This window comes from Aureimonas mangrovi (genome assembly GCF_014058705.1).
GTDB lineage: Bacteria > Pseudomonadota > Alphaproteobacteria > Rhizobiales > Rhizobiaceae > Aureimonas > Aureimonas mangrovi.
In genome coordinates, this window is the sequence record NZ_CP059692.1 from 3010173 (window position 1) to 3063843 (window position 53671).

Below are 53671 nucleotides of genomic sequence, written 5' to 3' on the forward strand. Positions count from 1 at the left end.
GCCTGACGACGGTTGAACTGTCCGACCGCGTGCACCTCTCGCCCACAGCGACGGCAGCACGAGTGAAACGGCTGACCGAAGCGGGTTTCATCCGCGGCTATGTCGCGCAACTCGACGCCGCGCGCCTCGGCCGGGGGATGATTGTGTTCGTCGAGGTCAAGCTCGACCGCACGACGGAGGACGTCTTCGCCGAGTTCGCGCAGGCGGCCAAGGCCAACATCGATATCCTCGAATGCCATATGGTGGCAGGCGGCTTCGACTATCTCCTGAAGGCGCGCGTGCGGGACATGGAGGCCTATCGCGCCTTCCTGGCGAAGGCTCTGGCCGAGCTTCCGGGCATCCGCGAAACCCACACCTACGCGGTGATGGAAGAGATCAAAAGCACCACCGCGATCCCGCTCTGACCGCGCCCCGTCTGCCCAATTTCGGCCCGAGTTTGGCATTCGGGGCTCTTGCCGTTACGTTCTAGCGACCTTTCTAAACGTTCAGAGCCCGCCCCCGACGGCGGGCTTCTACGTTTTTACGATGGAACCGAAACGACAGGGCGACGCGCACAAGTGGACTGGCTACGAGCAAACAAGATCCCGATCGGCTCCTACGGAGAGGCCGCGATCGACTGGTTGATCGACAACTTTCTTTGGCTGTTCGACACGATCAGCAACATCCTTTCCACCATCATCGCAGGGCTGCTCTATGTCCTCGCGACACCCAGCCCCCTCATCGTCATCGCCGCCTTCGCGCTCGTCGCCTTCGCCCTACGCCGCTCGATCCTCGCCGCTCTGACGACGGCGGCCGGACTTCTTCTGATCGTCAATCTCGGTTACTGGACGGAGACGACCCAGACGCTCTCGCTCGTCCTCGCCGCCACCTTCGTGTGCATGGTGATCGGCATTCCGCTCGGCATCCTCGCGGCCCGGCGCGAGTGGATCTACAACATTATGCGTCCGGTTCTCGACCTGATGCAGACGATCCCGACGTTCGTCTACCTGATCCCCGCACTGATCCTCTTCGGCCTCGGCACGGTGCCAGGCCTCGTCGCGACGGTGATCTTTGCCCTGCCCTCGTCGATCCGCCTGACGCGGCTCGGCATCGTTTCGACGCCTCGCCAACTGGTCGAAGCCGGCGACGCATTTGGCGCAACGCCCGTCCAGCGGCTCTTCGCGGTCGAAATCCCTTATGCGCTGCCGCAGATCATGGCTGGGCTCACACAGACCATCATGCTGTCACTCTCGATGGTGGTGATCGCCGCGCTTGTCGGCGCCCCAGGCCTTGGCGTGCCCGTTCTTCGCGCGCTGAACACCGTGGACATCTCGCGCGGCCTCGAAGCCGGGCTCGCCATCGTGATCCTCGCCATCATCCTCGACCGCTTCTTCCGTATCGACGAGGAGGGCCGCAAATGACCCGCGCACCGATCGTTTCCTTCGAGAACGTCTCCATCGTCTTCGGACGCGGTGGCGAACGCGCCCTGCCACTGATCGATCGCGGCGCGAGCCGCGAGGAGATCCGCGAGGAAACCGACACGACACTCGGCGTCGCGGACGCCACGCTCGACATCCACGAGGGCGAGATCTTCGTCCTGATGGGCCTTTCGGGTTCGGGCAAGTCGACGCTGATCCGCGCCGTCAACGGCCTTGCGCCCGTCACGCGCGGACGCGTCCTCATCGACACCGGGCATGGCGCAACCGACCCGCGCGCCTGCGGCAGCGGTGAATTGCGGCGCCTTCGCCGGCGCGACGTCGCCATGGTGTTCCAGCAGTTCGCACTCCTGCCCTGGCGCTCGGTGGCGGAGAACGTCGCGCTGGGGCTCCAGTTCGCCGGTGTCTCCAAGCGCGAAAGGCGCGAGCGGGCGCTGGCCCAGCTCGAGCTCGTCGGCCTTGAGGATTGGGCGGATGCGCGCGTCGGCCAGCTTTCGGGCGGCATGCAGCAGCGCGTCGGCTTGGCCCGCGCCTTCGCCACGGACGCGCCGGTCCTCCTCATGGACGAGCCCTTCTCCGCACTCGATCCGCTGATCCGCAACAAGCTGCAGGACGAGCTACTTGACATCCAGCAGAAGGCGAAGAAGACGATCCTCTTCGTCAGCCACGATCTTGACGAGGCCTTCAAGCTCGGCAACCGCATCGCCATCATGGAGGGCGGGCGTATCGTGCAGGTGGGCGAGGCGCGCGACATCGTGCGCGAGCCGGCCAGCCCCTATGTTGCGGACTTCGTGGCGCACATGAATCCGCTGAGCGTCCTCACCGCACAGGATGTGATGGTACCTCTGCTGGATACTGCGCAGGACGCGCGGTTCGCCGGCATGTCGCAGCCGACAACGCCGCTGCGCAAGGTGATGGAGACGCTCGGCGAGACCGGCGGGGAGGTCGCGGTTTCCGATAAAGGCCGCATCCTCGGCCGGATTGGCGACCGTCAGATCGTGGCGGCGCTCAATCGCGGCGGGCCGACGGCCGCCTGAGTCGGGCTATTCGAAGACGATGGCTGGCGCCCTCGGGGCAGCCGCGCCATCGAGACCCGCGACCACCTTCGCCGCAACGTTCGCGTAGGCAATCGAGTGCGCGCCGCCCGGATCAGCCGCAACCACCGGGCGCCCCGCATCCGAGCCCTCGCGGATCGCCATCTCCAACGGGATCTCACCCAGGAACGGCACGCCCAGCCGCTCGGCCTCCGCCTTGGCGCCGCCATGTCCGAAAATGTCGTAGCGTTTGCCGGTGTCGGGGGCGACGAAGTAGCTCATGTTCTCGACGATGCCGAGGACCGGCACCTCGACCTTGCGGAACATGGCAAGACCGCGCCGCGCGTCGATGAGGGCGAGATCCTGGGGCGTAGAGACGATGACGGCTCCGGCGAGTGGCACCTGCTGGGCCATCGTCAGCTGCGCATCGCCCGTGCCGGGCGGCATGTCGACGACGAGGACGTCGAGAGGCGCCCAGTCCACCTCCCTCATCATCTGCGTCAGCGCCGACATCACCATCGGCCCGCGCCAGATCATCGGTGTTTCCTCCTCGACGAGGAAGCCGATTGACATAGCCTTCAGGCCGTAAGCGCTCATTGGGCGCAGCGTGCGCCCGTCCACCGTCTCGGGCCGGCCGGACAGGGCCAGGAGCCTCGGCACGGACGGACCATAGACGTCGGCATCCAGAAGACCGACCTTGAGGCCGGTGGCCGCGAGCGAGAGCGCGAGATTGACGGCTGTGGTGGATTTGCCGACGCCGCCCTTGCCCGAGGCGACGGCGACGATGTGCTTCACGCCGGAAATCCCCGCCGGTCCCGACGCCCGGCGAGGAGCCGGCGCAGCGGGCGGCGCATTGCGCGGGGCGGGCGCGCGACGCGCAGGCATCGAGCCCTGGGGGGCGGGGCGACGCTCGGCCGTCAGCGCAACCATTGCACCGGTGACCCCCTCGACGGAAGCGGCAGCGGACTCCGCCGCGCGGCGCAGGGGCTCCAGAGCCTCGGCACGCTCGGCAGGCACCGTGAGCGAGAAGAACGCCTTGCCGTCCGCCAGGAAGATATCGGACACGAGCCCCTGCGCGACCACGTCGCTTCCGCCCAGCGGAGATGGAACGCCCCGCAGGGCTTCGAGGATTCTCGCCTTCAGATCGTCGCTCATCGCCATCCCGTTCGCTCTGGCACCGACATGGGGGATGACGGCGCCGCCGCCAAGCTTCTCAAGCCGAAAATCGGAGCTCTTCCAAATGAAAAGAGCGCACCCGGCCGAACCGGGAGCGCTCTCTCAAGGCCTTGATGGGCGAATGGCTCAGTAGCCGGCAGGGCAGGCCGCCACGTACCGCTGACCGCGGCCATCACGGTAGACGCACTCGCCCGGACGGTTCGTCGCGGCACCAACCAGCGCACCAGCAGCGGCGCCGACACCGGCGCCAATCAGAGCGCCTTCGACATCACCGCCAATCGCGCCGCCAATGGCAGCGCCACCAAGGCCACCGATCGCGGCCGGTGCCGCGATGTTGCGGTCGACGCCCTGGCAACCCGCCAGACCCAGAGTGACGATCGACACCGCCGCGATCACGATTTTTCTCATTTCGGTAGCCTTTCCAGCCTTTGTGTCCCCGTTCGTAGCAAGGGCGCAGCACTATGGTTTCAAGATGACGTGAGGAAAATAATCTGGCTCACCTTACAGCCGAGGTCGCGGTCGCCGACTGCCCAGCGCTCCGCGCCTGACTGACGACAATCGTGTCTTCTACCTCCGGCATGATTTCGACGCGCAGTTCACCGCCGCGGCTCACTCCCCACTCGATCGTTGCCGACTGGTCGAGAAGTTCTTCGGACACCGCGGTACATTTACCGAGGATACGATCGTCGTAGGTAGAGGAGAAGCGCATCTGGATGGCCATTTCCCGCTCACAATCCGCGACGCTGTCGTAGGCGGGCGCGGGCACGGGAATTTCAGAGCACTGCGAACCGTCGGCGTTGCATCCGACGAGCAGCATGATGGCGACGAGATGTTCCATGGCGTTCGAGCTCCAGTTGCCGCTACAACTGCGAACGACTTGTCAAGTTCCAATTTCGCTGAAAATTCGCCGAGGCATCGATGCGAACCGGGCCGCTATTCGATGATCTCGAACTGGGTCTGCGGGATGCTCAGGGAGTAGCTGACGCCCTCCGGCGAATAACGAAGAATGGCCTCGCCGCCGACGGAATTCGGCACGATCCGCTCCAAGGTGGAAGTGCCGAAGCGCGTGTCGTGGTCACCCGTCACACGGGGACCGGCGATCTCCTGCCAATCGAGAAGCAGCGTCGGTTCGCCGTTCTTCAGGACAACCTGCGAGCGGATCTCGACGCGTCCGCCGTGCATCGAAAGGGAGCCGTAGGACGCCGCGTTGACGGCGAGTTCGTGCAGCGCGAGACCGACATGCAGCGCGGCCGTCGGCGAGAGATAGACGTCGACCCCGGAGACCGAAATCTGCGCCATCCCGTCCGGCGCGTAGCGCTCGACCTGCGTGGTGACGAGGCCGAAGAGATCCGCCCCGCGCCAATCCGCATCCGTCACGATGTCCTGAGAGGAAGAGAGCGACTGGATGCGGCCGCGGAAGCGCACGAGAAACTCCGGCACCGTCACTGAATGGCGTGCAGTCTGGCTGGCGAGGCTCTGGATGATCGCCAACAGGTTCTTGGAGCGGTGCGAGAGTTCACGCAGCAGCGTCTTGAGCGTTTCCTCGCGCTTTTTCTGGCCGGTGATTTCGAGTGAGGTGCCGATAACTCCACTGACGGAACCGTCCGCGTCATGATCGACGTTCAACCGCACGTCGTACCACCGAGTGCCGTCCGCTCCCGAAACGGGCAACTCGAAGCGCGCCGGCTGACGCCCTTCGAGGACGGCAGCCTTGATCTCCCGGGCCCGCTGCGCAGCGCTTGATTCGAGGAGGTCGTCGTCACAACAGCCTGGCGTCACGCCCGAAAGCCAAGAACGCTCCGTGTTGTACGCCCAGAGATATCGAAGATCGAGATCCTGAGCGAAGACGCTCATTTCGGTTCCCGAGAGGGCCTTGAGCGCCTTCTCCGGGCTCATCCGCTCCACCCCCTACCGACCTGGACACGCTGCCTTGACCGCGCATGACGGCGCTGCAGCGGTCGCAACGCTGACCCGTTCTCGAGGACGGCGCGGCGGCCAGCACCGCGCTCGCTCGTGATGGTCGGGTCATGCTGCAGCATCGTTCACCAAGTCTGGTCGAGGTCAGGAAAACGGCCGTCAGGCCGGCCGCTTCTCCCACTTGAAAGCCATCGTCAACGGCGCTTGTCGGGGGAAGTTCCAGCGCACGAAGATCGGGAATGGAACCTGCGCCGCCCGCCTCAGGCGGCCGCGCGCTTTTCGCTTTCGAAGAACAGTGCCTGGCTGATAAGTGCCTTGACCATGTCCGGGTTGAACGGCTTGGTGACGAGGAAGGTCGGCTCCGGGCGCTCACCGGTGAGCAGGCGTTCGGGAAAGGCGGTGATGAAGATCACCGGCACCGCGACCTTGGCGAGGATGTCGTTGACGGCATCAATGCCGGACGAGCCGTCGGCGAGCTGGATATCGGCCAGGACCATGCCCGGCTTCTGCTCCTCGAAAAGCGCAAGCGCCTCCTTGTGCGTGCGCGCGATGCCCGTGACGCCGTGGCCGAGGCTCTCGACCATCTGCTCGATATCCATCGCGATCAGAGGTTCGTCCTCGATGATCATGATGTTGGTCGAAACCTGGCGACCGATGTCCGAGCTCGCCTGATCGATCAGGCGGGAGAACTCCTCGCCATCGACGCGCAGGATCGAGGCGGCCTCGTCTGTCGTGAAGCCTTCCACCGCTACGAGAAGGAAGGCCTGGCGCGGGAGCGGCGAGATGGCGCGCAGATTGCGCGACGCCGTCTCCTCCCAAGCCGACACGGGCGCGTCTTCACGGATGTTCACGTCCAGCGACTGCCAGAGCGAGGAAAACAGCTTGTAGAGCGAGATGCGCGGGCTTTCCTGCGTGTCGAAAAGGCTCGGCTCAGCGATCAACGCTTCGAGCACGGCTGCCACATAGGCGTCGCCGCTGGCCTGCGAACCACTGAGCGCGCGCGCGTATCTGCGAAGATAGGGTATATGCGGCGCAATGCGCGACGACATCGACATGAACTCTCCCCACGGATCGACCTGACCGGAAGACCTGAAGCTGCGACGATCGCCGGATGGACCCCCTGGCGCCGTCATTCGGAAATGATTCCCACCTTGCGGGGAACCGGACGACCGCCAACATAAGGCGGAGACCCTCGCGTTGGTAGAGGGCAACCACTTTCAAACGAATCTCGCTCTATATGTCTTGCGAAGCGTGAACACTGGTACACTTAGCGTTCTCAGGATGATGCACCGGTCGCTCCCATGTCGGAGCCCGGGACGCCCGTCGGGCGATGGCTGCGAGGCAGAATGGACGATCGTGAAAATCAGGGCGACGAGCTTGTGAGCGAACACAGCGACGAAGGGCGGCAGAACGATCTCGGCCCCACAACCGCCATCGGCCGCAGGCTCAAGGCGTACTACGACGACGTGGCGGGAGAGCCGGTTCCCGACCGCTTCCTATCTCTTCTCGACGCGCTGGATGCGGCCGCTTCCAAGGAGAGGCCTCGGGACTGAACCATGAGCAAAGAGCCGGATTTCAGACGCGAACTGATCGCCATCATCCCGAACCTGCGCGCCTTCGCGGCTTCGCTCTCGGGCTCCTTCGATCGCGCCGACGATCTCGTCCAGGAGACGCTCGTCAAGGCGTGGGACAAGCAACACACCTTCCAGCCCGGCACCAACCTGAAGGCCTGGCTCTTCACCATCCTGCGCAACGAGTTCTACACGCAGATGCGCAAGAAGGGCCGCGAGGTTCAGGACGTCGACGGCATCCACGCCATGCAACTCGCCGGGCATCCGGAGCAGCAGGGCCATCTCGATTTGCAGGATTTCCGCAAAGCGCTCGATTCCCTGCCAGACGACCAGCGCGAGGCGCTGATCCTGATCGGCGCCTCCGGATTCTCCTACGAGGAGGCTGCGGAAATCTGCAAATGCGCCGTCGGCACCATCAAGAGCCGTGTCTCGCGCGCTCGCACTCGCATGACCACAGTGCTCGGCATCGAGGGTGATGGCGAGTTCGGGCCGGACTCCATCTCCTCGCAGATCATCGGCGTCGCACCCGCCGCCTGAGCCAGCGAGGCCAGGTGGCAACGGGCTGCCGCCGGAACCGAAACGAACCCGAAGCGTTGGTCACGCGGGCGCAACTCGTGCTCATCGCAACGAATTCCAGGCCGAAAGGATCAGCCATGTCCAACCTCTCCTCCAACGAGCCAAAGCCGGGCGGCAAGCACGAGGACGCCGATCTGGAGGCTCAGGTCGCAAGGCTTCGCGAGGATGTTGCCGGGGTCGCTGAATCCCTGAAGGCACTGGCGGGTTCCCGCGCCTCGAATGCCCGCGACCAGGCCTTCGCCCTGCGTGACGACGTCCGCGAGACCGGCGAGCGCTACTTCCGCCAGGCCCAGGAGGCGGCGAGCGAGTTCGAGGACCAGATCAGCGAGCGCGTCCGGGCTGAGCCGATCAAGAGCGTCCTGATCGCTGCCGCGGTCGGATATTTCTACGCACGCATTTTCAAAAACTGATCGATGCTCGGGCAGCTGATCACGAAGGTCTTCACGGGCGAGGCAGGCGTCTTCTTCGCTCGAATGAGGACCGTGGCCATCATCTACGCCGCGATGGGTCTCGTCGCGCTCGTCATGCTGATCTTCTTGGTGACAGCGGCGTTCGTCTGGTTCGCGGCGATCTATGGCGCGCTCTACACCGCGCTCGGCTTTGCCGCCGCGTGTCTGTTTGCGATCGCCGTCCTCTACGTCCTCCTGATCATCGCGCGCCGTCCGCCCAAGCAGCGGGCGAGCGACCGGCTCCAGCGGGACATCGCTTCGATCGCGAGCGTCGCTGCGGTCTCCAACCTGCCGCTGATGGTGCGGTCGGTACGCCGGCGCAAATCACTGCTGCTCCTGCCGGTCGCCGGCGTCGGCGTCTGGGCGGTGACGCGGCTCGTACTCTCCATGCGCGATCGTTGACGGCTTTACCTCCGGCCGGGGCGCAGGCTCCGGCCCAATCAAGACAACGGCGAGACGCCGAGATCCGGTAGGAGACGATCCATGTCAGACATCGACCCCTCGAAAGCACGCCAGGGCCGCGGCGGCTCACGCGTGCTGACCATCCTGATCGCGGCTCTGGTGTTGGCGCTGATCGTCTTCGTCGGCCTCGGCTTCTACGGGGGCTCGCAGCCCGACGAGAATATCGGCGGTGTCGAGGAGAGCGGCGTGAGCACCGAGGGGGCGGACCCTGCGGGTTCGGCACCATCCGAGGGCGGGGTCGTCGAACCGCAGGAGACGCCGGCCGCGCAGTGAGCCGGATCGGCCGAAAGCGCTGCGGTTGAGGCGGGAGAGACGAGCATGAGCGACACAGGCTTGCCGCGGAACGACGCGCGGTATTCCGAAGATCGAGTTCGCGCCGAGATTGAGGAGATCCTCGCGGACCCGGCCGTGCCTTTCAATGAAAAGGAAGGGCGGCTCGAGGACTTGGCGCACCGCCTCGGCATCTCGATCGACGAGGCACCGGGCGACGACCCGAACTCGATCGATCCATTCCGCATGCAGATCTTCAACGCGCTCGGTCTTCTGGCCGACGGAGGTCACTCCTACGTCGAGCAGGAAGACGACGAAAAGCAGGACGACCCCTCCGCCCCTCGCTAGTCCGGGTGATCAGACGTCGCGCAAGGTCGCCTCCCTCGGGACGAGCACCTTGAGCGCGCATGGGCGGATTTCGAGTTCAGATATTGCTGCGAGGTCCGTCAGTTCCCCGTCCAGAACGGCTCGGTCATGCGATTTTCTGTGCCGATGCTCGATCCGCACGCTGCGCGCGTGCAGAACGGTCAGTGAAGGATTGTTGCGCCAGGCACCGCGCAGGACATCGAGCGCCAGCTTGCCGACCTCCCAGCCCTTGGTCGCGCGACAGATATAGACGCCGAGCTCACCAGCCTGCGGATCGTCCGCGTAAGGCAGATGCCATTCGCCGTAGAGATTGTTCGAAATGGCCACGGCCGGGCTCTCGATGGTTTCTGTCCTGCCATCGACCTCCATGCGCAGGCTGACGAGCGGCAACCGGTTGACTGTCGCCGCGACCGCGCGCGTCGTCGCCCACATCTTGCCGACCCGGGAGCCATAGTCCAGCGATTCACGCGCGCGGACCATGCGCGCATGCAGCCCGACCGCGAACTGGTGGACGAAAGGAGTGCCGTTCACCGCTGCGATGTCCACGGCCGTGATGCGGCCGTCCGCCAGCGCGGGGATCGCCTGGTTGAGATCCGGGGGGATCTGCAAGCTGCGAGCAAAAAGGTTCATCGTCCCAGCCGGCAGGATCGCGAGCGCCGTGGGGCGTCCCGTCAGGGCGGCTGCCGCGCCCGAAACAGTGCCGTCGCCGCCGCCCACCAGCAGCACGTCGAGATCATCGCGCTTCGCTGCACGCCCGATCGCGTCGCCCACCCCCGAACCGTCGACGACCTCCACCTCGATCGTGTGGCCGTGCAGGGCGAACTCGTCCCGGATGAGCCGTTCGAGCATATCGAGATCGGTGGTCTTCAGCGTGCCGCCGGACCTGTTGAGGATGGCATGGATTTTCATCGTGTTCCCCGGCGCGGCCGCGCATGACGTCGCCCGCGCAATGAAGATATGGCGCGTCGGCCCATTGGTGAGGGCTCGAACGGCAAAAGCATCGGCGAATATGTCGGCCGCGAGTGCGAGTGCGGGAACCGTGCGTGCCGAGCGCCTGTTCCGAGATCGGGACGAAGCACCGAAAGACCGCCGCAATGATCCGTACGCTCCTGATCACCTCCGCTACCGCCGTCGCCCTTCTCGGGCCGGCCGCGGCGCAAACGGGCACGCGGACGAGCGGCCCGACCGGAGATCGCGTGGCGCCCTCCCCCGCCGCGCCGGCTGCGGAAACACCTGCGCCGGCAGCACGCCCCGGCTTCACCTTCCTGACCGTGATGAACGCCGAGCAACACCTGTTCACCAATCTCGTCGGGGCACCTCTCTTCCTGGCGGCGACGCCGGACGAGGTCGCCGCCGACATCCAGGACGTCATCGTCGGTGCCGACGGCACGGCGCTGGCGCTCGTCGTGCGCACGCAGGGCGCTATCGAGGGTAAAAGCCGCCTTCTCGCCATCCCCTTTGACCGCCTGTCCATCGCACCAGGCGACACCGCTGCAATGGCCATCACGATCACGGCGTCGGCTGATGAGCTGGCCGCGGCTCCCCTCTTCGACGCCTCCGCCCAGGCGCCCGACCCGGCGCCGGCCGATACGCTCGAGGCGCCTGACTATCCGTCCACCCTCGGCCCGGACCGCTACCTTGCGAGCACGCTCGTCGGCGACGCGGTCTACGACGGGCCGGCGGGCAATGCGGCCACGATCGGTAACGTCGCCGATCTCGTGATCGGCGCCAGTGGAACGGTAGACGCCTTCACGGTGGGTGTCGGCGGCTTTCTGGGCATCGGCGAAAAGACGGTCGGCGTGCCGTTCGACGCGATCGCCCTGGGCAACGACGCGGACGGCGAGACACATCCGGCGCTGGCAGTCTCGCGCACGCAGCTCGAAGAGGCACCCACCTTCGTGGAACGTCCCTTGAGCACGCTCGCGCCTGCCGGAAGCGCCGCTTCGGACCTCGCAGGCACGGGCGCGCAGCCGGCGCAGGACGCCCCGGTCACCGCCTCGTCCCTCGCCCCCGGTCCGGAACTCACCGCCGACGCGCTGATCGGCACACAGGTCTTCGGACCGGATCGTGAGCCCATCGGCACGATCTCCGACATCGCGCTCGGCACCAGTGGGCTCGTGGATGCGATCGTCATCGATGTCGGGGGCTTCCTCGGGATTGGCTCGAAGCCGGTCGCCATGTCGATGGACAATCTGAGTTTTACAGCGGAGCCATCCGGTGCCGTGATCGTCACCACGCGGTTCACCAAGGCGCAGCTCGAAGAGGCGCCAGCCTTCGACAGCGCTCCGGGCGCCCGGAGCCCTGGCGCGGATCGGAGCGCACCGCTAGCCGAGTGAGATACAGTCGGCTGGGTAAGTTGCCTTGCCAAGCAGGGTGGCGCTGCGCAGCAACCACCTTACGAAAAATTATGAGGCGCCAGAGGCCGCTATCGGGTATTTTGCAAGGGTATCGGCGCCTCAGTCGTCCCTTTTCGAACGATCCTGCAGCGGAAGGCGCCCATGGCCCTCGTCAAGCAATTCGCAGTCGCGGTTCTCGTTCTACTCGTCGCCGGCGCCGCTTGGCTGCGGCTCGACCCCGCGCCAGGCCAGTATCTCCTCTCAGATGACAGCCCCCTGCCGGGTTTCCTGCGCCCGGTCGTCGCAGCCGTCGCAACCTCGGAGACGGCGCGCATCGGCGCGACGCCGCGCCGCGATCAGTCACAGGCCGCACAGCTTGTGACGGTGGACCCGGCGCGCGCGGACGTCACGCGCGATCGGCTGCAGGCCATCGGTACGGGTGAAGCGCGGCGGACCGTGGCGATCTATCCGGACGCGACGGGCATCATCACCAGCGTGGCCTTCCGGCCAGGCGAAGAGGTCGAGGAAGGCGAGATCCTCGCCACGCTCGAGAACGATGCACAGATTCTGGCGGTGGACCGCGCCCGGATCGCCCTCCAGGCGGCTCGCGACCAGGCCCAGCGTTTCGAAGCGCTCGCTTCGTCCGTCACGGCCGTGCAGGTGGCCGATGCACGCCGCGCGGTGGACACCGCCAATCTCGACCTGCGCGCCGCCGAAATCGAACTCGGCAAGCGCACCATCACGGCACCGATCGCCGGGCGCGTCGGCCTCTCCCCTCTGGAGGTTGGCGCCCTCGTCGGCAGCCAGACGCTGATCGCCACGATCGACGACCGCGAGCAGCTCAAGGTGGTCTTTAACGCGCCTGAGGCCTTCGTATCCGAGATCGCCGTGGGCGACTCGCTCTCGGCGACGCCAACGGCACGCACCGGCCGGGTCTATGACGGGCAGATCTCGGCGCTGGACAGCCGCATCGACGAGGCGAGCCGGACGTTGCGCACCGAGGCCCTGATCGACAATTCCGCCGACGATCTTCGCCCCGGCATGTCCTTCACCGTCGACATCGGGTTCGCCGGCAACGCCTACGTCTCGGTCCTGCCGCTCGCGATCCAGTGGGAGCGGTCCGGCTCATTCGTCTGGGTGGTGACGGACGGCACGGTTTCGAAGGCGCCGGTGCAGATCATCGAACGCAATGTCGAGCGGGTCCTCGTCGCCTCCGACGTCCTCGCTGCCGGCGACGCGGTCGTGGTCGAGGGCACGCAACAGCTTCGCGAAGGGCAGGCCGTGCGCACACCTGAAAGCGTCGACGCTCCGCCTGAGGACGTGCCGACACTGGAAACGCCGCCCTCCGTCAACGCCTCACCCGCGAGCGGACAGACGGCACGCGAGAGCGCGCTGGGCGTCGTCGCTCCGACCCGCCTTGCACGCAATTCCGTGGCCGCCGACGGCGGGCTGCGACCGTGACGGCGGGGGGCGAGCCGACGCCGGCCGCGCAGGACGGGGTGACCAAGTTCACCTCGCTGTTCATCCGGCGTCCGGTCTTCACCATCGTCCTCAATCTCCTGATCGTGGTCGCCGGGCTTGCGGCCTTCGGTGCGGTCGAGATCCGCGAACTGCCGAACGTCGACCGGCCGGTGATCACTGTCACGACAACGTTCGAAAGCGCTTCACCCGAAGCGGTGGACCGGCAGATCACAGGCGAAATCGAGAGCGCGGTGGCGCGCGTTCCCGGCATCGTCTCGATGTCTTCCTCCTCGCGCTTCGGACAAAGCCGCGTGACGATCGAGTTCTCCGACTCGACCGACCTGAACGTCGCGGCGAGCGACGTGCAGAACGCAGTCGCCTCCATCTCGAACCGCCTGCCGGACGACGTCGACGATCCGCGGATCGTCAAGGCGGATGCAGATGCCGACGCGATCATGCGTCTCGCCGTCCTCTCGCCGACGATGAAGATCGAGGATCTGACGACGCTTGTCGATGACCGGATCGCCGATCGGCTGGCCGCCGTGGAGGGCGTTGCGGACGTTGCGATGTACGGCGAGCGCGAGCGCCAGATCTATGTCGACCTGCGGCCCGCTGAACTCGCAACGCGCGGCCTGACGCTGGCGGACGTCGCGCAGGCCCTCGGCAACGCCTCTCTCGACGCGCCCGCCGGCGCGCTGGAATCGGCGAACCAGAACCTCATCGTGCGCGCCGACGCCAATGTTTCCGATCCGGACGAATTCGGCGCCATCATCCTGAACGGCTCGACGCGGCTGCGCGACATAGCCAGCGTGCGCTTCGGCCCGGACGAGGCCGCCTCGCAGCTTCGCGTCAACGGCCAGACCGGCATCGGGCTCGGCGTTATCCGGCAGGCGGGTTCGTCCACCATCGAAATCTCGGAAGGCGTGCGCGCTGCAGCAGCAGAGCTCAACCAGTCGCTCACCGACGGCACGCGCATCATCGTGACGAGCGACGAGGCGACCTTCATCGAAGGCTCGATCCACGAGGTCGAGATCGCGCTGATTCTCGCCTTCACTGCCGTCGCGGCGGTGATCTACCTCTTCCTCCTGTCCTTCCGCGCCACGATCATCCCGACGCTGACCATGCCGATCGCGATCATCGGCGTCCTCGCGGCGATCTATCTCGCCGGCTTCTCCCTCAACATCATCACGCTTCTCGCCCTGGTTCTGGCGACGGGGCTCGTCGTCGACGACGCGATCATCGTCCTCGAGAACATCGTGCGCCGGCGGGACATGGGCATGAGCCCGCAGGCGGCAGCCGTGATCGGCACGCGCGAGGTGTTCTTCGCCGTGATCGCCACGACCGCCACGCTCGCGGCGGTCTTCGTGCCGATCTCCTTCCTGCCCGGCGTGGCCGGCGGTCTCTTCCGCGAGTTCGGCTTCGTGCTGGCCATGGCGGTGGCGATCTCGTCGATCATCGCGCTGACCCTGTGCCCGATGGTGGCCTCGCGCATGATCGGCGCGCGCAAGGAGACCGGCAACGCGAGTGCTCCCGCGCGCGCCGTCCGGCGCTTCGGCGGCTGGCTCGCCCGGCTCTATGCCCTTCTCCTGCGCCAGGCTTTGAACTTTCCGCTCGCGGTCGTCGTGGCCGCGACCATCTTCGCAGGCGCGGCCGCGGTCGTCTTCCAGACGATCCCCAACCAGCTGACGCCGCTTGAGGATCGCGGTTCGGTGCTAATGAGCATTTCCGCGCCTCAGAGCGCGAGCCTCGACTACACCGATGCCCAGATGCGCCGGATCGAGGAGATGGTCCTGCCTTATGTCGAAAGCGGCGAGGCGACGAGCATCTTCGCGCGCGTCGGCACCGGCACCGGCAACTCCGCCTTCATGGTGATGACGCTTGCCGACTGGGCGGAGCGCGAACGCTCCCAGCAGGAAATCGCGGCGGAGCTGAACGAGGCGTTCATGGACGTGCCGGGCGTGCGCGCCCGCGCGATCCAGCCGAACTCGCTCGGCATCCGCGGCGGCGGGCGCGGGCTTCAGTTCGCCGTCGTTGGCCCGAACTACCAGGTGCTGACCGACGCCGCCGAGACGCTGCGCGACGCCATGGCCGAGGATGGGCGGTGGGGCCGCGTGCAACTCAACGACGAGAGCACCCAGCCGCAGCTCTCCGTCAAGATTGACCGCACCCGCGCCTCAGATCTCGGCATCGACATTAACGGCCTTGCGGCCGCGATGCAGGCGCTGCTCGACGGCCGCGAGATCGGCAGCACCTTCGTCGATGACCGCTCCGTGCCGATCCAGCTCGTCTCAACGAGCGACCCGGTCAACGACCCCGGCGATCTTCGCAACATCTCGGTGCGTACCGAGGACGGACGCTTCGTGCCGATGTCCTCCGTCGTGACGATCGCCGAAGAGGCCATCGCGCCCTCGCTCTCGCGCGAGAACCAGACGCGCGCTGTCTCGCTATCGGCGGACCTCTCGGACGGCTACTCCATCCAGCAGGGCTGGAATGACGTGCAGGCCTTCGCACGCGAGCACCTCGATTCTTCGCTGAGGCTCGAGCCGCTGGCTGAGGCGGCTACGCTGGAGGAGACGTCGAGTGGCCTCGCCCTCGTCTTCGGCTTCGCCATCGTCATCGTCTTTCTCGTGCTGGCGGCCCAGTTCGAAAGCTTCGTCTCGGCCCTGATCATCATCGCCGTGGTGCCGTTCGGCGTCGCCTGCGCGGTCTTCGCCCTCGCCTTCTTCGGCGAGAGCATTAATCTCTACTCCCAGATCGGGCTGGTGCTGCTCGTCGGCATCATGGCCAAGAACGGCATCCTGATCGTGGAGTTCGCCAACCAGCTGCGCGACGAGGGCGCGAGCGTGCGCGAAGCCGTCGAGAAGGCCTCGCTCATCCGCCTGCGCCCAGTGATGATGACGATGATCGCTACCGTCGTCGGCGGTGTTCCGCTTATCGTCGCGACGGGAGCGGGAGCCGAGGCGCGTGTCTCGCTCGGCTACGTCATCGTGGGCGGACTCGGCCTCGCCACGCTCGCCACGCTCTTCATCACGCCGGTCGCCTATCTCCTCCTCGCCTGCTTCGCCAAGCCGAGCGCCGATAAGGCGGCGCAGCTCCAACGAGAGCTCGCCCTGGCTGAACGCCTCGGCCGCTTCGGCCAGGCGCACTGACCGGCACCACGCTAAAACGGATACCGGTTCCACGGACGATGCTGTAGAAGCGCCGCCATGGCTCCTCCCCCGCTTCTGCGCCTCGACGGCGTGCGCCTCACCTTCGGCGGCACGCCCCTTCTCTCCTCGGTCGAACTCAACGTTCTGCCCGGTGAGCGGATCGCGCTTGTCGGCCGCAACGGCTCGGGCAAGTCGACCGTCCTGAAGATTGCCGCGGGGCTCGCGGAGGCGGACGGCGGAGAGGTCTTCCGTCAACCGCAGGCGACGATCCGCTATCTCGCGCAGGAGCCGGACTTCGGCGATGCGCCGACCGTGGAGGCCTATGTCGCGAGCGGCCTTGGACCCGCCGACGACGCCTGGCGTGTTCAGCGCATGATCGACGGGCTCGGCCTTCGCGCGGATGCGCGGCCCGCAGATCTTTCCGGCGGAGAAGCCCGGCGCGCCGCGCTCGCCCGCGTGCTCGCGCCCGAGCCCGACATCGTGCTCCTCGACGAGCCCACCAACCATCTCGACCTGCCGACGATCGAATGGCTGGAGGAGGAGCTGCGCTCCTCCAAGAGCGCCTTCGTGATCATCAGCCACGATCGGCGCTTCCTGGAACGCACCACGCAGGCGACAGTCTGGCTCGACCGTGGCGCGACCAAGCGCCTGAACGAGGGCTTCGGGTCCTTCGAAGGCTGGCGCGACAAGGTGCTGGAGGAAGAGGAACGCGACCTCCAGAAGCTCGACCGCAAGATCGTGCGCGAAGAGCACTGGCTGCGCTACGGCGTCACCGCCCGGCGCACGCGCAACGAGCGGCGCCTCGCGGCCCTTCACCAGCTGCGCTCCGACCGCAAGAACGCCCGCCGCGCCGTCGGGCAGGTCGAGATGCAGGCCGGCGAGACGCGCGAGAGCGGCAAGCTCGTGGTCGAGGCGGAAGCCATCTCGAAGGCCTATGACGAGCGCGTTCTGATCCGCGACTTTTCCACCCGCATCCAGCGTGGCGACCGCGTCGGCTTCGTCGGTCCAAACGGCGCCGGCAAGACGACGCTTCTGAATATCCTCATCGGCGAGGGGCAGCCCGATTCGGGTCGTGTGCGCCTCGGCACCAATCTCGACCTCGCCTTCCTCGACCAGAAGCGCGCCGCGCTTCGCGACGACCTTTCGGTCTCGGACGCGCTGACGGACGGGCGCGGCGACCAGGTGATGGTCAACGGCGAGGCGCGCCACGTCGCGGGCTACCTGAAGGACTTCCTCTTCCAGGCCGAGCAGATCCGCACGCCCGTCGGCAATCTTTCAGGTGGCGAACGCGCGCGTCTGCTTCTCGCCAAGGTGCTGGCGACACCCGCCAATGTGCTCGTCCTCGACGAGCCGACCAACGATCTCGACATGGAGACGCTCGACCTTCTGCAGGAGCTGATCGCGGGCTATCCCGGCACCGTTCTCCTGGTCAGCCACGACCGGGACTTCCTTGATCGCACGGTGACGAGCGTCATCTCGCCGGAAGCGGACGGCATCTGGCTCGAGTATGCCGGCGGCTATTCCGACATGGCCGCGCAGAAGCGAGGGGCGGCCAGGGAAGAGCGCAAGGTGGAGAAGGAGAGGTCGAAGTCTTCCGGCAACGCCACACCGGCCGCCGAGCGCAAGGCCGCGCCGGCGACCAAGCTCTCCTTCAAGCAGAAGTTCGCGCTCGAGAACCTGCCGAAGGAAATCGCCACCCTGGAGGCAGACATCGCCAAGGCCGAAAGCGAAATGGCAGACCCGGCACTTTTCACCAAGAACCCGGATCGCTTCGCCAGGCTCGCTGCCGAGATCGAGAAGAAGCGCGAACGCCTCGCGGGTGCCGAAGACGAGTGGCTGGAACTGGAGATGCTGAAGGCCGAGATGGACGCCTGATCGCGCACCTCGACGTGTCGGGATACCTCACGATTGATTGATGCGCCCCCCGATTGTAAGGATGACGACGAAGAGTCGGCTTAGCATTCGGGGGATTGCATGCAGATCGACGCCATCGATCCGAGAGCGCAGTCCGTCCACGTCGAACGCTGGCCGAGCGAGATGCCGCTCTTCGTGACGATCTTCATCGTCTCGGTGCTGCTGTGGATCGCCGTGATCGTCGGAACGCTCGGCATCGGCCTGATCTACGTCGTGATCATCGGCTTCTTCCTGTTTCTCGCGCAGGCCTGGTTCATCGCGCATGTGCGGGGCAACGCGGTGCGGCTGGGCCCGGATCAATTTCCCGAGCTCTATTCCCGCGTCGTCGAGTTCGCCTCGCGCGCCGGCCTGAAGCGAACGCCCGACGCTTATCTCATGCAGGCGGACGGAGCCCTGAACGCCTTCGCCACCAAGTTCTTCCGGCGCCAGATGGTCGTCCTCTATGCCGATCTGATCGATGCGTGCGGTGAGGACACCAAGGCGCGCGACATGATCATCGGTCACGAGATCGGGCATCTTCGCTCGAACCATCTGGAATGGAACCTCGTCACCGCGCCGGGGCGGTTCATCCCGTTCCTCGGCTCGGCCTATTCGCGAGCTTGCGAATACACCTGCGACCGTTGGGGCACCGCGCTGTGTGGCGATCGCCAGAGCGCTCAGCGCGGCCTCATCGCCCTCGCCTCCGGCGGCAGTCATCGCGCGAAGGTCAATGTGGAGGCCTTCGTGCGCCAGCAGCAGGACCTCGACACCGGCTGGATGACGCTGGCGCGCTGGCTCGGCACCTATCCGCCGCTCGCCGCGCGGGTGGATGCGATCTCCGATGCCGACAGCACCATCTACCGGGCGCGGAAAGGCCCCTTGCGGGCCTGGGGCATCATGCTCGCCTTCGTCCTCGTTCCGATCGCGATCGTGGCCTTGATCGCCACTATCTTCGCGACCTTCGTCGGCACCAACGATTCCATGCTGCGCGAACTTGGCATCGAGCCGGGCATCGAAGGCGCAGCGCAGCTGCCGGGCTTCCCGGACGATCTTTCGTCATCCGGCGGCGGTGAAGCTTCGCGGGACGCCGTCTCGCGCGTGGACCTGCCGGCGGCGACCGCGATCCCCCAGATCGACGATCCGACGCTCGCCGGCTATGCGCAGAGCTGTTCGGAGGGCGACATGCAGGCGTGCGACGATCTCTATTCGCAGACGCCCGTAGACTCACCCGAGGAAACCTACGGCAATGATTGCGGCGGGCGCTTTCCCGGCAACACGCTGATGTGCGTGGACCGCGTCATCGACTGACACGCAACGCCGCGCCTTGACGCGGCGCACGGGAGCGGCGATATGAGGCGGGTCATGCCGTGATCGCGCGGCGCCCGTCCTCCCGCGACCTTCGCTGGAAATCTCGATGCGGCGTCATGCCCGACGAAGTCGGGCCACGGCCCGTGCCGATCCGTCGCTTTGTGAAGCGCGAAGACGATCGGCCGCCTCGCGGGGGCAAGCCCTCCGCAGAATTTCCAAAGGCATCTTTTGTCCATTTCCGATTTCAAGTCGCTCGGCCTTGCCGACGCGCTCATCTCCGCGCTCGACCGCATGGAGATCACGACGCCGACGCCGATCCAGGCGCAGGCCATTCCCGCCGTCCTGAAGGACCGTGACGTCCTCGGCATCGCCCAGACCGGCACCGGCAAGACCGCGGCCTTCTCGCTGCCGATCATCGACGCGCTCCTCAAGGCCGGCGGTCGTCCCAAGCCGGGCTCCGCCAAGGTCCTCGTCCTGGCGCCGACGCGAGAGCTCGCCGCGCAGATCGCAGAGAACGTCAAGGGCTTCACCGCCGGCACGCCGATCCGCCACATGGTGGTGTTCGGCGGCGTCTCCGTGCGCCCGCAGATCGAGACCGCCCGCAAGGGCGTCGACATCGTCATCGCAACGCCCGGCCGCCTGCTCGACCTCGTCGACCAGAAGGCTCTGACGCTTGTGGACATCCGCCATCTCGTTCTCGACGAGGCGGACCGCATGCTCGACATGGGCTTCGTGCGCGACATCATGCGCATCGTGAAGCTCCTGCCGACCAATCGCCAGTCGCTCCTGTTCTCGGCCACCATGCCGCAGAACATCGCCTCGCTCGCCGCCAAGATCCTCAAGGATCCGGTGCGCGTCGAGGTCACGCCCGAGGTCGTCACCGTCGAGAAGATCGACCAGAGCGTCTTCATGGTGCCGCAGAAGGCCAAGAAGCACTGGCTCATCAAGATGCTGCCGGGCTTTGACAAGACGGTGATCTTCACCCGTACCAAGCACGGCGCGAACCGGCTTTCCGAAGATCTCGGCAAGGCGGGCATCGAGGCGCTGGCGATCCACGGCAACAAGAGCCAGGGCGCACGCCAAAAGGCGCTCTCGCAGTTCCATGCGGGCGAGCTGCGCGTGCTGGTCGCCACGGACATTGTGGCGCGCGGCATCCATGTCGACGACATCACCCATGTGGTGAACTTCGACCTGCCCGAAGAGGCGGAGAGCTACGTCCATCGCATCGGCCGCACGGCGCGCGCCGGCAAGACGGGCGTCGCGATGACGCTGTGCGATCCGTCCGAGCGCTCCAAGCTGCGCCAGGTCGAGAAGCTGACGGGCCTCTCCTTCAAGCCGGAGGCGACCGAGTTCATGGACGCGGCGACGCTGGCGGCCCTGCCCGCCGAGTCGCGCTCCGAGCGCAGCCCGCGCGGCCGCGGCGGCCCGGCTCCCAAGCGAGGCGGCGGCGCAGCCAAGGCTCCGCGCGGCGCCAAGCCCGGCGAGCGACGCGGTCAGGCGGCCGATGGCGGCAAGCCGAAGCCCGCGAGCGGCGAACGCAACGGGCGCCCGGGCGGCGGTCGCCGCAGGCGTCGCGGTGGCGGTGGCGGCGCCGGCGGCGAGCGCGCCTACGCCTGATCCGCTTCGGCAGAGCTCGCAGCATCGAGGTTAGGAAAGGGGCGCTGCAAGCGCCCCTTTTTCATGCGCCGTTGCGCGGAGCTTCGCGCTCCTCCATATGCCGGACAGACGAGTTCAGGAGACGACGATGGCCGAGACCGTGAAGGTCGACATCCCGCACAAGCTCACCCGCGAGGAGGCGCGTGCCCGTATCGAGAAGGGGTTCGACCGTATCCGCTCGGACGCCACGGGCGGCATGGTCAAGTTCGAGGACACATGGACGGGCGACCATCTGGACTTCCGTGCCAAGGTGATGATGCAGTCTGTGACGGGCCGTCTCGACATCCTCGACGACCACGTCCATGTCGAGATCGACCTGCCGGCGTTTCTGGCCACGCTCGCCGAGAAGCTCACCGGCAAGATCCGCAAGGAAGGCCAGATTCTCCTGGAGAAGAAGTAGCCGAGTTCCGTTCGATCAGCGCGCCGTCATGCGCAGTCGCGCGGCCTCGGCACTGACGCTGCCGTCCACGCTGTCGATCGCAAGGACGCGCCCGAGACCAGGCACCACGGTGCCGACCTTTACGCGCATGAGTTCGTGCGCGGTCGCCAGCAGGGCCTCGTCGCCGAACACCATCACGATCTCGTAGTCCGCCGGCTTCGGATCGCTGCCGCGCCTGATCTGCGGTACCGGCAGCGGACAGGCGTCGGCGCAATCGGTTTCGGCGGAGGTCTCGACAGAGCCCGTCTCGATCGCGTCGAGGCGGTTTACCTGCATTCCGGCGATCAGGCGGTGCATGAAGTAGTCCGGATCTGCCGTCGATATCCGGTAGGAGGCCGTGAAGAAGCCCGTCGACGACAGCGCAAGCATTCCGACGATGACGGCGAAGGCGAAGTCCATCCAGGTCCAGCGCCGTCCGTCCGGCAGAAGGGCGAGCCGCCCCTGCACGCGACGGACGATCTCGCGCGCGAAGTCTGCGAGCGAGACGGACGCGAGGACGTTGGGGCGCGGGTCGGCACTCGCCATGATCGGGGTCGCTCCGGTTTGGACGAGCCCCAACATGGCGCGTGCCGGTTAACCGTCCTTACCGATCGCCCTGGCCGAAAGCCGCGCTTTCGCCATCGTGGTTAACGAGACGTCAACCGACGCGTTAACGCTTTCGTCATGTTTGCCGGTGGCCTGATGGGCACATGCTCTTCGCCTCTCTATCTTCTGGCCCGAAGGGGAGCGGGCATGACGAAGGTGGCAAGAGCGGAGAGACGACGTGCGGGGCGCGCCCGCACGCGACTGCGGCCGGGCAAGCTGCTCGGCCTGGACGGCGTGTTCCTCTGCGACTGCGTGGTTCTCGACCGCTCGTTCGCGGGCTCGCGGGTGCGCAGCCTCGGCGCTGTCGAACTGCCCGAACTCTTCGTCCTGTTCGACGAAGCGGAAGGTACGACACGGCGCGTCTCCGCCGCCTGGCACCGGCGCGGGCTTGTCGGTCTTCGCCACGAAGGCGCCCCGCAGCCGGTGCGGCTTGAAGACTTGCCGCTGATCGCCGGCCCTTACTATGCGATGCGCGCCTAGAACAGACCGAGAATACCGGGGGCCGCCGAACCAGCGCCGCCGCCGCCGAGCAGCGCCAGCGCCGGCGAGCTCGCCTGCATCGCCGGGTTGTTGATGTCGTAGAGCGCGGAGAAGCGCGAGATGAACCGGTCGAGACCGCGCGGGTCCTTGAGCTGGTCGAAATCCATTCGAGTCTCGAGGATTGCCGCCTGCCGGTCGATGTCGAGCTGCGACATGGATTGGGGCAGCCCGAGTGCGGTGCGCACGACTTCGAAGAGCGCCCTGTCGGAGAGGATCGAGAAGGCGCCGGTGATGTCGGGAGACTTGCGCAGGAAGTAGAGCGCGAGCCGCGCACCCTCGTTCGTTGCACCGACCTCCTGCTCCAATGTCTGCACGAGGTAGAGGTTCTGCGTCGTCAGGAAGCTGGCGCCGCTTTGCGCGCTGCCTCCCGACGCCGCGATGCGTCCGTCCGGCGTGAAGGCGAAGGCGGCCGCAAAGTCCGTGTAGCGCGTGTCGCCGAAGGATCGCGCGAAGCTGTCCTCGTCCGAAAGATCGCTCGTCAGGAGCTTGCGGATGTCGGCCGGGCGCAGCTTTTCGTCTGCGAGGCCGTAGGCGCGCAGCGCGAAGTCCAGCACCGCATCGTTCTCCAGAAGATCGTCGAGCGACTTCACCGCGCCGACGCCCTCCAGATAGGCCACTGTCTCCTCGCGCACCTTTCCGCGCGTGTACTCGCTCTGGTCTTCGCCGAACGAACGGGCGTAGAGCGAGGCTGTCTCCTGCTGAGAGCGCACCGGCTGGGCGAGGCGCTCGGCGCGCACCTTGCCCTCGGCGTCGAAATTGAAGGCGGCGGCGAGATTCTCGTAGCGCTCGTCGTTCAGGCGCCGGACGTAGGAGTTCGGATCGGACGGATCGCTCTGGAGCACGCGGCGGATCTTCGAGCTGCTCTCGGTCGCGGGGTCGAGATCGAAGGCCTTGAGGATGAAGTCGAAAGCCTGGCGGCGGTAGACCGGATCGTTGCCGAGGAGATCGTTGATGGAATCCATGCGCGTGAGCTGCACGCGGAAGGCGTTCGTGCGCAACGCGATCTCAGCATCGCCAGTGCGTGGTGTCGCCTGCTGGAACGCGTCAGCGATGCGCGCGAGCGAAGCGGCGCTCGCGGCGGCGCCCGCCGGAGCGTTGCCCTGCGTGTCGAAGGCGAAGGCCGCGTTCAAAGCGCGCAGCTTCTCCTTGCGCGCCTTCTCGGTGTCCGTTCGCTCGGGCAATGCGTCGATCGCGTGGGCACCGTCGCCCGTGTCGCGGGCGAGCACGTTTGTCAGGACCGCGGCGGTATCGCGCGAAGGATCGAGCCCGAAGGCCGTCTGCAGGACGCGCAGCACGGTGGGGTCTGCGAGAAGATCGGCTGCGCTGGTGACGGTTTTTGCCTGCGCTTCGAAGTGCCGGGCTGAAAAGGCTGTCGCCTGTGGGCTGGTGGATTGGCCGACAGCGACGAAATAGCGATTCGCAAAGGCCGCACGCTGCGCGTCAGTCTGGGCGGCGCTTCCCGGCGCCACCTTCCCGTCCGGCTGGAAGGAGAAGGCATCGCGAAGGAACGCCGCACCGCCGCTCGGCTGCGCGCCCTCCCCCGTGTTCAGGATCAGGCCGCGCAGATAATCGCGTGAGACGATGGCCGGATCGACGCCGACGATCTTGGCCGTCATCTCGAACATCACGGGGTCGCGCAGGAGCGCATCGACGTCCTTGATACCGCCGATCCGTGCCTCGAAGGTCGCGACCTTGTCGCCGGCGATCGCCCCGCCGCGCACCAGATGTTCGGAATAGGCCTCCACGAGCCGGTCGGTCTGCGCCTGGCTCTGGAGCGCCGGCTCGGACGCGGCCGCCGCGAAGTCGAAGGCGCCGGCGAGCTGGCGGTAGCGCTGGTCGGTCAGACGGTTGGCGAAGCTCGACGTGTCCGAGAGATCGCTCTCCAGCACCTGCCGGATCAGCGCGCGCGAGCCGATCTGGTCCTCCAACCCGTAGGCCTTCAGCGCGTAGGAATAGAGGCGGTAGTCGTCCATCAGGTCGTCGACCGTGCGGACCTGGCCGATATTCTCCTGATAATAGCGCGCCTCGCGCTCCACGCTCGCCTGTGCCGAGACGCGCGCTAGGCTGCGCGTCATGTCCTCGGCATAGAGGCGGTAGCTGGTCAGCGTCGAGATCATGCGGCAAGCCCCTCGGCCACCGGCGCAGCACGGCCGGCACAACATGCTTAACGTCAAGCGATTACGGGAAGCTGAATGCCAGACCGGTGCGCGGGTTCAGAGCGCGCCGGCGACCTATTCGACGAGGACGCGAAGCCCCTCGCCGCCGAGTTCGTTGCGCGGCAGGAAGTCGAACTGCTCGACCAGCACCTCGCGCACGATGTCGCGGCCGAAACGCTCGTTGACGGCGGTGCGGATGTTGGCCGTCAGCGTCGGCAGGTCGTAGCGCTCGGGTCGCTCGAAATCGAAGCCGGTGACGGAGTAGATCGTGCGGAACGCCTCGTCGACGACGAAGGGGTCCGGCGGCACCGCCATCGAGGCTACCGTGCGCCCGTCTATCGTGTAGACGAAGCGCGCGAGCACGTAGCCCTTGAGCTGCCCTTCCGCGATGATCGGCACCGAGATCCCGTCCGTGCGCCGATAGTCGAGCCCCACGAAGTAGGTCGCCTCCTCCTCCACCGCCGGCTCGGTGCTGCGCACCGATGCGACGACGTAGCTCGATCCGAGCGAGACGATCAGCACCCAGACGGCGATGGCGAGGGTCCGGATCATCCGCCGGCCGTCACGCCGCGCACGGAGGAGCCGTAGGTGCCGTCGGATTCAGCCTCGGCCATCGACCGAGAGATGAGGCCGGCGACCTCGTCTGTGGCCTCCATGTGAAGCTGCAGGAGCCGGCGGTTGTCGTCGAGGCGCTCGCGCAGGGTCGAGAGGCGCGTGCGCAGCTCGCCGCTGACGGAAGCCGTGTCGAGGCCGCGCGCAATGCGCGTCAGCTCCAGAAGGCTCTGGTTCTTGCGGTTGCTGGTCTCACCGAGATTGAAGCGGGCGCCCGAGCGAAGGGCGTTCATCTCGCCCGCGAGCACCGCCTCGAGGCGGTTGATGGCCTGTGTGAGAACCATTTCCACGTCGTTCCAACTCCCGTTACGCTGCGCGGCGATCGTTCGGCCGCGTGTTCCAACTCGTGTCCTAGATCTTGGCCGCGCCGGCCGCCTTCAGCCGGTCATCCTCGGCCGCGGCCACCTCGGCCGCGCGTCCCGCTAGGGTCGGCGATTGCGCCAGCATGTCGGCGATGCCGATGCCGCCGGCCGCCGCGATCTCCTCGCCGATCTTCTCGGCCATCATCGAGCGCCAGACGTCGCCGGCCATGCCCGCGCCGAAGAACTCGGTGTTCTCCTTCGGCAGCATCTCTTCCACGAAGGAGCGAAGCACGAAGCCCTCGAACTCCTGCAAGGGATCCTTCGCGCGGGTGTGGAGCGGCGCCGAAGAGACCGGAAGCGTGGCCGCCGCCTTGTCGAGCGCTGCGGAGAACATCGCTCCATCGCCTGACGAGACCTTGGCCGCCGGCTCGGACAGCACGGTGGCGGAAGCAGTTCCGGCGACGGCGAGAGGCTGGATGATCGTCATGCCGGAAGGCTTACGCCCGCTCACTTATTCGAGGCTTGCGAGCCTGCGGTTGAGATGGGCATCGACGATCTCGGTCAGGTCGCGCGCCTCGTTCGCGGCATCTTCGAGCGCCCTCGCTTGCCTTGCGACGCCAGCCAGCTGACGCTCGACGCGCGCGGCGGTGAATAGCGCGCCCTGCACGGCGGCCGCCGCCTTCGCGGTTTCGCCACGCTCGGCCTCCTTGCGCCTCAGGCTCGAGGCCTTGGCTTCGAGGAAAAGGCCATTGAGCAGCGACTGGTCGCCGAGGCTTTCCAGGATGTCGCGTGCTTCGCCCGCCAGTTCTGCCTCGCGGCGGCGAAGCTCGGCGAGGCGCCATTCCTCGACCTCGCGGCGGCGCTTCTGCACCCGCGTCAATCGTTCCAGCCGTTCGGCGCGCGACAGCGTCATCCGTTCACGACCCAGATGCGGAAGGCCTGCGTGAACTGCAGGAGGAAATCGCCCATCGAATAGCCGAGGAGGATCAGCCCTCCGGCCAGCACGAAGGGCAGCGAGATGAAGTAGACCGGGATCTGCGGCGTCAGCTTGTTGGCGAGCCCGACGGCCAGATTGACCACCACCGCATAGATGACGAAAGGGCTGGCAATGCGAAGGCAGAGCTTGAACGTCTCGTCGAGATTGTCGGTGAGCGCCACGAGGCCGGCGCGTGGCGAGAAGCCGAGGGCGACGGGCAGCGTCAGATAGGAGGCGACGAGCGCCTGGATCACCTCGGCGTGCAGGTTCAGGGAGAAGATCATCACGGTGGCAGTCAAGGTGATGAGGGTCACGAGCGCGGGCACCGCATCCGGCTCGTCGATGGGCGTGCCGAGCGCCATGCCCATGCCGATGGCCTGCGCCATGAAGTTGCCGGCGAACTGAAGGGCCAGGATGAAGACGCGGCCGAGAAGGCCGATCATCGCGCCGTTGAGGATTTCGCCGACGACGAGTTGCAGGCGCAGATCGTCGCTCGCCGGGCCGACGATCTGGACGATCTGCGGCAGTAGGCCGGGCGAGACCGCCATCGACAGGGCGAAGGCGATGAACAGGCGCACGTTCGCCGGAATGCGCGCCGAGGAATAGCCCGGTAGAAGCATCAGGCAGGAGCCGATGCGGCAGAAGATCAGGAAGAGGGCGAGGACGAGCGCGCTCGTTTCCTCGCTCACGAGATGGAGCCCAGCGCCTTGATGTCGACGCCGCGCGCGATCTCCAGATGGCTCAGCACCGGAAGGTTCACGAAGATGCGCTCGATCATCATGCGCACGTAGGGGCGCGCATCCGGTGAGGCGACGAGGACGAAGTTCTCGCCCTCGGCGGTCTTTTCGCGGATGACCTTGGAGGCCTCCGTCGCGAACTCCTCGACGAGGCGCGGGTCGATGTCGAACTCGGTGACGTCGCCCTTCTGGTCGCGCTTCAGGGCCTGATGGAAGGCGAGGTCCCAGCGGTTTCCGAGGCGCAGCACGGAAAGCTGGCCACCCACGAGAAGGTCGCCGCAGATCTGCTGCGCCATGCGCATGCGCACATGCTCGACGATCTTCTCCGAGCGCCGCACATGCGGCGAGATCTCCGCGATGGCCTCCAGGATGAGCGTCAGGTTGCGGATGGAAACGCGCTCGGCAAGCAGCAGCTTCAGCACCGCCTGCAGGCCCGAATGGCTCATATGCGCCGGCACGATCTCCTCGATGAGGCGCTTGTATTCAGGCTCCAGGCGATCGAGCAGCGCACGCATGTCCTTGTAGGAGAGGAGATGCGCGAGGTTGTTGCGGATGACCTCGGAAAGATGCGTCAGCAGGACCGAGAGCGTATCGACCGGCTCGAAGCCCGCGCGGCGCGCGGCGCTCGCGAAGGTCTCGGAAATCCAGGCTGCGCGCAGGCCGAAGGCCGGCTCCTTCGTCAGATCGTGCGGGATGTCGGGCACGGGCTGCTCGCCGAGCACAATCAGAAGCTCGCCGAGACGCATCTGCTGCGTCGCTACCGTCGTGCCGTGGACCTTGATCTCGTAGGACTTGCCGTCGAGGGCGAGGTCGTCCGAGAGCTTGATCTCGGGGACGACGAAGCCGTAGCGCGCCGCGAAACGACGACGCATCTTCTGGACGCGGCTCGCCAGCTCGTCGCGGGAGAAGGAAAGCTGGGCGGAGAGCTGCTTGCCCAGCACCAGCTCCACCTCGACGATGCGCAGGCTCTCCTTGACCGACTGGCGCTCGGCTTCGATGGCGCGCTGCTCCTCCTCCATGCGCTCGGCATCCATGCGCGCCTTCTCGTCGGCGCGCCGGCGCGGCACGAGATAGGCGCCCACACCAAGGATCGAGCCGACCACGAAGAAGGGCAGGAAGGGTAGGCCCGGCAGGATGGCAAGGAGCATCATCAGCAGCGCCGCTACGAGAAGCGCGCGCGGATAATGGCCGAGCTGGCGGATGATCGCGGTTTCCGCCGCGCCCGTCGTGCCGCCCTTCGAGACGAGGAGTCCGGCGGCGAGCGAGACGATCAGCGCCGGGATCTGCGTGACGAGACCGTCGCCGACCGAGAGCTTGACGAAGACGTCGGCCGCGCTGGCGGCGTCCATGCCGTGGCGTGTGATGCCGATGATGATGCCGCCGAAAATGTTGACGGCAGTGATGATGAGGCCGGCGATGGCGTCGCCGCGCACGAATTTCGAGGCGCCGTCCATCGAGCCGAAGAAAGAGCTTTCCTCCTCCAGCTCCTTGCGGCGGACCTGCGCCTGCTTCTCGTCGAGGAGGCCGGCGGAGAGGTCGGCGTCGATCGCCATCTGCTTGCCGGGGATGGCGTCGAGCGTGAAGCGCGCGCCCACTTCGGCAATGCGCGTCGCGCCCTTGGTTATGACGAGGAAGTTGACGGTGATGAGAATGGCGAAGACGACGAGGCCGATGACGAAATCGCCGGCCATGACGAGGTTCGAGAACCCGCCGATCACATGACCGGCCGCGTTCACCCCCTCGTTGCCGTGGCTGAGGATGACGCGCGTCGTCGCGACGTTCAACGAAAGACGCAACATTGTCGCGATCAGAAGAACCGTCGGAAACGCCGAGAATTCCAGCGGCTTCTGGATCCAGAGCGCGACCATCAGGATCAGAACGGACAGCGCGATCGACAGGACGAGGCCGAGATCGATCAGGACGGCCGGGATCGGCACGAAAAGGATGGCGAGGATGAAAACGATGCCGAAGGCGAAGCCGATGTCGCGCATCGACTGGCGCCCGGCCTGCGCCGCCTGCAGCGGCGCGGAAAGCTTCAGGGTATCGGTGCTCATCGGCTCCTCGGCGATCCGGACCGCCGGGCGCACCCGGATCGGCCTTTCGGCCGCTCCCTTATTGTCGCGTTAACTTTTGCCGGGCTGGAACTCGGCTTTGGGCGGCAGGACGAAGAGCGTGACGAACCGCTCGGCCAGCGCGCGGTCGCCCTCGATGGAGAGCGCGCCCGCAGCCTCCAGGTCCGAGAGCGCCTGTCCGCCGTATATCGCGGCGGCCATGACGGGGGACGCGGCCGTGTAGACCACATCGGCGCCCTCGGGATCGGCGCGTTCGATCGTGATGCCGCCGTCCTGCAGGCGCGCAAGGAAACCCTCCGCGCCCGGCCGGAACCCCACCTTCGCCTCGATGCCGGCCGCGCGCTCCGCCGCGATCATTGTGCGCATGGAGAGCATCAGCGAGGCCGCGCTGAAGGAGAGCGTCGGATCGTGGAAGGGCGAGCGGGACGCCCAGCGCCCGAGCGTCTGGAAGATCGGCTCGGCCTCCAGCCCCCACGGCGTGAGTTCGTAGACCTTGACCGCGCCCGGTGGCGGCAAGGTGCGGCGGAAGAGGACGCCCGCCGCCTCCAGTCCCTCCAGCCGTTGCGTCAGAACATTGGCGCTGATGCCCGGCAGCCCGGCGCGGATGTCTCCGAAGCGCTTCGGCCCGAACATCAGTTCGCGAACCACGAGCAGCGCCCAGCGTTCACCGAGGATGTCGAGCGCGTGGGCCGCGCCGCAGGCATCCTCGTAGAGCCGCTTCGGGCCTTTCCGCTCTTCCGTTATTTTTTCTAACTTCATAGTTGCTTTTTATAACCGTGGTGCGCATCATCGTCAAACCAACGAGCGCCATAGAGGGAAGGCGAGGACCATGCCAAAGCTCATTTTCGTGAATCTGCCCGTGACCGACCTTCAAAGGTCCATCGCCTTCCACGAAGCGGTCGGCGGCACGCTCAACCCGCAATTCACTGACGAGACGGCCGCCTGCATCGTGATCTCGGACACGATCCACGTGATGCTGTTGACGCACGAGAAGTTCGCCCAGTTCACCACCAAGACGATCCCCGACGCGCATGCCAACGCACAGGTGCTGGTCTGCCTCTCGGCCGACAGCCGCGACGAGGTGGATGCACTGGTCGACAAGGCGAAGGCCGCCGGCGGGGGCGCTGATCCGACGCCGACGCAGGATTACGGCTTCATGTACGGCCGCTCCTACGAGGACCCGGACGGGCACATCTTCGAGGTGATGTGGATGGACATGGAGGCCGCGACCGCAGCGATGGCCGGCAACGAGACGACGCCGGCCTGAGGCCGGCAAAGGGAGGAGCGTCATGAGCAAGCTGATCGTTGCCGCCTTCGTCAGCCTCGACGGCGTGATGCAGGCGCCGGGCGGGCCGCAGGAGGATACGTCCGGCGGCTTCCCCTTCGGTGGGTGGCTCGTCCCGCACGCCGACGAGGCGATGGGCGAAACCGTCGGCGAATTGTTCGACGGCTCGGCCGACCTCCTTCTCGGCCGGCGAACCTACGACATCTTCGCCGCCCACTGGCCGCGGATCGAGAACGACCCCTTCGCCGACGGACTCAACGCCATGCGCAAATATGTGGCGACCCGTTCGCCCGGTCCGCTCGAATGGCGGAACAGCGCTGCGATCGGGCCGGACGCCGCCAAGGCCGTCGCGGAACTGAAGGCGACGAACGAACGCGACCTCTTCACGCAAGGAAGCGCGGACCTCATCCGCACGCTTCTCGCAGCCGGCCTCGTCGATACCTTCCGGCTGATGACCTTCCCTGTCCTGCTCGGACAGGGAAAGCGCCTTTTCGAGCCCGGCTCGCCGGGGCTCGGCCTCACTCTGGAGCGGCACCGCGTCTCGGACAAGGGCGTCGTGATGGCGACCTATCGCGCCGCCGGCCCGGTGGAGACGGGCTCCTTCGCCATCGACGACTGAACCGCAAGACAGCGAGAGAACGCCATGCAACTGACCAGCTGCCTCAACTTCGACGGCAATTGCCGCGAGGCCTTCGAGTTCTACGCCGCGGTTCTCGGCGGGAAGATCACCGCCATGATCGCCAACAGCGACGCGCCGCAGGGAGACGAGAACCCGTGGGCGAAGGAGCGCCCGGACAAGATCATGCATGCCTGGCTGCAGATCGACGATCAGGCGCTCATGGGCAACGATTGCCCGCCGCAATATCTGGAACCCGTCGGCGGCTTTACGGTCGGCATCCACGTCGAGGACCCTGCCGAAGCCCGCCGCATCTTCGACGCGTTGAGCGAAGGCGGCAAGATCACCATGCCCTTCGGCGAGACCTTCTGGTCGCCCGCCTTCGGCATGGCGACGGATCGCTTCGGCACGCCCTGGCTGATCAACACCATGCAACCCCAAAACTGAGGAGAAGTCCGATGAGCTATATCGATGGGTTCGTTCTCGCCGTTCCCACCGGGAACAAGGAGGCTTTCCGCAGCCATGCGGAAGCGGCCGCCAGGATCTTCATCGAGCACGGCGCCATTCGCTGCGTCGAGTGCTGGGGCGACGACGTTCCGGACGGCAAGGTCACGGACTTCAAGGGCGCGGTGAAGGCGAAGGACGGCGAGACGGTCCTCTTCTCCTTCATCGAATGGCCCGACAAGGCAACACGCGACGCCGGCAGCGCCAAGATGATGGACGACCCGCGCATGAAGGACATGATGGACATGCCCTTCGACGGAAAGCGCATGATCTACGGCGGCTTCTCGCCGATCGTCGACGTCTCGCGCTGATCAACGATGGGAGGAAAGCTCATGTCGCAGATTTCGACGTGTCTCTGGTTCGACGGCAAGGCCGAGGAGGCGGCACGCTTCTACACCGCGATCCTTCCGGATTCGGCGATCCAGGCCGTGCTGCGCAGCCCGCTCGACACGCCGGGCGGCAAGGCCGGCGAGGTTCTGCTCATCGAGTTCACGCTGAACGGACGCCACTTCCAGGGGCTGAACGGCGGCCCCGGCCATCCGTTCACGCAGGCGATCTCGATGTCGGTCCTGTGCGAGGACCAGGCCGAGGTCGACCGTGTCTGGAATGCGCTGCTCGACGGCGGATCGCCCGTCCAGTGCGGCTGGCTCACGGACCGCTACGGCCTGTCCTGGCAAGTGGTGCCACGTCGCATGATCGAGCTTCTGCACGACTCGAACCCCAAACGGGTGGATGCAGCGATGCGGGCGATGATGGAGATGGTCAAACTCGACGTCGCCGAACTCGACCGGGCAGCGGACGCAGCAAGCTGACGCATCAGAAGCCCGTCTCGATCCGACCGTAGGCTTCCTGCGTGAAGGCCCAGACCTGCGCGCCCGTGAAGGAGGCCGTCAACGCGATGATGACGAAGATCGCCAGGATCTTCGGCACGAAAGTCAGCGTGATCTCCTGGATCTGTGTCAGCGCCTGAAAGAGAGCGATCAGGACGCCGACCACCATCGCGCCGGCGACCGCCGGCCCGGAGGCGGCGACGACGGTCCAGATCGCGCCCTGGACGATGTCGATGGCATCGGCTTCGTTCATGGCTATTCGATCTTCACGCCGTCGATGAGCGGCACGACGGTGCCGTTGGTCAGTGTCGCCTGGACCTCGCCCTTGGCTACGCTCACCGACTTGACGACCCCCGAGACCGAGCCATCCGCCGAGGTGAGCTGGCGCCCGATCAGATTGTCGGCCTGCGTCAGCGAGGACACGGTGATCATGGTGTCGAAGCGCTGGTTCAGGCGGATCGTCTGCTCGACGTTCGAGAAGGACGCGAGCTGGCTCATCTGCTCCGTGGGATCCATCGGCGCCAACGGGTCCTGATTGCGGATCTGCGCGATCAGGAGCTGGAGGAAGGCGTTGTAGTCCATGCCGGTCTGAAGCTGGCTGGACGTCGCGTTGGTGGCCGCGCTCGATGTCGCGCCGGCATTGGAGAGGGGGGCGATATTGCTCATCGGCGAGCTCCGGCGACAGCGGCAAGGGGAACGATCTCGGCGGCCGGCAATTTCGGCCCGCCCTTCTCGCCGAGGATCGCGTCTTCGAGCGGGATCAGCGCGCGCAGGCGCTTCAGAGCCTCGAAAGCGCGGTCGCGCGCGACGAGGTCCTGCACATCGAGGAGGCCGCCGCGCATCTCCGCGCTCTCGAAGGCGGCCAGAAGCAGCGCGTTCGATGCCTCGAAGACCTTGCGCGCCTCGACCGCGTTGGCCGGATCGATCAGCATCATCTGCACGACGAAATAGAGCTGGCGCACGGGCGTGACGGTGTCGGCCGCCTGCATGACATGGCTTTCCAGAAGGAATGTCACGTCGTTCAGGAGCTCGACCTGCGTCTTGCGGTCGACGCGAAGAACCGCGCCGTTGAGGAACAGGCGCTCGCCCGCGCGCAGCGAAATCTTGAGGCTGCCCATCAGGCGTCGAGCCCTTCGCGGATCGTCGTCGAGATCTCGATCAGAGACTTGAAGCTCTGCGTCTTGCCGAGCCGGATGGCTTCGGCCTCGCGCATGATCCACAGGCCGACCGAGATCAGCGAGGCGCGCAGTTCCTCCGGCAGGGTGTTTTCGGGGTTGGCGAGATCCTCGACGAGGATCGTCCAGAGGCTGCGTGTCAGGTAGACGGCTTCCACCGCCTCGCGCGAGCGCGGGCCCGCTGCCTCGGCGCGCTCCATCGCCTCGATCGAACGCTGAAGCGCGTCGCGCTCCCGGTCACGCGCGGCCGCGAAGCTTTCCTGGGCGATCTCGGCGTAGGAGAACTGGTACATGCCCGTTCCTTGTTCATGAGGAATTGCGCCGGCCGTCATGGCCGTCGTGCAGGAGCCGTCAGAGATAATCGAGGATGTTGATCTCGCGGATCAGGCCGGTGACGCGATAGCTCGCCTCGAGCTGCGTCTGGAGGGTCGCGACGCGGTTGGCCGCCTCCACCAGATCGACCTCCTCCAAGGAGGCGAGCGAGGCGGAGACGATGTCCATCTGCTGCTTGAGCGCGGTCTCCGCGCTCTCGACGCGCGCCATGCGGTTGCCCATGTCGGCGCGCATGGCCGTGAGGCCGGAAACGCCCGCGCCGATCTTCGCGCTCGCCGCAGAGGCGATGGCGCTCCGTGCGCCCTCCCCCATGTCGGCTGAGGCGAGGTCCACCATCGCATAGCCGGCCATCAGGTCGCGGAAGGCCTTGGCGTTCGCGCTGACGGAGGTCTCGATCGTCTCGCTCTTGGAGATGCGCGAGGTGATCGGCTCGTCGGAGGCGCTGGAGAAGGTCGCCCAGCCCTCGCCCTCGAAGAGGTCGTCGAAGCGCATCAGCACCGGCGCGCCCTCGGCGTCCACCTCCCCGGTGTCGAAACCCGCGCCGAAATACCGGCCGATCTCCTCGCCCGTCACGTTCTCGCGCGTCTTGCCGGCGGCGGTCAGGAAGGCGTCGAAATGGTCGGAGACGACCTTCTGCGGGCTCGGATCGCCGGCCGCGAAATCGTTGATCGGCCGCATGTCGGTGTGCGTGCCGGCGAAGATGTACTGGCCGCCGACGGACAGGTTCAGCGAGGAGGCAAGCTGGTCGATGCCCGAGCGCGCCATCTGTTTCGCGCTCGTCAGGAAGTCCCCCGAGCCGAGCCCGGTGATGAGCTGGTTCTGGAAGGCCTCGGCGGTCTTGAAGACGCCCTCCGCCGCATCGTCGGCCAGCGTCAGACGCTGCGTCACGAGGACGTTGGACTGAAGCAGCCTGTCGAGGCTCGTCTCCTGCGAGCGCAGCGTGACGGCGTTGGCCGTCAGCCGGCCGAGCGTGCGCCCGACATCGGCGTGGCGGTTGGTGCTGCTCTCCACCAGCGCATCGCGCAGTTCCGCCTGCACGCGCTGGATTTGCGCGCGCGAAGCGTTGTTGAACGAGATGGTCGAAATGCTCATCGTCAAAGCCTTTCCGGCGTATCTCAGACGGACTGAAGCAGCGTCTGCAGCATCTCGTCCACCGCCGAGATCAGCCGAGCCGACGCCTGGTAGGAGCGCTGGAGGTCTGTGAGGAGGGTCATCTCGGTGGCGAGATTGACGCCCGTTTCGTTCGAAAGCGTCTCCTGGGTTCGCTCCAGGAGGGTCGTGCGGTACTCGGTCTCCGTCATCGCGGCCGAGCGGCCTGCCTGCAACCAGCCCAGGGACGAGGCGGCGAAGGAGGCAAGCGTGCCCTTCTCCTCGATGCCGATCTTGCCGGTGAAGTCGCGGCTTTCGCCGAGTTTTGCCACCAGCTCCTCGATGCGGGCGTTGTAGCCCGGCGCGTTCTGCGCGGGCGTGGGACGGACAGCCTCGTCGGAGATGCCGCCGCTGCGGATGAGCATCGGATCGTCGATCGCGTTCTGATGGACGACGATCGCGCCAGCCAATCCCGCGCTGTCGCGCGTGAAGCCCGGCTTCAGCGTGAACAGCCCGTTCACAAATCCGCCTGCCGCATCCTGCTCGGCGAAGGCATCGACGAGAGCGCCCGCGATCGCGTCGAGCTGGTTGCCGAAGGTCAGCGCCACCTCGTCACGCAGCATGGTCAGGCCGAGGACGCTGCCGCTGCGCACGGGCATGGGCGAGCCCTCGCCCGTGACCACCACGCCGTCGATGCGGAAACTTGCGCCCGGCTGCCCGGCGACGAGCGGGGTCGTCGGCGTGAATTCAACCTGCCGCGCCGTGCGGTCGAAGAGATTGACGCCGGAGTCCGTGTAAAGGACGAGGTCGTTGTTGCCGCGGATGCGGGCGTTGACGCCGACATATTCCGAAAGTTTCGTCACCGCCTGGTCGCGCCGGTCGACGAAGTCCGTGACATCCGTCCCTGCGAGCGTGCCGGAGACAACGCGATCGTTCAGTGTCTCGATCTCGGCGAGGAGCTTGTTCATGTCCTCGGCGGCTGCGACGAGCGAGGCGTCGGCGTCACGCCGCACGGTCTCGACGGTCGTGGCGAGTTCGTTCAGACCGCCCGCCAGCTCGCGCGAGGCGTCGAGCGCGGCGCGCGCGAATTCGGGGTTACCGGGGTTGGCCGAGAAGGCTGCGAGCGCGTCGGCGAGATCGGAAATGCGTGCGGCCGGCGAGCGGCCGAGCGTCGTGTCGCCGATCACCTCGTCGATGCGCTGGTAGCCCGCCGACATCGAAGACCAGGCGCCGACGGACGCCGTCGAATCCAGCATGTTGCGGTAGAGAACGGCGTTCTGGGAACGCGCGATCGAAGCGATCTCGACGCGCCCGCCGATCCCGGTGACGACGTTGGCGTATTTGCGCGTCGCGGAAGGGTCGTTGAGATTGGCGATGTTGCGCGACACGAGCGCCGTATGCGTCTGCGAGGCGATGAGCGACGACTTGGCGGTATCGAGGGCGGAGGAGAGCGACATCGCGAGGGTGATCCAAGAGAGAGCGGCGACGGCGAAAGGGGCCCTCTTGGGCCCCCGGTGCAGTTAGCGTTTCAGGTTGACGAGGACGTCCAGGATTTCGGAACCTGTCTGGAACACTTTCGAGTTGGCCGTGTAGGAGCGTTGGCTCTCGATCATGGTGGTGAGTTCGCTCGCCAGATCGACGGTGGACTGCTCCAGCGCGCCGTGGACCAGGCTGCCGAGGCCGCTCTCGCCCCCGAAGCCGAGGAGGACCTCGCCGGACTCACGCCCAGCCACGAAGACGTTGCCGGGCATGGAGCGCAGATTGTCCGGGCTCTCGACCATGGCGAGCGGGATCTTGAACAGGCCGACGAGTTCACCGGAGCGGAACCGCGCCGAGACCGTGCCGTCGTCTCCGACGACGATCTGGTCGACGCTGCCCGGCGGGTTGCCGTTCACGGTGGCGGCGAGCGGCTGATAGGCCGCGCCGACCTGCGTCGTGCCGCCGATGTCGAGGCGCATTTCGCGCCCGTTCGGGATATCGATCGCGAAAGACGCCGGATCTGGCGCTGTCATCTTGCCACTCGGGTCAAAGCTCACGTCGACCCTCGTGCGGGGCGCTTCGTTATAGGGAAACGGTGCGCTGTTGCCCGTCGAGGCCTGCGCACGGTCGAAAACGGCATACTCCCACGTCGCCGAGCCGTCCGCAGCCTCGCCGGTCTTCGTCATATAGATGTCGAGGATCACCTCCTGGCCCGCATCGTCGTAGACGACGATGGAGTCGGTGTGGTTGAACTTGACGGGATCGGTTCGGTCCTCCCCGCCGTTCTCGCCCGGACGCTGGCTCTCATCGACCGCTTCTCCGCCTATCGGCAGGTTCACGCGGAAGATGCCGCTGTCGGTCGGCTTCAGGCGGAGCTGCGAGGCGTTGAGATTGACGTTCTGCAGATCGGCGAAACCGTTCAGCACGCCCGCCGTATCGTCCATCGGCAGCGGATAGCCCTGCAGGATGTAGCCGGCGGCGTTGACGAGGTCGCCGTTGCCGTTCTTCACGAAGGAGCCTGCGCGCGTCAGGAAGGTGCCGCCCGCACCATCCGAGACCACCAGCATACCCTTGCCCTGGATGGCGAGGTCGACCGCCTGCGAGGTGGAAGAGTTCACCGTATAGGAAAGGCCGCCCTGCTCGCTGACGAGCTGGCGGGTGTTCGCCTCGACCACGCCCGAAGTGTAGCGCCCCGTCCCGGACGCGAGGACCAGAGCCGAGAACTCGGTGGTCTGGCGCTTGTATCCGGTGGTGTTGGCGTTGGCGATGTTCTCGGACACGCCCGCAAGGCGCGTGGCCTGTGCGTTCATCCCGGAAACGCTGGTCCGCATCAACCCGCCAATGCTCATCTCGCAGCCCTTCCGAAGTCCTATAAAGTTTGCATGTTTGTAGGGCTTGAAGCTTGCGCGGGGCTGCCAAATCCCGCCATGACAAAGTCAAAATTGTAATTATGACAATAAAAAACGCCCACCTCCAAATCGAGGCGGGCGTTCTTGTTTACCTTATATTTACCAGTGATCAGACACCGATTCCGTAGCCGAGATAGCGCTTGGAAGAGACGGGGTCGTAGCCGAGGCGCATCTTGAGCTTCTTACGAAGCTTGGAGATGTGGCTCTCAATGACGTTCTCTTCGACGTTCTCGTCGAAGATGCCGTAAATCGCAGAGAAGAGCTGCTGCTTGGAGACGCGGCGACCACGGTTGGCGACGAGGTACTCCAAGATGCGACGCTCGCGGCGCGGCAGCACCAGCGGCTCGCCGGCGACCTCCGCATCGCGGCCATCGTTGAAGACACAGATCTCGTCGACCGAACTGCGAGCACGGTCGATGCCCTCGCGGCGGCGGATCGCGCCGACGCGGGCCAGGATCTCCTTGACGTGGACAGGCTTGGCCACGACATCGTCGATGCCGGCCGCGAAGAGGTCCAGCGTCGAGGTGAGCGTGCGTGCGTCGGAGAGCGCGATCATCGGCGCGTTGGAGCGGCTGCGCACCAGCTTGGTGAAGGCGCCGCGTTCCGGGAAGTCCCCCAGAAGGAAGGCCTCGACCGCCGAAACGTCGGTATCGGCCGCCGTCTCGACCCAGCCGCGAAACTCGTCGACCTGGAACCCGGCCGAGGACACGCCCTCGGAGCCGAAGAGGGACTTGTAGCCGTTCGTGACGAGCTCTCGATTATCCACAACCACGATCATCGCACCACCGCCTTGGACTTGCTTCCTCGTGGTTTGTTGATAGGCGGCGAACGCGAAAACGAGCTATCCCTAAAATTCACTATAGGGTTAACGAAAACTCTACGCTTTTCGGAAGATGCCTTTGTTTTATAAGGCTTGCGCGAAGATGGAGCACCCGGGAAAAAAGTGCCGCCCGCCACATTGGTGAGGCGACTCGCCACACTCAGAGGTAGACAGAACCGCTTTTCACACCGGTTCCGCTCCCTGAATCCACCGAGCGTCCCGTTGGATTCACAGCCCGCGACGAATCATTCTGTGGAAAAGAGCGCCTCTGCCCGTCGCCATCGCGGCGCGGCTCGCCGTTTCCAGCCATTGCCCGCTCGCCCTGACCGCCGCGTTCTCCCGCGGTTTCGCCGCCGCGCGCGGACGGTGCCGGGGCGGTATCGCGCGTGACGACTGTGATGGAGCCCTCATCCAACGTGAAGCCGGCCTTTTCGAGGAGCGTCTGGAGACTGGCGCGATCCTCGCCGAGGAGGCGGGCGGCATCGGCACGGCTCGCCGCAAGTTCGATGCGAAGCTCTCCATCGACGAGGCGCATGGAGACGTCCAGCGTGCCCAGCGTTTCGGGCTGAAGCTGGAGCGTCAGCGTCTTCAACGCCGCGCCGCCGGCGCGCAAGCGGAGATGGGCATCGGAGGCAGGCTGACCGGGAGCGCTTTCGCCGGAAGCGGTCGGTGCGAAAACGTCGATGATGCGCTCGGCCACCTGCATCGTGACGGGCAGGACACCGGGGTTCCCGGCGGTCGCGCCCATAGCGGTTGCGCCAAGTGTCACGGTGCCCGCCGTTCCCGGACGGTCGGCACTCAGCATTGCGAAGCGCTCGCCACGCGAATTCGAACCATCCTTCGCGCGCTCACGCGAAGGCTCGGCGCGCTCGCCCAGGCCGTCGGCGAGCCCTGGAGTGGCAGAGCCGAGGTCGCTCCGTTCCGCACTCGACGCCGACGATCCGGTGTCGGCCCTGGCATCCTCGCGCGCCTGTCCGGCAAGCGCGGTGAGTGCTGCGCGCAGGTCGAACGCGCCGGCCCGAACAGACTGCGCGGCACCACCACCTTTGGCAGCGCCCTCGACCAGAACAGCCTCGTGGTTCGTCGGCTCGAAATGCGTTTCCATGTGCAGGACCTCAAGCCGCGCGGCGGAGCGCGCCCTGACCTCTTCGCCGGCCTTGCCTGCGCCCGCCCCGGCCTTTCGGTCGAGCGCCGAAATTTCCATCGCCGCATCACTGCTTTCCTCGGCAGCCTTCGGCGTTTCCGGGCCGGACGCGGTCCGCACCGCCAGTTCGAGGATGGAGGCGTCGCGCGGCGCGCCCTGCATCCCGCCCGCGCCCTTGGGGGCGGCCGCCAGAAAGCCGAGAACGTCGCGCGCCGCAGTCGGCGCGGCCTCCGCCGCCTTGTCGGCGGCAGCCTCTTCCGCCGCGCTCTCCCCCGCGTCGGCATCTTCGGTCTCGGCACGCGGCGCGTCGGGCTCCCCGGCGGCAGAACGCATCGCGCTGTCGAAGGCGCTGGCGAAGGCGTTGCGGTCGCTCTTGCGGCCGGCCGGCGCGGCGTCACGCTCCGGGGCGGCCGGCATCGCGGGAATGTTCATGGGGTCTGCGTTCCAAGGTCGGCCGAGACGCGGCCGAGCGCGCGTTCGGCCCTGTCGAGCACGGGAGATCGGGGGAGAGTTTCTGCCGGATCCGGGGCCTCGGCGATACGGGCGGGCGCCGCTGGCGGGCTATCGATCACCGCGACGATCTGCTCCGCTGCTTCCAGAAGACCAAGATCCTCCGGATGGAGACGGTTGCGATCGATCGCGGCCAGTGCCACCGCCGCATCGGCCGGTGGCTGGGTGCCAAGACGCGCGGCAAGTTCGTAGAGGCGCGCGCGCTCAGCATCGTCCGCTGGAAGCGTGTCCAGCGCCAGCGCCTCGGCGGAAGCGAGACCGGCGAAGTCGAGCCGGCCCTCGACGAGGGCTCGGCGCCCCACGGTGAGGAACAGCCGCGCGCGACGATCGGCCGGCAGGCCGCCTGCGACGTCCCGCATGGCCGCCATCGTCGCTGCGGCGTCTCCCCCCGCGCCTCGGGCGGAGAAGATCGCGGCGAACCGCGCCTCGAAATTGGCCGCGTAGGAGGAGCGCGAATATCGGTCGAAATACTGCCGCGCGAGACGGTCGGCACCTTGCGGATCACCCAGCCCCTCGACGAGCATGGTCTCAAGGCGCAAGGCGGCCTCCTCGATCAGCCCGCCAGGCGCGAGCAGGCGCGCGCGGTCGAGATGGGCCGCGGCACCGGCCGGATCCTCGGTCTGAAGGATCTGGCCCAGCACGAGATGAACATGCGCGGCAAGGCCGGGCTCCAGGGCTTCGAGATCGACGCCGGAGAGAAGATCGGCCGCCTGCCGCAGATCGTTGCGCACATAGGCGAGCGCTCCCGCGAAGAGCGGGCGCTGCTCCTGCGGCAGGACGCCCGCGCTTAGGAGCCCTTCGAGAACGGCCGGCGGGCCGCCCGACAGGACGAAGAGCACGGCCGCTCGGCGGTTGCGCGGGTCTTCCCAGACATCAGCCTCGGCGGCGAGGAACACCGGTCCGTAGCGCCGAAGGAGAAGCGCTTGAACGCGGATCGCGCGGTCGTTGCCGCGCGCCACCTGATCCTGCAGGAACTGCAGCGAACGGATGATGTCGAAGGGCATTGCGGAGCGGCTCTCGCCCCATCCGACAGGCGTCGCCTCCTCAGCCGCGCACGCGGGACCGCCGGCGAGCGCGAGCGCCGCGACGCCTGCCAGGAGAACGCGCCTGATCACGCGGCGGGCTCCTGCAGCAGAATCTCGATCCGGCGGTTGGCAGCGCCCTCCGGATCTTCGGGCAGCTTCAGACGGCGGTCGGCAAAGCCCTCGATGGCGGTGACGCGGTTTTCGTCCAGCCCGCCGCGCAGGAGCATGTAATAGGCCATGTGCGCACGCGCGGTGGACAGGCGCCAGTTGTCGTACTCGCCGCCCGAATAGGGCCGCGCGTCGGTGTGGCCGCGAATGACGATCGTGCCCTCGCGTTCGTCGAGAATGCGGGCCACCTCCTCCACCAGCCGGATGGTCTCGGCATTGGGCCGCGCTGAGCCGATCTCGAACATGCCGTTCGTAAGGCTGTCGGCGAGCGAGATGGTGATGCCGCCGCCCTCGTCGGCGCTGACCTCAACGCCCGCCGCCGCGCCCGGTGCGCTCTCCTCAACGGACCGGCGAAGCTCATTCTCGATCGCCTGCGCCTCACCGGCCGCGGCCTGGTCGACGGCAGGCTCCTCTGCGGCCGGCGCGTCCGGCGCGATCTCGACGGTGGTGGCGAATTCCGCTGGTGCCGGTGCGGGCTGGCCCTCGCCGGCCGGCGCGCTTTCAGCAGGCTCGACGGTCTCGGCGGCCGGCACGATGTTCGGCTCGAGTTGCCAGGACGTCGGGTCGAAAGGGTCACGATAGGCGTCGCCGCCATTGAGCCCCGGCAGACCGGTCCCGTTGGCCACGGGCTCGGCCCGTCCGTTGGTGATGCCGACGCCGCCTTCGGCGGCGATCTCGGCGAGGACGGCGTAGGGGTCGCGGAACAGCGCCTGATCCTCGCCGCCCGTCTGCGAGCCGCCCACGGGCTTGCCCTGGGGCGAACCCGGCTCGTCCATCGATCCGCTGGTCGTCGCCGGCTCGCGCGTGACGGGGCGCGTCTCGCCGATCTCCAGCCCCGGCGTCGGGGGGGTCGAGGAGTTGAGCCTGATCGGGTTGAAGTACTGGGCGATCTGCGCCTTCGTCGCATCCTCGGAAGCGTTGACCAGCCACATGACGAGGAAGAACGCCATCAGCGCCGTCATGAAGTCGGCGAACGCGATCTTCCAGACGCCGCCGTGATGGCCCTCGTCCTCCTCGTGCTTGCGGCGCACGATGATGATGTCACCGTGCCGCGAGAGCGTCGAACCGTCGGCCTGGGTCACGCGAGCGCCTTCTCCAGAGCCTTGCCCCAGTCCGCCATGCGGGTCTCGATGGTGGTGGCGTCGGCCTCCACGCGGATGTCGACGCGGCTCTCGTCCGGCTTGACGACGAGGCGCCCGGCGTGGTCGCCGAGCTTTTCGCCGAAGCGCGCCAGAAGGTCGCTCGGGCCGGTTGCGGCGATTTTGAAGGGCGCGCTCTCGGGCGCCATCATCTTCACAGCTTCCGCAAGATCGTCGAGCGCGCGGCGCTGGCGCGCGTCCATGGCGAGGGGGCGCAGAACGGACTTGACCGTCGCGCGCATCGTATCCTCGAAGACGGCTACCTGAAGGATCATCAGATCGGCGAGACGGTCCGCCTGTTCGAGCGTCCAGCGCTCGCGCTCGGCCGAAAGGGCGGCCGAATGCTCGGCGGCGAGTTCGGCGCGAAGCGCCTCGATCCGCGTCTCGGCTTCGCCGTCGGCGGTTTCGGTCGCGCGCGCCGCGGCCTCGGCGGCGTTTGCTTCGGCAGCGGTCCGAAGGGCCTCGCGCTCCTTCGCCCAAGCCTCGCGCTCGGCCTCAAGTTGCGACAGCGGAACGGTCTTAACGGCGACGGGCTCCATCACCGCGACGGCGCTGGCCGCCGGGCGCGCGGCGCTCGACTTCACCGGCCGCACGCCCGGCATTTCGCCGAAGGCCACGGCGCGCTCGGGCGCCATGTGCTGGGGCCGGCGCTCGATGGCGCGCAGCGGCACGAAGTCGCCGTCCTGCATGTCGCTCAGATACTGCGCGAGAGGGATCATGGCGCTACGCGGCCTCCTTCTGGTGGATCCACTGCTTCAGGATCGAGGCGGCCTGCACCTCGTCGAAGTCGATCAGACGCTCCAACCGCGCCTGCGGCGAGCGGGCCTGGCTGCGAGTAAGGTCCTCGAGGAGCTCGCTCTCGAAGGCCGAGGCGTCCGAGCTGTTCGCGGCCGCCATACCGCCCGTCTCACCGCGTGCGGCGGCGGTGGCGAGTTCGACAGGCTCGCTGCCGTCGGCCGCGGCGAGCGCCGTGCCGGCGCGCTCGGCCGTCAGCGCGCGTATGGCGGGCTTGAGGCCGAACCAGATCACCAGGACGGCGACGACGAGAACCGTCACTGCGTTGATGAGCGTGCCGGTCTGGCGTGCCATCGTCTCGAGAAGGCCGGCGGTCGGCACAGCCTCCATGTCCTGCCCGGCGCCCAGGAAGTCCACCGCCGTCACCTCGACGCGGTCGCCCCGCGCCTCGGAGATGCCGGCCGCCGAGCCGACAAGGGCCCGGATCTCGGTGAGCGCGGCCTCCATCTGCTCGGGCGTCGCGCCCTCGCCGATGCTTTCGGCGAGCCGCGCGCGGTTGACGACGACCGCGACCGAAAGGCGCTCGACGTCGTAGCCCTCGCTTGTCGTCTGGACGGTGGTCTCGTTGATCTCGTAGTTCGTCAGTTCCTCGCGGCGCTCGCTCGCCTCGGAGCTCTCCGAGCCCGTCGGGCCCGCCTCGCTCGCTGCCTGCGGCACGTTCTGGTCGACCGAAGTCGGCGTCTCCGCCTCGCGGTCGGTCGTCTGGCCGGTCTCGCGCACGGTGCGCACCGAGCGCTCGACGCGCGTGTCGGGGTCGAAGGTCCGCGCGCTCGTCAGGCGACGATCTGTGTTCAGCTTGGCCTGCACGCTCGACTGGAAATTGCCGATGCCGAGATAGGGTGCCAGCGTGCGGCGGATCGAGTCTTCCACCTGCCGCGAGACGACACCTTCCATGCCGAGTTGCTTGGAGGGCGCGGCCGACACGCCGTCATCGCCGGAGGCCAGAAGCGTGCCGTCGGTGGAGAGCACTGTCACTTGATCGACGGACAGGCCCGGGATGGCGGAGGCGACGAGGTGGCGGATCGCCTGCGCCGATGAAAAGGCAGCGACGTCATCCGTGCGGATGACGACCGAGGCGGACGGCGGCTGGCGTTCGCGGCGGAAGGAGCCCTCCTCCGGCAGAACGATGTGAACGCGCGCGGCGCGCACGTCGCGCAGGGTCTGCACCGTGCGGGCAATCTCGCCCTCCAGTGCGCGCACCCGCGTGACCTGCTGCATGAAGGAGGTCAGGCCCATCGAGCCGATCTGGTCGAAGAGCTCGTAGCCGGCATTGTCGGAGCGCGGCAGGCCGCGCTCGGCCAGCAGCATCCGCGCGCTCGACGTCTGCGAGAAGGAGGTCATCACCGTATCGCCTGCGGCGTTGACGTCGAAGGGGATGCCCGCCTCGGTCAGCGCCGCGCCGATGCGCGTCACGTCCTGCCGGTCGAGACCGGAATAGAGCGTCTCCATGTCCGGCTTCGACAGATAGTAGGCGCCGAGCGAGACGAGCGCGACGACCAGGATGCCGACGAGCGCCAGTCCGCCGAGGCGACGCGGGCCGAGGGCATTCAGATTGGACAGGAGTTTGCGGGCCTGAGCCCCATCGACCAGCGACATGTCGTTCCCGTTTTCGCACCGCAGCGTCTGCTCGGCCGCACCATGGGTGAGGAAGCTTGCGCGGAATTGGGGGTTGGATGTTCTTTAGAGAATAAATGAATGGCGTTGCTTGCGCGGCACCGCGCGTGCGGTGCCGTCGGTCAGAAGAACGAGCGCACCAGCGAGCCGGTCAGCATGTTCCAGCCGTCGATGAGGACGAAGAACAGGATCTTGAACGGCAGCGAGATGATCGTCGGCGGCAGCATCATCATGCCCATCGACATGGTGAGCGTCGCCACGATCAGGTCAATGACGAGAAAGGGCAGGACGATCAGGAAACCGATCTCGAAGCCGCGGCGCAGTTCCGAGATCATGAAGGCGGGGATGAGGACGCGTAGGTCCACGTCGTCGGTGGTGGTTTCACCCGTCTGCGTCTCCTCAACCGGCGCTTCTCCGAGGGAGCCCGCGGCGATGTCGGCGAAGAGCGCCAGATCCTGCGGGCGCACCTGGCTGAGCATGAAGTCCGCGAAGGGATCGGAGATGCGCTCGAAGGCTTCCTGTTCGGTGATCTCGTTGGCCAGCAGCGGCTGCAGGCCGTCGCGCCAGGCCTGATCGAAGGTCGGCGCCATCACGAAGAATGTGATGAAGAGTGACAGCGAGATCAGGATCAGGTTGGCCGGCGTCGACTGGAGGCCGAGGCCCGTGCGCAGGATCGACAGCGCGATGACGACGCGCGTGAAGCTCGTGACCATCACCAGAAGGCCCGGCGCGATCGACAGGATGGTGACGATGCCGAAGAGCTGAATGATGCGCCCCGACACGGCCGCATCACCGGCCGGGATCAGGCCCGACAGGTCTGCGAGCGCCCCGCCCGCTTCCTGCGCGGAGGCGGGACCGACGACGAGAAGCGCCGCCAGGAGCCAGAGCGCCCGGATCATTGGGCGATGAGGGAGTGGATGACGTAGTCGGCCACCGCGGGCGAACGCAGCATGGCGCGTTCGCGCAGGTCCTCGCGCAGATGCAGGAGGCCGCGCGATCCCTCGATCTGGGCGAGGTCCAGCGAGCGCGCGAAGGCCAGCGTGTCGGCGCCCACCTGTGCGGCGAGGAGGGTGGTGTCGCCGGCCTGTTCTGCGCGCACGACGAGGCTCGCCTCGACGCGCAGGATGGCTGAAGGGGGCGATGCGATGTTGGTGATGACGGGCGCCAGCGTGACGAGCGTGAGCGGCGCGCTTTCGGAGGCGTAGGCGGCCGGGTTTTCCGTGCCCGGGACCTCAACGGTCTCGGGCGCCGGCGGCGCATCATTGGCGAGAAGGAGGCCCGTGCCGCCACCCGCCGCGAGAGCGAGCAGGGTGGAGAGCACAACCGCGGTGATCGTCGCGCCCCTGCCGGGCGTCTTGCCCTTGCCGGCCTCTGCGGCCGGCGGATCGAGCGCCAAGGCGGCAGGATCGGCCATCGTTCACCCCGTGCGTCTTTCGAGAAAGCACCCGCCGATCGGCGATGCTTAACGAGGACTTAAGGGGGGTGGCTGACGCGAGCCTTATCGGCTCGCGTGCGGCGTCAATATGGCAGAACGTTGTCGAGCGCCTGCTGGCCCCAACCAGGCTGCTGCACTTCCGACAGGCGGCCGCGTCCACCGTAGGAAATCCGGGCCTCGGCGATCTTGTCGTAGGGGATCGTGTTGTTCGGCAGGATATCGCCCGGTCGGATGAAGCCGGCGATGTTCAGGACGCGCAGCTCGTAGTTGACGCGCACCTCCTGCTGACCGGCGATGAAAAGGTTGCCGTTCGGCAGGACCTGCGTGACCACCGCGGCGATCGACAGGTTGATGCGCTCTGAGCGCCGGATCGAGCCGCGCCCCTCGCTGTCAGTGCCGTTCGACAGGCCGATCGTCCCGCCCACCGTGCCGAGGGACGTGCCGGAGATGGCGCCGCCGAGATCGAGGCCGACATCAACGCCGGAATCGCGCTCGCGGCGAGTGTTGTTGTTGAGCTGGGCCTGATCGCTGATCTCGATCGAGACCGTGACGATGTCACCGATCTTGAGGGCGCGCGTATCACGGAAGAAGTCCGCGTTGCGGTCCGTCCAGAGCGAGTTGGTCGTGCGAGGCACGTCAGCCGGAAAGGCCGCCGGCTGCACGATCGGCGTGTTGTGATAGATGCCCGTGCCCACCGGCGACATGGCCGGCTCGGCGCGGAAATCGTCACGCGTCGTCATGCAGCCCGAGAGCGAGAGCATGGCGAGAAGGCCGGCGCCGGCGCGAAGGGCGGTCACGAGCGAACCTCCGTTCCAGCGGAAGCCTGGAGGTCGGAACCGCGATCGGTGCGCGTGACGATGACGCCCGCGATCTCGGCGGCCACAGGCGCCGGCATCTCGGTGAGGATGGCGCTCGCCTGGCGCGACTTCAGGCGCGCGATGATGGCGGCCGCCGCCTCGCGATCGAGGCCGGCAAGCTGTGCGGCCGCCGCGTCGGGCCGCATCGAGGCGTAGATGTCCAGCATGATCGCGGAGGTGGAATCGAGGAAGGCCTGGCGCTTCTCCAGCCATTCCTCGTATTCGGCCCGCTTGGCTTCCAGTTCGTCGATGCGCGCGTCGATCTCGACCTCCAGCGCCTGCAGGCGCTCCGTCTGCAGGGCGGCGCGCGCGTCTCGTGCAGGGTCGGCGATCGCCACGCAGTAGCGTTCGACATCACTGAGGACGGGTGCGGCCACCGTTTCCTCGCGCCCGTCCGAGCCGATGACGCGCACCGTGCTTGTGTTCTGGGGCGTGGCGCCCTCGCGGCGCGTTCCGTCCGGCCCGAGGACGCGGATCGGCTCGCCGCCGCCCTGCGCGGCCACCGGGCCGGCGAAGGGAGCGAGCGCCGCGCAGGCGAGAATGAGGAGGCGAAGGGTCTTCATCATTGCACCACGAGGTCGGCCTGAAGGGCGCCGGAGGTCTTGATCGCCTGGAGGATGGCGATGATGCCGGTCGGGCGGAGCCCGAGACGGTTGAGGCCGCGAACGACCGAATCCAGATTGGCGCCCTCGACATAGGCGAGCTGACCGCCCTCCTGCTGGGCGTCAACCACCGTATCGGCCGTCAGGACCGTCTCGCCGTCCGAGAAAGGCGCGGGCTGCGAAATCACCGGAACGTCGGTGATGCGCACTGTCAGCGAGCCATGCGTCACCGCGACGGTGGAGATCTGCACTTCTTTGCCGATGACGATCGTGCCGGTGCGCTCGTCGATCACCACACGCGCCGGCTGGTCGGGCTCGACGGTGATATCGCCGATCTCGGCGAGGAAACGCGTGGAGGAGAAGTCTGAGGGGCGCGTGAGGGTGATGGTGCGGATGTCCTGCTCGCGTGCGACGACGCGCCCGTAACGGTTCCTGGCGAAGGCGTTGATCGCGTCCACGACGCGGATCGTCGTGCGGTAGTCGGGGTTGCGCATCTCCATCGTGATCGTCGCCGTCTCGATGGCGGGGCGCGGCACCTCGCGCTCGATCAGCGCGCCGTTGGCGATGCGCCCGGCGGTCGGCACGCCCTGCGTCAGCGTCTCGTTCGCGCCCTCGCCCGTGAAGCCAGAGACGGCGAGCGGCCCCTGCGCGACGGCGTAGATCTCGCCGTCCGGGCCATAAAGGGGTGTCATGATCAGCGTGCCGCCCATCAGCGAGGCGGCATCGCCCAGCGACGAGACCGAGACATCGATGCGCGAGCCGTTGCCGACGAAGGCGGGAAGCTCGGCGGTGACGACGACCGCCGCGACGTTGCGCGTGCGCGGGTTGGCAGAGCGCACGTTGACGCCCATGCGGTCGAGCATCGACTGGAGCGACTGCTCGGTGAAGGGCGAGTTGCGCAGGCTGTCACCGGTGCCGGACAGACCGATCACGAGGCCGTAGCCGACGAGCTGGTTCTCCCGGACGCCCTTGATGGTGGTGATGTCCTTGATGCGAACCCCGGCCAGGCGGCGCGCCTCGGGCGAGCGGTTCAGATGGGTGAAATGCTCGTTGGCGCCGATGCCGATCTGGCCGGCGGGTGCGGCGAAATCGGCCGCACGCGCGGCCTCGCCGAGGACGAGGACCAGCGCGAGGGCGAGAAGCGGAAGGGCGCGCTTACGCATCAGTCGACGATCTCGATCGTGCCGTCGCGCGAGACGAGGCCGGAGATGGTGACGCCCGAATCCACGTTGCGCACCCGCACCATGTCGCCCTCGCCCGCCGAGGCGAGCGGCAGGCCGACGGCCGAGATCATCAGGCCGGGCTCGCGGTAGACGATGTTGGTGGGAACGCCCGCGCGCACGATGTCGGGCGACTTCAGGTCGGAGAGCATGATCGGCTTGCCGGGCAGGAGCGTGCGGCGCGCGATCTTGTCGCGCAGCATGCCACGCTCTACCACGTAGGAGGAAAGGCTGGCGCCGGGCACCGAGAAGCGCGCGTCGATGACGCCACGATCGAGGATGCTCTGGCCGGGATAGACGACCGCAGTCGGCACCGGCAGGTCGATCTCGGCCGAAAACGCCCGGACCGGAACGGCGAGCAGGAACAGCGAGAAGAGAAGGACGGCCGCGCCGTAGAGCGCGGCCAGAAGCCTCTCGCGCGTGGCGCGGGCGCTCATGGTCAGCGGATCCCCTTGGAGACGGTTCCGGCCATCTCGTCGGCCGCCTGGATGACCTTGGAGTTCATCTCGTAGGCGCGCTGGGCCGAGATCAGTTCGGAGATCTCGCGCACCGGATCGACGTTGGAATCCTCCAGATAGCCCTGGCGCAGCGTGCCGTAGCTCGGATCGCCCGGAACGCCCGCCACCGGCGCACCCGAAGCGAGCGTCTCGCGGAAGAGTCCGCCGCCCTGCGCCGAAAGGCCCGGTTCGTTGGCGAAGTTGACGAGCGTGAGCTGTCCGAGCTCCTGGTCCTCCTGTCCGTCGAGGCGAGCGAAGACCTGACCGGATTCGTTGATGATGACCTCGATCGCTTCGATCGGCACGTTGATCGCGGGGTCGACCTGGAAGCCGTCGAGCGTGACGAGCTGGCCCTCGTCGTTCTTGTTGAAGGCGCCGTTGCGCGTGTAGAGGGTCTCGCCGCCCGGTCCCTCGATCTGGAACCAGCCCTTGCCGTTGATGGCGACGTCGAGCTGGTTGCCGGTCTGGTCCAGCGCGCCCTGCAGGTGGACGTTGCGCACGGCCGCCGTGCGCACGCCGAGACCGATCTGTGCGCCCTCCGGAACGACGTTCTCGCCGCCGCGGGCGGGCACGCCCTGCATGCGCTCGATCTGGTAGAGAAGGTCGGTGAACTCGGCGCGGGCACGCTTGAAGCCCGTCGTGTTGATGTTCGCGATGTTGTTGGCGATCACCTCCACGTTGGTCTGCTGCGCGTTCATGCCGGTCGCGGCAATGGCAAGGGCTCGCATCTTCGTCGTTCCTCAGATCGCCATGCGGGACAGTTCGAGATAGGCGGAGACCACCTTGTCGCGGACGGCGACGGCGGTCTGGAGCGTGCGCTCCGCGTTCATCACGGCCTCGACGACGGCCTGCGTGGAGGCGCTGCCCTGCACGCCCTGGATCGAGACCTGCTCGGCCGCCTTCAGGCCGTTCACCGCGTCGGCCGCGACCTGCGACATGACCGAGGAGAAGTCCGCGCCCGCTCCGGCGGCCGCACCCGGCAGGGTCGCCGACGGGAAGGCGGCACCGCCGACGGGGGTGATATCGAAGCGCGGCAGGGTTGAGCCGATGGCGGGGATCATCGTCAGGTCCTCATCAGGTCGATGGTGAGATTGATCAGCTCGCGCGCCTGACGCACGACCTGGAGGTTCGCCTCGTAGGAGCGGTTGGCCTCGCGCATGTCGGCCATCTCCACGAGCATGTTGACGTTCGGCAGCTTCACGTAGCCGTTCTCGTCGGCGGCCGGGTTGCCGGGGTCGTGTTCGAGGCGGAAATCCGAGCGGTCGACGCCGATCCTGGAGACCTCGACGAGGCTCGCGCCGCTCATGCGGTCGAGCTCGCCCTCGAAGGTCACGATCTGGCGGCGATAGGGGTTGGCGCCGGGCGTCTGGCCGGTGGAGCGCGCGTTGGCGACGTTCTCGGACACGACGCGAAGGCGCGTGGACTGCGCTTCCAACGCGGATGCGGCGATCTTCAGCGTGGAGGCAATGGGATCGATCGACATCGTCAGCCCCTCAGCGTCGACATGAACATGCGGTGGAAGGCCTTGGTGATGGAGGTGTTCAGCGAGTATTCGCCCGCCACGCGTCCGGCCTTCATCATCTCCTGCTCGAGGCTCACAGTGTTGCCGGAGTGCGTGACGTCCCAGCGCTCGGCAGAGACCTCCTCGACCGCGCCCGCGCGCCCGCTTCCGCCGGCCATGTGCAGACGGTCGGTGCCGGCCATCTCGAGGCGGGTCGTTTCGAGGACTTCGGAGAAGGGCTTCACGTCGCGGGCGCGAAAGCCCGGCGTGTCCGCGTTGGCGACGTTCTCGGCGATGACGCTCTGACGCGTCGCGAGAAATTCCGCGTGTCGCGCGGTCAGGCCGAAGAGATAGACCTCACTCATCGGCATGTCCCCTCGCCGCAATCGTGGTTAACCGATGTCTAAGGCGGGGCACTTGCGTCAAGCTTGCAGGATGAAGTCTATCCTGCAGATGATTGTCGGCTGTTAAGTTTTCTTCAAGTAATTCATTAACGGAAGATTAATGCGCATCAGCCGGCGGCATCGCAGGCTGGAGACGCGCGGCGGCGATGGCGGCGGCGAGGCGCTGCGTGTTGACCTCGGGATCGTCGTCCGGATCGTCGAAGGCGAGGTAGGTGATGGTGACGCGCGCGAGCGTCGCGGTGAGGCCGAGGCGGAAATGCGCACTCACCCCTTGCGAGCGGAATTCCATGTCGAGGTCGATCTCGGGTGCAGATCCCCACAGAAGCTTCACGTCGCCACCCTGCCCGAAGCGAAGCGTGCCAGGCGCCAGATACAGCTGCGCGGCGCTCTCGACGAGATCGGCGATGTTGCCGAGAAGATCGAGGCGAAGGAAGGCGACGTAATCGACGACGTCGACGAGGCGCAACTCGGCCGCAACCTCCTTCACCGCTCCGGCGAGAAGCCGCTCGCGCGCCACGGCATGCTTGTTACGGATGTCGAGCATGGCATGATAACCCATGTGGCGCTTCTCTGTCGTCTCGTTGAATTTACGGATACGGCGAACCGGCCCGGCATGAAATCGTCTTCGCGTCGCGAAGATCAGGCGACGCCGACGTCGACCCGCGCCCCCTCTCGCGCGTGCAGATAGTAGATGAGTTCGGCCACCGCCTTGAAGAATTGCGGGGGGATCATCTGGTCGACATCCACATGGTCGTACATCGACCTTGCCAAGAGCTTGTCTTCGATCACGGGAATATCATTCGCTTCGGCGACCTCGCGAATCTTGAGCGCGACCAGATCGACGCCCTTGGCCACGACCAGCGGCGCGCCGCCCTCCTCGCGCACATAGCGAAGCGCAATGGCGTAGTGCGTCGGATTGGCGATCACGAGCGTCGCCTTCGGCACCGACGCCATCATGCGTTTGCGCGAGCGGTCACGCGCGATCTGGCGCTGGCGCGCCTTGACCATCGGATCGCCCTCGGCCTGCTTGTGCTCGTCCTTGATCTCCTGCTTCGTCATGCGCAGGTCGCGCCGCCAGTGAACCCGCGAGAACATGAGGTCGGCCGCCACGAGCACGATCGTGGCGATCGACACCGCCGACAGGAGCTGCATGGACATCGTCAGGATCGTCTCGGGCAATTGCGCGGGATCGGTGAACATCGTGCCGACCGCCGCTTCCAGGTCGTTGACGAGGAACATCATGACGATCACGGAGATCGCGCCGAACTTGAACACGGACTTGCCGAACTCGGTGAAGCCGCGCGCGCCGAACATGCGCGTCCAGCCCTGGGCCGGCGAGACATTCGACCATTTCGGCCGGATGCGCTCGGCGTTGATCTGCGGTGCGTTCTGAAGCACCGAGGACAGGATGCCCGCGAGGATGAAGAGCGCGGCGGCCGGGGCGATGAACCACGCCATCTCCAGCCCGGCGACGTGCATCAGATGCAGCGCGTCGCGCCCGGTCGCGAGGTCCCACTGGGCCGGATTCTCGAAGACGGCCTGAAGGCCCTGGCCAAGCCGCTCCCCGCCGCGCTGGAGCTGAAACGTCAGGAAGGCCATCGCCGCGAGCAGCGAACCGAGGATCGGCGCCTCGCGCGAGACCGGCAGGTTGCCCTTCTCGACGCTGTCGCGGATCTTCTTCTCGGTCGGCTCCTCTGTCTTGGAGCTCTTGTCAGCCGTGTCCGACACGCCCGTCCGGCCTCATCGAGAGGGATGGGTGGGC

62 protein-coding genes (1 of these 62 running past the window's edge) are annotated in these 53671 nt (G+C 66.9%); 22 read left to right on the forward strand and 40 right to left on the reverse strand.

The genetic code is table 11. The features are described from left to right. The 3 genes from H1343_RS14465 to choV form a co-directional block, all read left to right on the forward strand. On the forward strand, positions 1 to 404 hold the 3' portion of the coding sequence (locus H1343_RS14465) for an Lrp/AsnC ligand binding domain-containing protein (RefSeq protein WP_185985689.1). The gene continues 70 nt to the left of window position 1, outside the view; 404 of the gene's 474 nt are visible here — the last part of the coding sequence; the start codon falls outside the window, past its left edge; its stop codon occupies positions 402 to 404. Positions 405 to 557: 153 nt separating this feature from the next. Further along, complete coding sequence (gene choW, locus H1343_RS14470; RefSeq protein WP_185983547.1) at positions 558 to 1400, forward strand: choline ABC transporter permease subunit; 843 nt, start codon at positions 558 to 560, stop codon at positions 1398 to 1400. Beyond that, the gene (choV, locus tag H1343_RS14475; RefSeq protein WP_185983548.1) at positions 1397 to 2452 is read left to right on the forward strand and encodes a choline ABC transporter ATP-binding protein; all 1056 of its coding nucleotides are present in this window, start codon (positions 1397 to 1399) and stop codon (positions 2450 to 2452) included. Before choW ends, choV begins: the two co-directional genes overlap by 4 nt. A gap of 6 nt (positions 2453 to 2458) precedes the next feature. Here choV and H1343_RS14480 read toward each other — a convergent pair whose 3' ends face one another. The 5 genes from H1343_RS14480 to H1343_RS14500 all read right to left on the reverse strand — a co-directional run bounded on the left by H1343_RS14480 (position 2459) and on the right by H1343_RS14500 (position 6597). Continuing rightward, the gene (locus tag H1343_RS14480; RefSeq protein ID WP_185983549.1) at positions 2459 to 3604 is read right to left on the reverse strand and encodes an Mrp/NBP35 family ATP-binding protein; all 1146 of its coding nucleotides are present in this window, start codon (positions 3602 to 3604) and stop codon (positions 2459 to 2461) included. Positions 3605 to 3751: 147 nt separating this feature from the next. Continuing rightward, positions 3752 to 4033 (reverse strand): glycine zipper domain-containing protein, encoded by a 282-nt coding sequence (locus H1343_RS14485; RefSeq protein WP_185983550.1) that lies wholly within the window; start codon positions 4031 to 4033, stop codon positions 3752 to 3754. An 88-nt stretch (positions 4034 to 4121) separates the two neighbouring features. After that, the gene (locus tag H1343_RS14490) at positions 4122 to 4463 is read right to left on the reverse strand and encodes a hypothetical protein (RefSeq protein WP_185983551.1); all 342 of its coding nucleotides are present in this window, start codon (positions 4461 to 4463) and stop codon (positions 4122 to 4124) included. A 95-nt stretch (positions 4464 to 4558) separates the two neighbouring features. Continuing rightward, a complete protein-coding gene (locus H1343_RS14495) occupies positions 4559 to 5479 on the reverse strand; it encodes a sensor histidine kinase (protein WP_246333122.1) in 921 nt (306 codons plus the stop codon). 323 nt (positions 5480 to 5802) lie between these two features. Continuing rightward, positions 5803 to 6597, reverse strand: coding sequence for a response regulator (locus H1343_RS14500; protein ID WP_185983553.1), 795 nt, complete (start codon positions 6595 to 6597; stop codon positions 5803 to 5805). 291 nt (positions 6598 to 6888) lie between these two features. Here H1343_RS14500 and H1343_RS14505 point away from each other — a divergent pair, with 291 nt between their 5' ends. From H1343_RS14505 to H1343_RS14530, 6 genes are all read left to right on the forward strand, one after another. Then, positions 6889 to 7095, forward strand: a complete 207-nt coding sequence (locus tag H1343_RS14505; RefSeq protein ID WP_185983554.1) for a NepR family anti-sigma factor — start codon at positions 6889 to 6891, stop codon at positions 7093 to 7095. 3 nt (positions 7096 to 7098) lie between these two features. Further along, positions 7099 to 7650 carry a sigma-70 family RNA polymerase sigma factor gene (locus H1343_RS14510; RefSeq protein ID WP_185983555.1) on the forward strand — a complete coding sequence of 184 codons (552 nt, stop codon included), beginning with the start codon at positions 7099 to 7101 and terminating at the stop codon, positions 7648 to 7650. A gap of 116 nt (positions 7651 to 7766) precedes the next feature. Then, positions 7767 to 8099 (forward strand): ElaB/YgaM/YqjD family protein, encoded by a 333-nt coding sequence (locus H1343_RS14515; protein WP_185983556.1) that lies wholly within the window; start codon positions 7767 to 7769, stop codon positions 8097 to 8099. A 72-nt stretch (positions 8100 to 8171) separates the two neighbouring features. Further along, positions 8172 to 8540: a hypothetical protein gene (locus H1343_RS14520; protein WP_210270041.1), complete on the forward strand. Its 369-nt coding sequence runs from the start codon at positions 8172 to 8174 to the stop codon at positions 8538 to 8540. Positions 8541 to 8621: 81 nt separating this feature from the next. Further along, on the forward strand, positions 8622 to 8873 hold the full coding sequence (locus tag H1343_RS14525) for a flagellar basal body-associated FliL family protein (protein WP_185983558.1): 252 nt from the start codon (positions 8622 to 8624) through the stop codon (positions 8871 to 8873). Positions 8874 to 8918: 45 nt separating this feature from the next. Continuing rightward, positions 8919 to 9218, forward strand: coding sequence for a hypothetical protein (locus tag H1343_RS14530; protein WP_185983559.1), 300 nt, complete (start codon positions 8919 to 8921; stop codon positions 9216 to 9218). A 9-nt stretch (positions 9219 to 9227) separates the two neighbouring features. On the opposite strand, the gene H1343_RS14535 is transcribed toward H1343_RS14530, so the two are convergent. Further along, on the reverse strand, positions 9228 to 10145 hold the full coding sequence (locus H1343_RS14535; RefSeq protein WP_185983560.1) for a diacylglycerol/lipid kinase family protein: 918 nt from the start codon (positions 10143 to 10145) through the stop codon (positions 9228 to 9230). Between the two features lie 185 nt (positions 10146 to 10330). On the opposite strand from H1343_RS14535, the gene H1343_RS14540 reads away from it, so the two are divergent. From H1343_RS14540 to H1343_RS14570, 7 genes are all read left to right on the forward strand, one after another. Next, the gene (locus tag H1343_RS14540; protein ID WP_185983561.1) at positions 10331 to 11572 is read left to right on the forward strand and encodes a PRC-barrel domain-containing protein; all 1242 of its coding nucleotides are present in this window, start codon (positions 10331 to 10333) and stop codon (positions 11570 to 11572) included. 162 nt (positions 11573 to 11734) lie between these two features. Continuing rightward, positions 11735 to 13033: an efflux RND transporter periplasmic adaptor subunit gene (locus tag H1343_RS14545; protein ID WP_185983562.1), complete on the forward strand. Its 1299-nt coding sequence runs from the start codon at positions 11735 to 11737 to the stop codon at positions 13031 to 13033. Beyond that, complete coding sequence (locus H1343_RS14550) at positions 13030 to 16182, forward strand: efflux RND transporter permease subunit (protein ID WP_185983563.1); 3153 nt, start codon at positions 13030 to 13032, stop codon at positions 16180 to 16182. The genes H1343_RS14545 and H1343_RS14550 overlap by 4 nt, the downstream gene beginning before the upstream one ends. Before the next feature lie 57 nt (positions 16183 to 16239). Then, complete coding sequence (locus tag H1343_RS14555; RefSeq protein WP_185983564.1) at positions 16240 to 18057, forward strand: ATP-binding cassette domain-containing protein; 1818 nt, start codon at positions 16240 to 16242, stop codon at positions 18055 to 18057. Between the two features lie 99 nt (positions 18058 to 18156). Beyond that, on the forward strand, positions 18157 to 19383 hold the full coding sequence (locus H1343_RS14560) for a M48 family metallopeptidase (protein WP_185983565.1): 1227 nt from the start codon (positions 18157 to 18159) through the stop codon (positions 19381 to 19383). A gap of 228 nt (positions 19384 to 19611) precedes the next feature. Further along, the gene (locus H1343_RS14565; protein ID WP_185983566.1) at positions 19612 to 21000 is read left to right on the forward strand and encodes a DEAD/DEAH box helicase; all 1389 of its coding nucleotides are present in this window, start codon (positions 19612 to 19614) and stop codon (positions 20998 to 21000) included. Positions 21001 to 21127: 127 nt separating this feature from the next. After that, complete coding sequence (locus H1343_RS14570; RefSeq protein ID WP_185983567.1) at positions 21128 to 21439, forward strand: polyhydroxyalkanoic acid system family protein; 312 nt, start codon at positions 21128 to 21130, stop codon at positions 21437 to 21439. A gap of 15 nt (positions 21440 to 21454) precedes the next feature. On the opposite strand, the gene H1343_RS14575 is transcribed toward H1343_RS14570, so the two are convergent. Continuing rightward, positions 21455 to 22003, reverse strand: coding sequence for a hypothetical protein (locus tag H1343_RS14575; RefSeq protein ID WP_185983568.1), 549 nt, complete (start codon positions 22001 to 22003; stop codon positions 21455 to 21457). A 207-nt stretch (positions 22004 to 22210) separates the two neighbouring features. On the opposite strand from H1343_RS14575, the gene H1343_RS14580 reads away from it, so the two are divergent. After that, entirely contained in the window at positions 22211 to 22543 is a 333-nt protein-coding gene (locus tag H1343_RS14580) for a hypothetical protein (protein ID WP_185983569.1), read from the forward strand. On the opposite strand, the gene H1343_RS14585 is transcribed toward H1343_RS14580, so the two are convergent. The 8 genes from H1343_RS14585 to H1343_RS14620 form a co-directional block, all read right to left on the reverse strand. Continuing rightward, complete coding sequence (locus H1343_RS14585; protein WP_185983570.1) at positions 22540 to 24720, reverse strand: DUF1217 domain-containing protein; 2181 nt, start codon at positions 24718 to 24720, stop codon at positions 22540 to 22542. The two genes, H1343_RS14580 and H1343_RS14585, sit on opposite strands and share 4 nt — an antisense overlap. A 114-nt stretch (positions 24721 to 24834) precedes the next feature. Next, positions 24835 to 25311, reverse strand: coding sequence for a hypothetical protein (locus H1343_RS14590; protein WP_185983571.1), 477 nt, complete (start codon positions 25309 to 25311; stop codon positions 24835 to 24837). Beyond that, positions 25308 to 25655, reverse strand: a complete 348-nt coding sequence (locus H1343_RS14595) for a flagellar protein FlgN (protein WP_185983572.1) — start codon at positions 25653 to 25655, stop codon at positions 25308 to 25310. Before H1343_RS14595 ends, H1343_RS14590 begins: the two co-directional genes overlap by 4 nt. A gap of 67 nt (positions 25656 to 25722) precedes the next feature. Further along, complete coding sequence (locus H1343_RS14600) at positions 25723 to 26160, reverse strand: rod-binding protein (protein ID WP_185983573.1); 438 nt, start codon at positions 26158 to 26160, stop codon at positions 25723 to 25725. A 24-nt stretch (positions 26161 to 26184) separates the two neighbouring features. Continuing rightward, positions 26185 to 26586, reverse strand: coding sequence for a hypothetical protein (locus tag H1343_RS14605; RefSeq protein WP_185983574.1), 402 nt, complete (start codon positions 26584 to 26586; stop codon positions 26185 to 26187). Then, positions 26583 to 27338: a flagellar biosynthetic protein FliR gene (locus H1343_RS14610; RefSeq protein WP_185983575.1), complete on the reverse strand. Its 756-nt coding sequence runs from the start codon at positions 27336 to 27338 to the stop codon at positions 26583 to 26585. The genes H1343_RS14605 and H1343_RS14610 overlap by 4 nt, the downstream gene beginning before the upstream one ends. After that, the gene (gene flhA, locus H1343_RS14615; RefSeq protein ID WP_246333631.1) at positions 27335 to 29377 is read right to left on the reverse strand and encodes a flagellar biosynthesis protein FlhA; all 2043 of its coding nucleotides are present in this window, start codon (positions 29375 to 29377) and stop codon (positions 27335 to 27337) included. The genes H1343_RS14610 and flhA overlap by 4 nt, the downstream gene beginning before the upstream one ends. 132 nt (positions 29378 to 29509) lie before the next feature. Next, positions 29510 to 30217 carry a winged helix-turn-helix transcriptional regulator gene (locus H1343_RS14620; RefSeq protein WP_185983577.1) on the reverse strand — a complete coding sequence of 236 codons (708 nt, stop codon included), beginning with the start codon at positions 30215 to 30217 and terminating at the stop codon, positions 29510 to 29512. A 70-nt stretch (positions 30218 to 30287) separates the two neighbouring features. On the opposite strand from H1343_RS14620, the gene H1343_RS14625 reads away from it, so the two are divergent. Genes H1343_RS14625 through H1343_RS14645 form a run of 5 tightly spaced genes read left to right on the forward strand, consistent with a single transcriptional unit; the run spans position 30288 to position 32675 of the window. Further along, complete coding sequence (locus H1343_RS14625; RefSeq protein WP_185983578.1) at positions 30288 to 30725, forward strand: VOC family protein; 438 nt, start codon at positions 30288 to 30290, stop codon at positions 30723 to 30725. A gap of 22 nt (positions 30726 to 30747) precedes the next feature. After that, on the forward strand, positions 30748 to 31362 hold the full coding sequence (locus tag H1343_RS14630) for a dihydrofolate reductase family protein (RefSeq protein ID WP_185983579.1): 615 nt from the start codon (positions 30748 to 30750) through the stop codon (positions 31360 to 31362). 24 nt (positions 31363 to 31386) lie between these two features. Then, a complete protein-coding gene (locus H1343_RS14635; protein WP_185983580.1) occupies positions 31387 to 31806 on the forward strand; it encodes a VOC family protein in 420 nt (139 codons plus the stop codon). 11 nt (positions 31807 to 31817) lie between these two features. Beyond that, positions 31818 to 32174, forward strand: a complete 357-nt coding sequence (locus H1343_RS14640; RefSeq protein WP_185983581.1) for a DUF1428 domain-containing protein — start codon at positions 31818 to 31820, stop codon at positions 32172 to 32174. A gap of 21 nt (positions 32175 to 32195) precedes the next feature. After that, positions 32196 to 32675, forward strand: a complete 480-nt coding sequence (locus tag H1343_RS14645; protein ID WP_185983582.1) for a VOC family protein — start codon at positions 32196 to 32198, stop codon at positions 32673 to 32675. Between the two features lie 4 nt (positions 32676 to 32679). Here H1343_RS14645 and fliQ read toward each other — a convergent pair whose 3' ends face one another. From fliQ to flhB, 25 genes are all read right to left on the reverse strand, one after another. Beyond that, the gene (gene fliQ, locus H1343_RS14650) at positions 32680 to 32946 is read right to left on the reverse strand and encodes a flagellar biosynthesis protein FliQ (protein ID WP_185983583.1); all 267 of its coding nucleotides are present in this window, start codon (positions 32944 to 32946) and stop codon (positions 32680 to 32682) included. 2 nt (positions 32947 to 32948) lie between these two features. Beyond that, positions 32949 to 33359 (reverse strand): flagellar hook assembly protein FlgD, encoded by a 411-nt coding sequence (gene flgD / locus H1343_RS14655; protein WP_185983584.1) that lies wholly within the window; start codon positions 33357 to 33359, stop codon positions 32949 to 32951. Beyond that, positions 33356 to 33811, reverse strand: a complete 456-nt coding sequence (flbT, locus tag H1343_RS14660) for a flagellar biosynthesis repressor FlbT (RefSeq protein ID WP_185983585.1) — start codon at positions 33809 to 33811, stop codon at positions 33356 to 33358. Before flbT ends, flgD begins: the two co-directional genes overlap by 4 nt. Continuing rightward, the gene (gene flaF / locus H1343_RS14665; protein WP_185983586.1) at positions 33811 to 34161 is read right to left on the reverse strand and encodes a flagellar biosynthesis regulator FlaF; all 351 of its coding nucleotides are present in this window, start codon (positions 34159 to 34161) and stop codon (positions 33811 to 33813) included. The genes flbT and flaF overlap by 1 nt, the downstream gene beginning before the upstream one ends. A 58-nt stretch (positions 34162 to 34219) precedes the next feature. Beyond that, on the reverse strand, positions 34220 to 35293 hold the full coding sequence (locus tag H1343_RS14670) for a flagellar hook-associated family protein (protein ID WP_185983587.1): 1074 nt from the start codon (positions 35291 to 35293) through the stop codon (positions 34220 to 34222). A 23-nt stretch (positions 35294 to 35316) separates the two neighbouring features. Continuing rightward, positions 35317 to 36747: a flagellar hook-associated protein FlgK gene (flgK, locus tag H1343_RS14675; protein WP_185983588.1), complete on the reverse strand. Its 1431-nt coding sequence runs from the start codon at positions 36745 to 36747 to the stop codon at positions 35317 to 35319. 63 nt (positions 36748 to 36810) lie between these two features. Continuing rightward, the gene (locus H1343_RS14680) at positions 36811 to 38118 is read right to left on the reverse strand and encodes a flagellar hook protein FlgE (protein ID WP_210270042.1); all 1308 of its coding nucleotides are present in this window, start codon (positions 38116 to 38118) and stop codon (positions 36811 to 36813) included. Between the two features lie 169 nt (positions 38119 to 38287). Continuing rightward, positions 38288 to 38956, reverse strand: coding sequence for a response regulator transcription factor (locus H1343_RS14685; protein ID WP_185983590.1), 669 nt, complete (start codon positions 38954 to 38956; stop codon positions 38288 to 38290). A gap of 202 nt (positions 38957 to 39158) precedes the next feature. Continuing rightward, entirely contained in the window at positions 39159 to 40574 is a 1416-nt protein-coding gene (locus H1343_RS14690) for a flagellar hook-length control protein FliK (RefSeq protein ID WP_185983591.1), read from the reverse strand. Continuing rightward, positions 40571 to 41767 (reverse strand): hypothetical protein, encoded by a 1197-nt coding sequence (locus H1343_RS14695; protein WP_185983592.1) that lies wholly within the window; start codon positions 41765 to 41767, stop codon positions 40571 to 40573. Before H1343_RS14695 ends, H1343_RS14690 begins: the two co-directional genes overlap by 4 nt. Further along, a complete protein-coding gene (locus H1343_RS14700) occupies positions 41764 to 42927 on the reverse strand; it encodes a MotB family protein (RefSeq protein ID WP_246333124.1) in 1164 nt (387 codons plus the stop codon). The genes H1343_RS14695 and H1343_RS14700 overlap by 4 nt, the downstream gene beginning before the upstream one ends. Next, positions 42924 to 43703, reverse strand: coding sequence for a hypothetical protein (locus H1343_RS14705; protein ID WP_185983593.1), 780 nt, complete (start codon positions 43701 to 43703; stop codon positions 42924 to 42926). The genes H1343_RS14700 and H1343_RS14705 overlap by 4 nt, the downstream gene beginning before the upstream one ends. A gap of 4 nt (positions 43704 to 43707) precedes the next feature. After that, positions 43708 to 45375, reverse strand: a complete 1668-nt coding sequence (gene fliF, locus H1343_RS14710; RefSeq protein WP_185983594.1) for a flagellar basal-body MS-ring/collar protein FliF — start codon at positions 45373 to 45375, stop codon at positions 43708 to 43710. 140 nt (positions 45376 to 45515) lie between these two features. After that, entirely contained in the window at positions 45516 to 46292 is a 777-nt protein-coding gene (gene fliP, locus H1343_RS14715) for a flagellar type III secretion system pore protein FliP (RefSeq protein ID WP_185983595.1), read from the reverse strand. Further along, positions 46289 to 46807: a flagellar basal body-associated FliL family protein gene (locus H1343_RS14720; protein ID WP_185983596.1), complete on the reverse strand. Its 519-nt coding sequence runs from the start codon at positions 46805 to 46807 to the stop codon at positions 46289 to 46291. Before H1343_RS14720 ends, fliP begins: the two co-directional genes overlap by 4 nt. Positions 46808 to 46911: 104 nt before the next feature. Then, a complete protein-coding gene (gene flgH, locus H1343_RS14725) occupies positions 46912 to 47625 on the reverse strand; it encodes a flagellar basal body L-ring protein FlgH (RefSeq protein ID WP_246333126.1) in 714 nt (237 codons plus the stop codon). Continuing rightward, the gene (locus H1343_RS14730; protein ID WP_210270043.1) at positions 47622 to 48251 is read right to left on the reverse strand and encodes a MotE family protein; all 630 of its coding nucleotides are present in this window, start codon (positions 48249 to 48251) and stop codon (positions 47622 to 47624) included. The genes flgH and H1343_RS14730 overlap by 4 nt, the downstream gene beginning before the upstream one ends. Further along, positions 48248 to 49450: a flagellar basal body P-ring protein FlgI gene (flgI, locus tag H1343_RS14735; RefSeq protein WP_185983598.1), complete on the reverse strand. Its 1203-nt coding sequence runs from the start codon at positions 49448 to 49450 to the stop codon at positions 48248 to 48250. Before flgI ends, H1343_RS14730 begins: the two co-directional genes overlap by 4 nt. Next, complete coding sequence (gene flgA / locus H1343_RS14740; RefSeq protein ID WP_185983599.1) at positions 49450 to 49944, reverse strand: flagellar basal body P-ring formation chaperone FlgA; 495 nt, start codon at positions 49942 to 49944, stop codon at positions 49450 to 49452. The genes flgI and flgA overlap by 1 nt, the downstream gene beginning before the upstream one ends. Positions 49945 to 49946: 2 nt before the next feature. Further along, positions 49947 to 50732, reverse strand: coding sequence for a flagellar basal-body rod protein FlgG (flgG, locus tag H1343_RS14745; RefSeq protein ID WP_185983600.1), 786 nt, complete (start codon positions 50730 to 50732; stop codon positions 49947 to 49949). Positions 50733 to 50744: 12 nt separating this feature from the next. Further along, entirely contained in the window at positions 50745 to 51065 is a 321-nt protein-coding gene (gene fliE / locus H1343_RS14750) for a flagellar hook-basal body complex protein FliE (RefSeq protein ID WP_185983601.1), read from the reverse strand. A 2-nt stretch (positions 51066 to 51067) separates the two neighbouring features. After that, complete coding sequence (gene flgC / locus H1343_RS14755; protein ID WP_425484596.1) at positions 51068 to 51487, reverse strand: flagellar basal body rod protein FlgC; 420 nt, start codon at positions 51485 to 51487, stop codon at positions 51068 to 51070. 2 nt (positions 51488 to 51489) lie between these two features. Next, complete coding sequence (gene flgB / locus H1343_RS14760) at positions 51490 to 51870, reverse strand: flagellar basal body rod protein FlgB (protein WP_185983602.1); 381 nt, start codon at positions 51868 to 51870, stop codon at positions 51490 to 51492. Positions 51871 to 52006: 136 nt separating this feature from the next. Continuing rightward, positions 52007 to 52468, reverse strand: a complete 462-nt coding sequence (locus tag H1343_RS14765; RefSeq protein WP_425484597.1) for a hypothetical protein — start codon at positions 52466 to 52468, stop codon at positions 52007 to 52009. Positions 52469 to 52548: 80 nt separating this feature from the next. After that, positions 52549 to 53637, reverse strand: coding sequence for a flagellar biosynthesis protein FlhB (gene flhB / locus H1343_RS14770; protein ID WP_185983603.1), 1089 nt, complete (start codon positions 53635 to 53637; stop codon positions 52549 to 52551). Positions 53638 to 53671: the final 34 nt, after the last annotated feature.

What these genes read in the sequence shown, in the direction of transcription:
- flhA (WP_246333631.1), bottom strand. Translation starts at nt 29,377, where the DNA reads ATGCGCGACATCGGCTTCGCCTTCGGCATCGTTTTCATCCTCGCCATC.
- flgC (WP_425484596.1), bottom strand. Translation starts at nt 51,487, where the DNA reads ATGTCGATCGATCCCATTGCCTCCACGCTGAAGATCGCCGCATCCGCG.
- H1343_RS14580 (WP_185983569.1), top strand. Translation starts at nt 22,211, where the DNA reads ATGACGAAGGTGGCAAGAGCGGAGAGACGACGTGCGGGGCGCGCCCGC.
- H1343_RS14670 (WP_185983587.1), bottom strand. Translation starts at nt 35,293, where the DNA reads ATGAGCATTTCGACCATCTCGTTCAACAACGCTTCGCGCGCGCAAATC.
- H1343_RS14555 (WP_185983564.1), top strand. Translation starts at nt 16,240, where the DNA reads ATGGCTCCTCCCCCGCTTCTGCGCCTCGACGGCGTGCGCCTCACCTTC.
- H1343_RS14525 (WP_185983558.1), top strand. Translation starts at nt 8,622, where the DNA reads ATGTCAGACATCGACCCCTCGAAAGCACGCCAGGGCCGCGGCGGCTCA.
- H1343_RS14505 (WP_185983554.1), top strand. Translation starts at nt 6,889, where the DNA reads ATGGACGATCGTGAAAATCAGGGCGACGAGCTTGTGAGCGAACACAGC.
- fliQ (WP_185983583.1), bottom strand. Translation starts at nt 32,946, where the DNA reads ATGAACGAAGCCGATGCCATCGACATCGTCCAGGGCGCGATCTGGACC.
- H1343_RS14625 (WP_185983578.1), top strand. Translation starts at nt 30,288, where the DNA reads ATGCCAAAGCTCATTTTCGTGAATCTGCCCGTGACCGACCTTCAAAGG.
- flgK (WP_185983588.1), bottom strand. Translation starts at nt 36,747, where the DNA reads ATGTCGCTCTCCTCCGCCCTCGATACCGCCAAGTCGTCGCTCATCGCC.
- H1343_RS14635 (WP_185983580.1), top strand. Translation starts at nt 31,387, where the DNA reads ATGCAACTGACCAGCTGCCTCAACTTCGACGGCAATTGCCGCGAGGCC.
- H1343_RS14585 (WP_185983570.1), bottom strand. Translation starts at nt 24,720, where the DNA reads ATGATCTCGACGCTGACCAGCTACCGCCTCTATGCCGAGGACATGACG.
- H1343_RS14530 (WP_185983559.1), top strand. Translation starts at nt 8,919, where the DNA reads ATGAGCGACACAGGCTTGCCGCGGAACGACGCGCGGTATTCCGAAGAT.
- H1343_RS14500 (WP_185983553.1), bottom strand. Translation starts at nt 6,597, where the DNA reads ATGTCGATGTCGTCGCGCATTGCGCCGCATATACCCTATCTTCGCAGA.
- H1343_RS14685 (WP_185983590.1), bottom strand. Translation starts at nt 38,956, where the DNA reads ATGATCGTGGTTGTGGATAATCGAGAGCTCGTCACGAACGGCTACAAG.
- H1343_RS14515 (WP_185983556.1), top strand. Translation starts at nt 7,767, where the DNA reads ATGTCCAACCTCTCCTCCAACGAGCCAAAGCCGGGCGGCAAGCACGAG.
- flgB (WP_185983602.1), bottom strand. Translation starts at nt 51,870, where the DNA reads ATGAGTGAGGTCTATCTCTTCGGCCTGACCGCGCGACACGCGGAATTT.
- H1343_RS14560 (WP_185983565.1), top strand. Translation starts at nt 18,157, where the DNA reads ATGCAGATCGACGCCATCGATCCGAGAGCGCAGTCCGTCCACGTCGAA.
- H1343_RS14600 (WP_185983573.1), bottom strand. Translation starts at nt 26,160, where the DNA reads ATGACGATCATCCAGCCTCTCGCCGTCGCCGGAACTGCTTCCGCCACC.
- H1343_RS14495 (WP_246333122.1), bottom strand. Translation starts at nt 5,479, where the DNA reads ATGAGCGTCTTCGCTCAGGATCTCGATCTTCGATATCTCTGGGCGTAC.
- H1343_RS14595 (WP_185983572.1), bottom strand. Translation starts at nt 25,655, where the DNA reads ATGGTTCTCACACAGGCCATCAACCGCCTCGAGGCGGTGCTCGCGGGC.
- H1343_RS14620 (WP_185983577.1), bottom strand. Translation starts at nt 30,217, where the DNA reads ATGAAGTTAGAAAAAATAACGGAAGAGCGGAAAGGCCCGAAGCGGCTC.
- H1343_RS14540 (WP_185983561.1), top strand. Translation starts at nt 10,331, where the DNA reads ATGATCCGTACGCTCCTGATCACCTCCGCTACCGCCGTCGCCCTTCTC.
- fliE (WP_185983601.1), bottom strand. Translation starts at nt 51,065, where the DNA reads ATGATCCCCGCCATCGGCTCAACCCTGCCGCGCTTCGATATCACCCCC.
- flgA (WP_185983599.1), bottom strand. Translation starts at nt 49,944, where the DNA reads ATGAGCGCCCGCGCCACGCGCGAGAGGCTTCTGGCCGCGCTCTACGGC.
- flgI (WP_185983598.1), bottom strand. Translation starts at nt 49,450, where the DNA reads ATGCGTAAGCGCGCCCTTCCGCTTCTCGCCCTCGCGCTGGTCCTCGTC.
- H1343_RS14590 (WP_185983571.1), bottom strand. Translation starts at nt 25,311, where the DNA reads ATGATCCGGACCCTCGCCATCGCCGTCTGGGTGCTGATCGTCTCGCTC.
- flgG (WP_185983600.1), bottom strand. Translation starts at nt 50,732, where the DNA reads ATGCGAGCCCTTGCCATTGCCGCGACCGGCATGAACGCGCAGCAGACC.
- flgD (WP_185983584.1), bottom strand. Translation starts at nt 33,359, where the DNA reads ATGAGCAATATCGCCCCCCTCTCCAATGCCGGCGCGACATCGAGCGCG.
- flbT (WP_185983585.1), bottom strand. Translation starts at nt 33,811, where the DNA reads ATGGGCAGCCTCAAGATTTCGCTGCGCGCGGGCGAGCGCCTGTTCCTC.
- H1343_RS14640 (WP_185983581.1), top strand. Translation starts at nt 31,818, where the DNA reads ATGAGCTATATCGATGGGTTCGTTCTCGCCGTTCCCACCGGGAACAAG.
- H1343_RS14705 (WP_185983593.1), bottom strand. Translation starts at nt 43,703, where the DNA reads ATGATCCCTCTCGCGCAGTATCTGAGCGACATGCAGGACGGCGACTTC.
- H1343_RS14630 (WP_185983579.1), top strand. Translation starts at nt 30,748, where the DNA reads ATGAGCAAGCTGATCGTTGCCGCCTTCGTCAGCCTCGACGGCGTGATG.
- H1343_RS14575 (WP_185983568.1), bottom strand. Translation starts at nt 22,003, where the DNA reads ATGGCGAGTGCCGACCCGCGCCCCAACGTCCTCGCGTCCGTCTCGCTC.
- fliP (WP_185983595.1), bottom strand. Translation starts at nt 46,292, where the DNA reads ATGATCCGGGCGCTCTGGCTCCTGGCGGCGCTTCTCGTCGTCGGTCCC.
- H1343_RS14570 (WP_185983567.1), top strand. Translation starts at nt 21,128, where the DNA reads ATGGCCGAGACCGTGAAGGTCGACATCCCGCACAAGCTCACCCGCGAG.
- H1343_RS14730 (WP_210270043.1), bottom strand. Translation starts at nt 48,251, where the DNA reads ATGATGAAGACCCTTCGCCTCCTCATTCTCGCCTGCGCGGCGCTCGCT.
- choV (WP_185983548.1), top strand. Translation starts at nt 1,397, where the DNA reads ATGACCCGCGCACCGATCGTTTCCTTCGAGAACGTCTCCATCGTCTTC.
- H1343_RS14680 (WP_210270042.1), bottom strand. Translation starts at nt 38,118, where the DNA reads ATGAGCATTGGCGGGTTGATGCGGACCAGCGTTTCCGGGATGAACGCA.
- flaF (WP_185983586.1), bottom strand. Translation starts at nt 34,161, where the DNA reads ATGTACCAGTTCTCCTACGCCGAGATCGCCCAGGAAAGCTTCGCGGCC.
- H1343_RS14485 (WP_185983550.1), bottom strand. Translation starts at nt 4,033, where the DNA reads ATGAGAAAAATCGTGATCGCGGCGGTGTCGATCGTCACTCTGGGTCTG.
- H1343_RS14535 (WP_185983560.1), bottom strand. Translation starts at nt 10,145, where the DNA reads ATGAAAATCCATGCCATCCTCAACAGGTCCGGCGGCACGCTGAAGACC.
- H1343_RS14645 (WP_185983582.1), top strand. Translation starts at nt 32,196, where the DNA reads ATGTCGCAGATTTCGACGTGTCTCTGGTTCGACGGCAAGGCCGAGGAG.
- H1343_RS14720 (WP_185983596.1), bottom strand. Translation starts at nt 46,807, where the DNA reads ATGGCCGATCCTGCCGCCTTGGCGCTCGATCCGCCGGCCGCAGAGGCC.
- H1343_RS14480 (WP_185983549.1), bottom strand. Translation starts at nt 3,604, where the DNA reads ATGAGCGACGATCTGAAGGCGAGAATCCTCGAAGCCCTGCGGGGCGTT.
- fliF (WP_185983594.1), bottom strand. Translation starts at nt 45,375, where the DNA reads ATGTCGCTGGTCGATGGGGCTCAGGCCCGCAAACTCCTGTCCAATCTG.
- H1343_RS14690 (WP_185983591.1), bottom strand. Translation starts at nt 40,574, where the DNA reads ATGAACATTCCCGCGATGCCGGCCGCCCCGGAGCGTGACGCCGCGCCG.
- H1343_RS14545 (WP_185983562.1), top strand. Translation starts at nt 11,735, where the DNA reads ATGGCCCTCGTCAAGCAATTCGCAGTCGCGGTTCTCGTTCTACTCGTC.
- H1343_RS14765 (WP_425484597.1), bottom strand. Translation starts at nt 52,468, where the DNA reads ATGGGTTATCATGCCATGCTCGACATCCGTAACAAGCATGCCGTGGCG.
- H1343_RS14510 (WP_185983555.1), top strand. Translation starts at nt 7,099, where the DNA reads ATGAGCAAAGAGCCGGATTTCAGACGCGAACTGATCGCCATCATCCCG.
- H1343_RS14490 (WP_185983551.1), bottom strand. Translation starts at nt 4,463, where the DNA reads ATGGAACATCTCGTCGCCATCATGCTGCTCGTCGGATGCAACGCCGAC.
- H1343_RS14605 (WP_185983574.1), bottom strand. Translation starts at nt 26,586, where the DNA reads ATGACGCTGTCGCGCGCCGAACGGCTGGAACGATTGACGCGGGTGCAG.